Genomic DNA, 57,671 nt, shown 5'->3' with positions numbered 1-57,671 from the left:
GTCTGGGAGTTCTTCTGGCCGTTGATGAGCGGCGCACGGTTGGTCATGGCGGCTCCGGGTGATCATCGAGAGCCGTCGCGCCTGGTGACGTTGATCAATCGACACCAGGTCACCACTTTGCACTTCGTGCCCTCAATGTTGCAGGCGTTCCTCCAGGACTCGCAGGCCGGCAGTTGCCAGGGCCTGCAACGCATCATTTGCAGCGGCGAAGCCCTGCCGGTGGACGCCCAGCAACAGGTGTTCGCCAAACTGCCCAAGGCCGGGCTGTTCAACCTGTACGGCCCGACCGAGGCGGCCATTGATGTGACCCATTGGACGTGTGTCGATGAAAACCGCGACAGCGTGCCGATTGGCCAGCCGATCGCCAACCTGCGCACCCATGTGCTGGATGCGCAGTTGCAGCCGGTTGCGGCGGGTGTTGCCGGTGAGTTGTACCTGGGCGGTGTCGGGCTGGCGCGCAGTTACCATCGCCGTCCCGGCCTGACCGCCGAACGCTTTGTACCGTGCCCGTTCCAGCCTGGCGCGCGGTTGTATCGTACCGGGGACCGGGTCCGTCAGCGCAGGGATGGCGTGATTGAATACCTGGGGCGCCTGGATCATCAGGTCAAGTTGCGTGGTTTGCGGATCGAGCTGGGCGAAATCGAAGCGCGCCTGCTGGAGCATCCGCAGGTGCGTGAAGCATCGGTGCAAGTGCAGGATGGCAAACATCTGGTGGGCTACCTGATGTTGCACGACCCGGCCGCCGCCTGGCGTGATGCCCTGAGTCATCACTTGCTGGCGCATTTGCCCGACTACATGGTGCCTGCGCAATGGGTCGTGCTGGACCGCATGCCCTTGAGCCCCAACGGCAAGTTAGACCGCAAGGCCCTGCCGGCGCCGGACGCCAGCGTGCATCAGCGGCACTTCGTTGCGCCGAGCAACCCGCTGGAGCACACCGTTGTGCTCGCCTGGCGCGAGGTCCTGGGCCTTGAACAGGTGGGGGTGGAGGACAACTTCTTCGAGCTGGGCGGGCACTCGTTGCTGGTGTTGATGCTCAAGGAGCGTATCCGCAAGGCTACCGGCGTGGAGCTTTCGGTGAGTCAGCTGATGCTCAACCCGACGGTTGCGGGGCAGGTCGCCTGTGTTAATGGTCAGGCCGGCAACTCGTTGATCGTCAGGTTGAACAGCCAGACCCGTGGCACACCGTTGTACCTGTTTCACCCCAGCTATGGTTCGGTGCATTGCTACAAGGCCATTGCCCTGGCGTTGCGCGAGCAGCGGCCGGTAATGGGCGTGATCTGCCGGGCGTTGGCCGAGGAGGGCAGTGAAGTGCCGGCCTGGCACGAGATGGTCGAGGACTACACCGCGCAATTGTTGACGGCGCAGCCGGAGGGGGCCTTCCGTCTGGCGGGCTGGTCCCTGGGCGGCAACCTGGCGATGGAAGTTGCCCATGGCCTGGAGCAGGCTGGGCGGGAAGTGGAATGCGTGGGCTGGATCGACGCATCGCCACCCCAGTGGGTCAAGCCTTTCTGGGACACGGCGGTGATGGTCGATGAGCGCGAAATATCCGCCAATGATCGGCGCGTGGAGTTGTTGGGCGCGATGTTCCCTGAGTTCACGGCGCAGATCCATGCCAAGTGGTCGGGCCAGCAGGCCACGGTTGACGGCGACGATGAGCAATGGGCCGGGTTCAACCAGTGGGCCGGGGATGTGCTGGGTGAGCGCTTCCATGAACTCAAGGAAGAGTTGCTCAGCGGCCATGAGGCGCAAATCTCGTGGGAGGTCGACCGCATGCTGGGCCAGCGCCTGCATGATGCCGATTTCAAGGCGATCAAGGCGCCGATCAGTTGCTGGTGGGCGACCTTGAGCCGCACGGGTGTGCATCATCGGTTGATTGAGGCGAGCATGCTGGAGGTCGCCGGCCAGTCCCGGATTGAACGTTCGGTGCTGATCGAGACCAGTCATGATCGGTTGATCGACAACGCAGCGTTCGTGCGCAGCTTCGCCGACGCGATGGCGTAACACCGGGCCTGAACGAACAAGCCCCCAGCCACTGATGGTGACCGGGGGCTTTTTCGTGGGGTGGGGTTCAACGACCGGCCCCTGCAAAAACGCCCCGGGCAATGAATGCACGGGGCGTTAGGGTTGGAGCCCTCAGTAGCCGCCAGGGCGGCTACGAGCAGGCCTTAGAAGTCCCAGCGGGTGCTGAGCATGAAGTTGCGTGGCTCGCCGTAGGCGGCAGAGTTATAGAAGCCGATGTTGGTGTAGTAGGTCTTATCGAAGATGTTGTTGACGTTCAACGTTGCCGACACGTTCTTGGTGAACTGGTAGCGGGTCATCAGGTCCACCAGCCAGTAGGATTCCTGGGAAAACTCCTCGTAGCCGCCTTTCGGGCTGTTGTAGATGTCCTGCCAGCCAACACTCTGCCAGCGAGCGCCGCCGCCGACGGTCAGCTTGTCGAGGTTGCCCTTGAACTTGTACGAGGTGTAGACGCTGACCTGATCTTCCGGCTCGAAGGTCGAGATCTTGATGTCGTTGTCGTCGCGCACAACCTTGTGGGTATAGCCACCCTGGAGCTGCCAGCCCGGTGCCAGTTCGCCCGACATTTCGACTTCGTAACCCTTGGTCACGGCCTTGGTGCCCTTGAACGCATAGTTCGACGGTGTCGGCGTGCGGTTGTTGTATTCGTCGTCGGACACGGAACGGTTGGTTTCGTGGATCTCGAAGTAGGCGGCGCTGGCGTTTACACGACCGTCCAGGAAGTCTGCCTTGACGCCCAGTTCCCAGTTCTGGCCTTCATCCGGCTCGACCAGCTTGTTGTTGCGGTCGCGGTTGTAGCTTTCCTGCGGCATGAAGATATCGGTGTAGCTGGCGTAGACCGAGTACGTGTCGTTCAGGTCGTAGACCACACCGGCATACGGCACGAACCGTCCGGTTTCCTTGTAGGTCGGGTTGTTGCCGGTGACGGTGTAGTCGACCACGCGGCCGCCGAGCAGCAGCTTGAGGTCGTCGGCGAGGTTCAGGCGGGTGGTCATGTACGCGCCGGTCTGGCGCACGGTGTCGTCGATCTTCGACTGCGGTGTGCCCCAATCCGGTTCGGTCGCGTTGCCGTGCCAGTTGTGGAAGTTCACCAGGTTGGGGGCGAGGTTCCAGTAGCCATTGCCGTTCCACTCGGAAGAACTGATGGAGCCGCCGAGGACCAGCTCATGCTCGCGGCCACCCAGGCTGAACGGGCCGCTCACATATAGGTCGGCGGAGTCGCTGACGGTTTCGCCGGTGTACTTACCCGATGTCAGCTGCGAAGTGCCGTCCAGGTTGGGAGTGTTGCCCTGAATCGAGCCCATCTTCGCGTGGTAGCCGTTGATCTTGTGGTCCAGTTGCAGCTTGGTAACCCAGCCATCGCCGAGGTCGTGCTCGACTATGGCGAATAGGGTGCGGGTGTACTGCTCCCAACTGCTCCAGTCGGCGGCGTTGTTGAACGAGCGCTTCACCTTGTTGCGATTACCCTGGGCGTCGATCAGCGGGAAGCTGCCGGACCAGGACGAGCCTTTTGGCAGGCTGTCCTGGTAGTCGCCACCCACGGTCAGCATGGTGTCCGGGGACAGGTCAAATTCCATGATGCCGTAGTAGACCGGGCTTTGGCGCTCATAGCGGTCCATGAAGGAATGCTTGTCCTGGTAAGCCGCCACCGCCCGACCCCGGACATTCCCGGTTTCGGTCAGCGGGCCGCTCACATCCAGCTCGCTGCGGTAGTTGTCCCAGGAGCCGGCGCCCACGCTGGCGTGGCCCTGGAACTCTGCGGTGGGCTTTTTGCGCACAAGGTTGATGGTCGCACCCAGGGAGCCTGCGCCAGTGAGCAGGCCGGTGGCGCCCTTGAGTACTTCGACCCGGTCGTAGATCGCCATGTCGCTCAGGGTGTTACCCGCCGAATAGGCCACGTTGCGCGCAGTGGACGGAATGCCGTCGTACTGGAAGTTGTTGATGGAGAAACCACGGGCGTAGTAGTTGCTGCGCTCGGTATCGAAGGCCGAGACGGTGATGCCCGGCGTGTGGCGCATCACGTCGTCAACGTTGTTCAGGCCGAAGTCGTCCATGTGCTGGCGGGTGATGACGGTCACCGACTGCGGCGTCTCCTTGGGCGTCAGCACCAGGCGGGTCGAGGTGGCGATGTAGCCTGGGGTATAGGAACCGGTGTTTTCGGTCACGCTGCCCAGTTGGTTGGCGGTCACCTGGGTCGGGCTCAGTTCCAGCCCGGCGGAGGTACCGGCGGCGGTGACGGTCAGCGAATTGCCATTGAGGCTGTGGGTGGTCGACGTTCCTGACAGCAGGGTATTGATCGCCTGTTGCGGGTCCAGTTTGCCTTTGACGGCGGTGCTGTTCTTGCCTTGCACGTCGGTCGGGCTGTAGAGCACCTGCATGTTGGCCTGATGACCGAAGGCCTGCAGCGCGCTCCCCAGCGGCTGCGCGGGAATGTCCAACTCGATCTCTTGTGCCTGCACATAGCCGGCCACCGGCAGTGATATGGCCAGGGCCAGGGCGTTCGGCAGGAGGTTGATGTTCAGGGCCCGACGCATGGATAGCGCTTTGCTCAGTGGGCTGAGACCGAGTCGTGCTGGCATGGGTGTTTTCTCTTCTATGTTTTAAGTGGGCAATTATAAGTGTTTATTGAGTCTGGTTCTCATTACCACTAGTGAGACGTTCCTATCCCGGGAAACCGGAAAAGAAAATTCACGCCGGCGTCATTTCGCGCACGACCTGGCCGGCGCGCAGGCGCACCAATTGGTCGGCGATATCGAAATAGCGGTCGTCGTGACTGATCACGATGATGGTCTTGCCCAGGCGCTTGAGGTCCGGCAGCAGCTCGGTATAGAAGATCCGGCGGAAGGCCGGGTCCTGGTCGGCGGCCCACTCGTCGAACACCAGCACCGGGCGTTCTTCCAGCCAGGCGTTGACCAGCGCCAGGCGCTTGCGTTGGCCGGTGGACAGATCGGTGGTGCTGAACACGCCGTCCTTGACGCTGACCTTGTGGGCGATCTCCAGGCGTTCCAGGTATTTTGTCGCGCTGTCGAGTGACTGGGCGGCGCTGCCCTGGACCAGGTCGTCGAACAGGTAGTAATCGGCGAACACCGTGGTGAACAGCTGGCGATAGTCGTCGCGCTCGGAGTCGCTCACGGCGTTGCCATTGAGCAGGATTTCCCCGGCCTGCGGCGGGTACAGCCCCAGCAGCAGCTTGATCAGGGTGGTCTTGCCGCTGCCGTTTTCGCCGACGATGAACACGATATCGCCCTGGGCGATGTTCAGGTCGATCGGCCCCAGGTGGAACGGTTCGCTGCCTGCCACTGCCGGCGGGCTGTAGCGCACACCGCGCAATTCCAGGCTGTTGACCACCGGTTGCGGGGCTTCGCTGTCATCCATCAGCAGGTGCGGTTCCGGCGAGGAGAAGCGCTGTGACAGCTCACTGATACGACCAAATGCAATCTTCGCCTTGCCCACCACAGGCAGGTAGCCGAGCAGGTGTTCCAGCGGGCCTTTCATGTACAGCAGCACCAGGACGAAACCGGTGATCACGCTAGGGTCGGGGTTGGGGTTATAGGCCTGCATCGCCAGGGCCAAGCCGATCACCACGAAGAACAACATCGAGCCAAAGGTCTTGGCAAGGATGTAGATGTTCACGGAACGCACCTGGATGTCGGCGATGCGGTCCGCGGTTTCCTGAATGCGCTGGGTGTTCATGCGAAAGCGCCGGGGCCGGTGCATGCGCAGTTCCTTGGCGCCGGAGGCAATGGCGTTGTAGTAACGCTGCAGCTCATCCTCGTGGCTGCGCGCCAGGTCGAAGCCCTGGATGCCTTTGCCGCCAGCGATGAACTGCACGGCACTGCCGATCACGATGGCGACCACCATCATCAGGAACATCGGTACCGACAGGTAGGCCAGGTAGCCCAGGCAACCCAGGGTCACTGTGGCCGCAATGGCCAGCGGTGTGAACGCGAAGGAGAAATCGCTGATGGTGTCGACGTCGTGGGTCAGTACCGGGATCAGCCGGTGGGAGCGATAACCCTCGATCTGCCCGATCGGCGCCGACAGCACCTTTTCGCCGAGGTCCTTGCGCAGGGCGGCAATGATCCGTTGGCCGACGTAATTGGTGCCGATATCGGAAATGATCGAACTGACCAGCGCCAGCACACACAGCGCAGCAAACGTCAGAATCACCCCCTGGGTCATCCCGGCGGCGGAGTGCAGCGCATTATTGATAGTCGCCAGCAGCAGCGTGATGGCCAGGCCACCGGCCATGCCCAGGGCGACGGAGACGCTCACGATGGCGCGAAAGGGCCTGAGCAATGCGAGCAAACCGCTGAAGGCGCCGCGCTTGGGGTCGGTCATAGGTACTTCCCGGAAAGTGAATGGAGGGGGCTGGGCACACAGACCCTTACCCATGACAAACGAAGCGTCGGCGCGAGTATTTAGCGCGGCGTGCCCGGCGGTGGCGGTGGCGGATAAATTGCCCGCTGCCTGGTTCGTTCTTGTTGGGTAGGCGCACGCGTAGGGTCGCGTGCCGGATCTATCCAGTGAGAGCGAACCAATGACGAAAAAAAACCTGGTGTATGTGTGGTCCCTGAGAAATGCCGCCGCCGACAAGGCCGGGCAGCCAGTGGCCTATAAGGACCACGAGCGCTACATGAAGTCGGTGCTGGAGTTTCTGGTGGGCTCGCTCAACGATACGTCGCTGGGCGAGGCCTATAACCTGGTGGGCGTGGTGTATGACGACGACGAGCAAAACCCGCGTGACCGGCAATTGGTCGCCGACTATGGCTTTGCCTATGCGCCGGGCCGCCAGTGGCTGTACCCGGCGGACCTGCGGGTGCAGGGGCGTCTGGTCAACGATTTGCTGCTGAGCGTGCCGTCCACCTACCGCCGCCTGCCGCGTGGCAGCGCGCAACACATCGCCGGCAAGCAGGACTTCGAACGCCGCCTGCACGACACGCTGGTGGAGCTGAAGGCCGATATCGTGGTGCTGGACGGCCTGTTGGTGATCCTTGATGAGCTGGTGCGCCCGGGTGCGCCATTTGCGCGGCGGATCATGAACATTCACCCGGGCATTACCCGTATCGAATCGCCCTACGAGCGCCGGGGCGCCTACGCCACCTGGAACGCCTTGTACGGTGCCCGTGGCCAGGCGGTGGTGGATTGGACGACCAAGGAGACGCAGCCGTGCGAGCCGCTGTACCTGACCGGTGCCTCGTTCCACTACGTGGACAACGGCATCGACTCCGGAGAAGTGTTCCACGACGTGCTCAAGACCGAGATTTCCCCGGACGACACCATCCTCGAATTGCGCTGGAACAACTTCAACAACAGCCTGTTTCCGGCGTTGCATGAAGGTTTGGAACGGTTGGCTCGGCAGGGCTGACGCGCGCCCTCTGTAGGAGCGGGCTTGCCCGCGAAAATCGCCAACGATAACGCGTTTATCCTGGATAAACGCGGCGTACTCGGGGGCTTCGCGAGCAAGCTCGCTCCTACAGTGGGTGCGGTGGGTGCAGCGGGTGCAGCGGATGCAGTGGGTGCAGTAGGTGCAGTAGGTGCAGTGAGGGGATTTGTTGTTACAGGTCGCGCACTACCCGAAAGCCGATCCAGTCCCCGCGTGTCTGTGGGTAGATGTTGTTGCGATTGCCCGAGCGCGAGAACACTGGCGCTTCGCCCCAGTCATTGCCACGGATCTGGTAGCTCTCGCAGTTCGGTTCCACCCAGGCGCTGCCGTCGGTCGGTGCGCCGATGTAGTTGGGGTGTTCGCAGTCGGCCACGCGCTCGTAGACGTTGCCGTGCATGTCGTACATGCCAAATGCGTTCGGCGGGTAGCTGCCGGCCGGCGAGGAAAAACTGTAGCCATCCGCCGGACCGTAGGTGTTGGCATGTTCGGCAATGCTGTAACCCTTGCCCTCGTCGAACGGAAACGGGAAGGGCCCGCTGGAGCCGGCGCGCGCGGCGTATTCGCGCTGGGCTTCGCTGACCATGTGGTACGGCTGCCCGGTCTTTTTCGACAGCCAGGTCACGTAGTGTTTGATGTCGTCCATGTCCATGCACACTGCCGGCTGACGCGGGCTCTGGGGGTAGCGCGGCTTGCTGGCGATGCATTCGCGGCCGGGGCGGGTGTCGCCGTCGGCGATCTTGACCCCGGTCTGGCGGATATAGCTGTCCCACTCGCCAGCGGTGATCTGGAAGCGGCTCATGGCGAACGGCTTGGCGAAGGTCACGGCATGCATCGGGCCTTCGTCCGGCTCGCGGCCGACCTCATCGTCGGGCGTGCCCATGGTGAAAGTGCCGGCGGGCAGCACCACCATTTCCGGGCAGTCCTTGCAGTCCTTGAATACTTTGCCGGGTTGCGGCGTGGCGGCCTCGGCCAGGTTGGGCAGCAGCGCTGCGCACAGGGCGGTGAGGGCCAAAGCGGTCAGGGGGGCGGATGGCGTCATGTGGGCCTCTCGTTCAAAGGGCAAAGGGCGTGCGTCGCCACCGCTGGCTCAGCACGGTCATGTTGTGCTCACGGGCTTACGTCGAGGGTGATGAGCGGTTGGCCAAGGGCTTGGCGGCTTTTTGTACCTGGTCCCACACCCGCAGAAAGTTGCCGCCCCACAGCTTGGCGATGTCGGCTTCGGAGTAGCCGCGCTGGATCAGCTCGGCGGTGACGTTGCGGATTTCGCCGACGTTGTTCCAGCCGTCGATACCGCCGCCGTCGTTGAAGTCCGACGCCAGGCCGACATGGTCGATGCCGATCTTGCGCACGGTGTAGTCGATGGCATCGCCCAGGTCCTTGAGGGTGGCCTTGGGTTCGTCATCGAGGATGGCGTACAGCGCGCTGGCGTACTCGCCGAACGTGTGCTCGGGCCAGGCGGCGATGATTGCGTCGCCCGGCATCAGGGCCACGGCCAGGTTGGGCAGGGGTGGCAGGTCGAAGCGGGCGCGCAGGCTGTTGAGCTTGTCCTGGGTCGGCTGGCTCAGCGGGCGCAGGTAGGCGGAGAAGGCCACGATCTGTACCACGCCGCCGCTGCGCTTGATCAGTTGCAGTTCCTTGTCGCTGAGGTTGCGCGGGATATCCACCGCCGCGCGTGGCGCCGAGTGGGAGGCCACCAGTGGCGTGCGGCTCAACTGCGCAACCTGTTCCAGGGCCTTGGTCGACATTTGCGACACATCGATGATCACCCCCAGGTCATTGAGGCGGTGTACCGCTTGCTGGCCGATGTCCGAGAGGCCGTCGAGAGCGTCGGTGGAGTCATTGAAAAATGGCAGTGGCCGCGACGAGTCGGACCAGGCGTTATTGCCGATATAGCTGAAGCCGAACATACGCATGCCGCGTGCTGTCCACAGGTCCAGTTGGTTCAGGTCGCTGCCCAGCGGGTAGGCGTTGAGCATGCTGATAAAGATTGCGAATTTGCCTTCGCCATGCAGGCGCCGGAAGTCATCCGGGGTGTAGGCGATGCCCACTTCGTTGGGGAAGTCGCGCACCATGCCGGAGATGATTTTGTAGCGCACTTCCTGCTCGTGGCGGGCTTCCTCGACAAAGCCGTCGCTGGGCCTGTGGGGAGCATTGGCGCCGTTCCAGATTTCCGGCCAGCCGAAAACCGTCAGCGCCGCCCCGGACAATCGCCCGCGACGCGCCTTGGCCAGGTCGAACTGGCCGCCGCCGTCGTGGTCGGCCTCATTGCCGGCAGTGCCGAAATCCAGCGGCACGGTGATATGGCTGTCGAACGACAACAGGCGCTCCTGCAGGTCATTGGCCTGCTTGATCACCGCCAGCGGGTAACCGGCATTGCCTCGGAACCAATGATCCCAGGCCAGGAAACCGGCCCCGGCGCCGATGGCCAATGCCAGTGGCAGGCCGATAAACAGCGCCTTTTTCGAACGTGGTTTTGTCATTGCCGTCTCAGTCAGTTGAGGCCTTTGCTATCTGGGAAGAACGAGCGATGAGCGCGGAAATTTAGGCCTCGGCGACGGCGCGGTAAATTTCCCGCGCGAGTAAACGTTCTAGCTCTGATAACGCCGTTTCCTAAGGTAGACAATGACGATCTCTCGACGTGGGTTCATCGCAGGCCTGGCGCTGACCGGCGCCGCCGTGCCGGCGGCCTTATATGCCCATCGCGAGTGGACGCGTGAAGAATTCCCCATCACCCCCGGCGAAGCTACGGTGGATCTTGCCGATACCGCCGGCCAGCACCTGGCGAACACATTGCGCGGGGTGTGGAACCTGCGCCTTGAAGGCCGCGATGCCGGCCTCAAGGGTTTGCCCGCGCAGGGCCTGGCGTTGCTGCTCGATGTCGCGCCGCGTGGGCGTGGCTTGCGTGGTTATCTCGACACGGCCGAGCACCTGCGCGGCGATGGCGAACCCCGTTATCGCGTGTTGGGTGACTTGCTCGCGGGCGAGGGCACCGAGCTCTATTGGCGGCTGATCGACCGTGATGCCGCCGACGGCGCGCCGGCCTATGAATTCAGCATGATCGTCGATGAAGTCTGGGGCGTCTTCGGCAACGCCGGCAGCGGCACCCTCAGCGGGCAGATCCTCGACCTCGACCGCCCCCTGGCGCTGACCGCGCCGGAGAATCGCTTTGTTGCCCACAAACAGCCGTTTCCCGAAGCCCGCCAACGCATCGGTCTCAATCCTTCGCTGCTGGCCTGGCTGATTTCCCCCGAGCACCGCCTGTTCCACCAACTGTGGCACGCCACGCGCGACCAATGGCACAAGCTCTCCGAGGAAAAACGCGACGCCTTGCGTGGCATCGGCTGGCAGCCCGGCCCACGGGGCAAGGAGCGCGACGCGCGGGGCAAGCTCAAGGATCGCAACGGCTCGGGCATCGACTTCTTCTTCATGCATCGGCATATGCTCGGCACCGCACGTGCGATGCAAGACTTGCCGTCGTGGTCCGCCTTCCCCGAACCGCAACCGGCCCTGGAACGTGATCGCCTGGGCTTCCTGCGCTACTTCGACAACCATGACGGCTTTGCCCTGCCACCCACTTGGCTGGCGCCGGACGACGGCGACTACACCCAATGGGTCAGCGATATCAAAGCCGCCGAGACCTACCACAGCAACTTCCAGGTCTGGGAATCCCAATACCGCGACCCGCGATACCTGGCCAAATTGACCCTGGGCCAGCTCGGCTCCGAAATGGAACTGGGCCTGCATGACTGGCTGCACATGCGCTGGGCCTCGGTGCCCCGCGACCCCTCCAACGGCGCCCCCGTGCCCTTCGCCCGCGACCCGGCAGACTTTGCCGCGCGTTGGTATGCGCCCGAGAACGACTTTCTTGGCGATCCGTTTTCCTCCCACGTCAACCCGGTGTTCTGGCACTTCCATGGCTGGATCGACGACCGCATCGAAGACTGGTTCCGCGCCCATGAGCGCTTCCATCCCGGCCAGGTCAGCCGCCTGGAGGTCAACGGCGTGGCATGGTTCGCGCCGGGGCGTTGGGTTGAAGTCGGCGACCCGTGGCTGGGCCCGGATACCCATGGCTGCAGCACCACGCCAGGCTTGCAGAGGGGGCGTTCGATGGAGATGGACCCAGAGATCATGAAGCTCGCTCTGCGAATTACGTTTGCTGCGCAAGACGAAGCGCTGCAGGGTTTGTTCAAACGGGTGCCGAAGCGGCCATGGTATGCGCGGCATTTGAAGGTCAAGGCGCGCGAGGTGTAGGCGTTTTTTGCTGGAGTTCAATGTTTATGATGTAAAGCTGAGACGGAGATGGTTTATCTTCTGGTCGGCACGTGGGTGTTTTTTATAGGTTTTAGTACTATAAACAATGGAAGATGTTGAAAGAAATTCATATGGGTTGGTATATTTCTACTGATCTTTTATTGGGCGTCGCCACGGTTAAGAAATATCCGACAGCGAGGTCCCTGTCTGTGGTTTAAATCTTCAATAATCTTTGCAAGAAAGATAATCTTTGTGCTTTGTGGGAAATATCCCTGATGCGCAATGGAAAGTTCCCGTCCGTGATTCGGGGGCTGGTAAGTTCCGGCAGTGATACTTCATTCTAGTGAGCAAGCGGACGCCATGTGCCATGTAGCGCTTTGGCTTCCGGAAAGGGAATTTAAGTTGATTGGATTCCGGTTTTAATTTCCATCTGACCGCAGATCAATGCTGTTGGATAACTCACGGAATGAAACGATGACGCTAAGCAGCTTTCAAAATGAAGTGCCCAAGGCCAGGGTTAATATCAAGCTCGACCTGCATACTGGCGGTGCGCAGAAAAAGGTTGAGTTACCTTTGAAACTGATGGTGCTGGGTGACTACAGTAACGGTAAAGAACAGCGTCCGCTCTCCGAGCGCGGCAAGGTTGATATCAATAAGAACAACTTTGACAGCGTCCTGGGCGAGTTCTCGCCGGGTCTGAAGCTGGCTGTCGACAACACCTTGGACGACGATGCGTCCGACACCGCTGTCGAACTGAGTTTCCGGTGCATGAAGGACTTCGAGCCTGAGCAGGTCGCACGGCAGATTCCACAACTGCGTGCGTTATTGGCGATGCGCAACCTGTTGCGTGATCTGAAATCGAATCTGCTGGACAACGTGACCTTCCGCCATGAGTTGGAGCGCATCCTCAAGGATGACGCGCTCAGTGACGAACTGCGCGCTGAGTTGGCTGCCTTGGCGCCTGAAGAAGAGCGTTAATTCATAGCGGTAATTTAAAAGGGAAGTTAAAGCATGTCCTTAGAACATTCCAACGTGCAAGCGCGCGGCGCCACAGTGTTGTCTGAAGAGTCTGCGGGTGTTTATGCTGCGCTGTTTAACAAGATCAATTTAAGTCCTGTTGCTGAGTTGGTCGGTATTGATATCTTTCAGAACTCGGATGCGCTGTCCGAGGTGTCCGCCGATGAGCGGGTGACGGCAGCGGTCAGTGTGTTTTTAAAGTTGCTTAAGCAATCGCCGCAAAAAATCGAGCGTTTGGATAAAGTCCTGTTGGATGAGCATATTGCTTCGTTGGACCGGCAGATTGGCCGTCAACTCGATGCGGTCATGCACCATCCGGACTTCCAGCGCGTCGAGTCAACCTGGCGCGGTGTGAAATCGCTGATTGATCAGACGGATTTCCGTCAGAACGTTCGCATAGAACTATTGGATGTCAGCAAGGACCACCTGGTGCAAGACTTCGAGGACGCGCCTGAAATTGCCCAGAGCGGCTTGTACCTGCATACCTACACGCAGGAGTACGACACACCGGGGGGCGAGCCGATTGCGGCGGCTATTTCAAACTACGAATTCGATCGCAGGCCTCAGGACATCGCGCTGCTGCGCAATATTTCCAAAGTCGCCGCCGCCGCCCACATGCCGTTTGTGGGGGCTGTAGGCCCAGCGTTCTTCGGCAAGGAAACCATGGAGGAGGTGGCCGCGATCAAGGACATCGGCAACTATTTTGATCGTGCCGAATACATCAAGTGGAAGTCATTCCGTGACAGTGACGACGCGCGCTACATCGGCCTGACCATGCCGCGCGTCCTGGGGCGCTTGCCCTACGGGCCCGACACCGTTCCCGTGCGCAGCTTCAATTACGTCGAGAATGTCAAAGGGCCGGATCACCACAAGTACCTGTGGACCAACGCATCGTTTGCCTTTGCCGCGAATATGGTCAAAAGCTTCATCAGCAACGGTTGGTGCGTGCAGATACGTGGGCCGCAGTCGGGTGGTGCGGTCACTGAACTGCCTATCCATTTGTATGACTTGGGCACCGGCAATCAGGTCAAGATCCCTTCCGAAGTGATGATTCCGGAAACCCGTGAGTTCGAGTTCGCCAACCTCGGTTTCATTCCGCTCTCGTACTACAAGAACCGCGACTATGCGTGTTTCTTCTCGGCCAACTCCGCGCAAAAGCCGGCGCTGTACGACACGGCCGACGCCACCGCGAACAGTCGAATCAACGCACGTCTGCCTTACATTTTTCTGCTGTCACGCATTGCTCACTATCTGAAGCTGATCCAGCGCGAAAACATTGGCACCACCAAGGACCGGCGTTTGCTGGAACTGGAGTTGAACAAGTGGATCGGCGGGCTGGTCACCGAAATGACTGATCCGGGTGATGACTTGCAGGCCTCACACCCGCTGCGGGAGGCGAAGGTCACGGTGGAAGACATCGAGGACAACCCCGGTTTCTTCCGCGTCAAGTTGTATGCCGTGCCGCACTTCCAGGTCGAGGGCATGGACGTGAACTTGTCGCTGGTTTCGCAGATGCCCAAGGCCAAAGCCTGATTCAGTCGTAGGGAAACGATGCCATGAATATCGATCGCCCTCTGTGGGCCGCCGGGGCGTTGCTGTCGCCGCAACAATTCCAGCAACAGGCGCGCTGGGAGGCTTGGACCAACGAACAACTCGCGCACCTGGCCCTGGCACACCCCTGGGGTGTCCAGGCGGTAGGGTTCGACCTGGATGCATTACGGCTGGGTAAGCTCAAGGCGACTCAGTTGCGGGTCCGCATGCCCGATGGCACCTGGATCGACACCGAGCAGGTCGACCGCCTGCCTCCGGCCTTGGAGCTGGCGCAGTTGCTGGCCGACGAAGATCAGGACGCGTTATTGCACTTGGCCTTGCCCCTGGAACAGGCGAATGGCGACAACTGCCTGTTCGACGGTGGCAGGGCCGATCGGCCCACACGCTATCGCCAGTCTTGGCGCGACGTACAGGATATGTATGCCGATGAGGTGCAGTCGATAGGCGTGCTGGAGCATGCACTGAGCCTGCGCCTGCAGCGCGACGATAATGCGGACTACATGACGTGTCCGGTCGCGCGCCTGGTGCGCGACGGGCAGGGCGCCTGGAGCCTCGACCCGGGCTATGTGCCGCCGTTGCTGAGCTTCGCCGCGCACCCGGGGTTGCTGAACCAGCTGGACAACCTGTTGACGCAATTGTCCGCCAAGCGGCAACGGCTCATGGGCATGCGGCGGGAAAGCAATCAGCGCATGGCCGACTTTGCCGTCGCCGACGTGTCGCTGTTCTGGCTGCTCAATGCGTTGAATACCTACCAGCCGGTATTGGCCGATCTTCGGGAGTTTCCCGCGCGCCACCCCGAGCAGGTCTACCAGCAACTGATCAAGCTCGCCGGTGGCCTGCTCACGTTTTCGCTGGAACACGACGTGGACAAAATCCCCGCTTACCGGCACACCTCGTTGGAGGCAGTGTTCCCGCCGCTGATGCACACCCTGTCGCTGTTGTTGGAGGCCAGTCTGCCGTCGCGGGTCATTGCTTTGAGCCTGGAGGTACAGGGGGCCAATCGGTGGCAGGTCACGCTGAATGATCCGCGCTTGCGCGAGCGTGAGGGGGCCGACTTTTATCTGTCGGTGCGCAGTCGGCTACCGGCGGCGCAGGTGCAGGACCAGTTCCCGCGCCTGTGTAAGATCGGTACGCCGGATGAGGTCGATTATCTGATCAACGCGGCGCTCGACGGGGTGCCGTTGCAGTCCCTCAGCCATGTGCCGGCGGCGATTCCATTGCGCCTGGAAAATCAGTACTTCGCCCTGGACCTCGGGCATTCCAAGGGGCAGGCGGTGCTGGACGAAGGGGTCTGTGCTTTCTACGTTCCCAGCAGCTTGGTCGACGTCAAGCTGGAACTGTTTGCGGTGCTGCGCTCATGAAACCGACGCCTTCCAACGAGCAAGCCGCAGCAGCGGTGGATATCGACGCGCTGTTACAGGACACCTATCTATTGGTGGTCGAGTTGCGCCAGGGCGCCTCGGTGCAACCTGGCCGGGAGTTGGGCCAGCTTTGTATCGAACAGGTTGAGCAGGCTCGGCAGCACCTTGAACGCGCGGGCCTGAGTCAGCGCAACATCGACCACATCAGTCATGCTCAATGCGCGTTACTCGACGAAACGGTGCTGACCTGCGCCGACGCAGATGCCCGCGCTGCCTGGGCCAGCGAACCGCTGCAGGCCAAGTTCTTCAATCGTCATCAGGCCGGTGAGTTTCTGTACGAGGCCATGCGTGACGTGTTGAGCGAACCCGCGCCGGACCGGCATGTGTTGACGGTATTTCAGCGCGTATTGATGTTGGGTTTTCGCGGGCGCTATCGTGATTTGAGCGACCCCGGACGCGAGCAACTCTTGGCTGCTCTCAACGCACAGGTGGCGCCGTTCAAGGTCAGCCAACAGGTGCCGACGCAGGTGGCCGGTGGCGAACTCAGCGCGGGTTTTGGCTGGCTGCGCTCTCCCTTGATTCATCTGCTGACAGTGGCCCTGTTGCTGGTTGCGACGTGGTGGGGATTGGATCATCTGCTGAGCGATGCGATTGCCTCGCTCTTGCCTGATCAGGGGTAAGTGCGGATGACCTTCAATCTGCATCGCATCCTTTACCTGTGGGCCGGTGTCCTCGTCCTCGCGTTGCTGCTCATCATTCCGCTGGCGATGTGGGCGCGTGTGCTCGGCGTGCTGATCGCGGTGTGCTGTGTGACATGGGCCTGGGTATCGCTGCGCCTGCGCGCCGAGCGGCAGCGTGGGTCGGTGAGGTTGGCCGAGGGCATGGTGCTGCCCGCTGCGGGGTTTCGTCAGCCGGTGGTGCTGGTCTGCGGTGATGGCCTGGATGGGCTGTTCGGCGGGGTTGCCGCCGGGCAGTTGGCCCTGCGGGTAACCGAGCGAGGGTGCTACGTGCGCGTACCGAGCCTGGAGCAACTGCCGGCTATCACCGATCACCTTCTGGCCTTGCGTCCTGGCTGGGCCGGGCAACTGGGCGTGATGTTCAGCGTCAGCCCCGGCGCGCAGAGTGATGGGGCGATACTCGCCGGTCAGATGCGCGCCTTCAGTCATCAACTGGCCTTGGCCCGCAAACGCGGGGTTGCGCTGCCGCTGTTGCTGGTGAGCTACCTGCAAACCCTGCAGGACGAGGCGCCCTGGTTCTGTTGGGGCAGCGGGCAGGCCGAGGTCCGTGTGTGTGATGCGGGTGCTTGCGTCAGCCTGGATGACTGGCAACAGCAACCCGCTGACTCGCCCAGGCAGGCCGCTCGGATGCACGCCAGCATTCAACTGAACAGCGCTGTGGCCTGGCTTCACGAAGCGGTACTGCCGCACCTTGTCATGCGTAGCGCTTCTGGCCTAGTGGCGATCTGCGCAGTTACGTGGGTGCCGGCATTGGCGCATGCCGTGAACGGGAACCTGTGGCAGCAATGGTTACGCAGCAAAGTCGCGCTGGCGGATCACAGGGCGGTTGTGGCCGATGCGGTGTTGCCGGTCCCGGACCCTTTGCTCAACCTGCTGCCGCTCGGCCCGCTGCGTTCCCCGGTGCAACGCGCGAGCGTTGTTGCGCTGTGGTTGTTCGCCGTCGCCGGTGTTGTCGCACTTGCCAGTTCGGCGTGGCAGAACGCCCTGTTGCTGCGCCAAGTCAGTGATGACCTGCGACGTTATTCGGCGATCCCGCAACCGACCCAGCGTAATCAGCGCGAGTTTCTTGGGCGTGAAAATGCCGTGGGCGTGTTGCGCCAGGACGCCCAGCGTCTGGACGCGTACTACCGGCACGGTGCGCCCCCGGCATTCGGCCTGGGCCTGTATCGCGGCGAACGCCTGCGCGCTGCGCTGCTGGCGGTACTGGCTGCTCACGTTGAGCCGCCACCGGCCGCATCGCCTGCGCGGGCTGCCAGCCCGGTGCGGTTGGACAGCCTGTCGCTGTTCGCCAGCGGCAGTGCCCAGCTCAAGGCGGATTCAGCCAAGATCCTGATCAATGCGCTGGTCGATATCAAGGCCCAGCCCGGCTGGCTGATCGTGATCTCGGGGCATACCGATGCCACTGGCGACCCCGAGAACAACCTTCGACTGTCCCGCGCCCGCGCCGCTGCCGTGCATGACTGGATGCAACGCATGGGCAGCATTCCCGACAGCTGCTTTGCCGTGCAAGGCTTCGGCGCCAGCCAGCCGATTGCCGGTAACGACACCGAGGCGGGGCGTGCAGCCAACCGCCGCGTTGATATCCGTCTGGTGCCTGAGGCGGGGGCCTGCGCGCTTCCCGTTGCAAGCCCGGACAGGCAACCCCCGGTCGCATTCCGCGACATTTAAATCTACGAGAAAAAGGAGCTTCACATGGCAATTCCCGTTTACCTCTGGCTGCAAGACGACGGCGGCGCAACTATCAAGGGTTCGGTGAACGTGCAACAACGCGAGGGCAGCATCGAGGTGGTTGCCCAGGATCACAGTCTGTACATCCCCACCGACAACAACACCGGGAAATTGACCGGTACGCGGGTTCACACCCCGTTTCTGTTTTCCAAGGAAATCGATGCCTCCAGCCCCTATCTCTACAAGGCGGTCACCACCGGGCAAACCCTCAAGAGTGCCGAGTTCAAGTGGTACCGCATCGACGATGCGGGGCAGGAGGTCGAGTACTTCATCACCAAACTCGAAGAGGTCAAGGTCGTGAAAGTCGCGCCGAAAATGCACGACGTCAAAGACCCCAGCAAAGAGAAGCACAACCACCTCGAGCAGGTGGAGTTGCGTTACGAGAAGGTCACCTGGACCTACAAGGACGGCAACATCATCCACTCCGATTCGTGGAATGAACGCCAAAGCGCTTGATACGCCCGGAGCAGCAGGTGGGTCTTTGCCTGCTGGCTCCCGGTGTGCTGGGTTGAGCGTCCGTTCGCGGGCGTTCAGCCAAACACATCGAGTTTCCAACCCGTGGCTGGTGTTAAAGATCACGTACCACCATCACCGAACAAGGATGTAGCCGTATGGCCCAGAATTCCACGCGCTTGCTTCGTCGTCTCAACCCTTACTGCGCCCAGGCGTTGAGTGCAGCGGCCACGCTGTGCCAAAGCCGTGCCCACGCGCAGATCACCGTCGAACACTGGCTACTCAAGTTGCTGGGGCAAGGTGAAGGCGACCTGGCCGTGATCGCACGTCGCTATGAGTGGAATATGGAGACGTTGTGGTATGGCTTGCTGGAGCACATCGATCGTCTGCCGCGTAGCGTGCAGAGCAAGCCGCAGCTGTCGGCGCCATTGCAGCAACTGATCAAAAATGCCTGGTTGCGTGCCTCATTGGACGAGCACAACGACAGCCTGCGTTCCGTACATCTGCTGAGCGCGTTGATGGAGACGCCCAGCCTGCTGGCGTGCGAAGCCGTATGGCCCTTGCTCAGCCTCAGTGAGGTGCAGTTGCAGCGGCTGCAGGTGTTGCTGGACCAAACCTCCGAAGAGCGCCCCGAGGCGCAGACGTCAGGGACCGCGGGGCCTTCAAGTGAACTCGCCATACGCCCGCCCAGCGTGTCGAAAGACGACGCGTTAGCGGCGCTGCTGGACAGGTTCACCCAGGACCTGACCGCCAAGGCCGCGCAAGGGAAGATCGACCCGGTGTTCGGCCGCGATGATGAAATCCGTCAGGTCATTGACATCCTCAGCCGTCGGCGCAAAAACAATCCGATCCTGGTAGGTGAACCTGGTGTCGGCAAAACGGCGCTGGTTGAAGGCCTGGCGTTGAGCATTGCCCAAGGCAAGGTGCCGGACAGTCTCAAAACAGTCAGTGTGCGTACCCTTGACCTGGGATTGTTGCAAGCCGGCGCTGGCGTCAAGGGCGAGTTCGAACAACGCCTGAAAAACGTGATCGACGCCGTACAGCAGTGCGAACAACCGGTGCTGTTGTTTATCGATGAGGCCCATACCCTGGTCGGGGCCGGCAACCAGGCCGGCGGCGCCGATGCGGCTAACCTGCTCAAGCCCGCTCTGGCCCGTGGCGAGTTGCGCACCATCGCCGCGACCACCTGGAGTGAATACAAGCAGTATTTCGAGCGTGATGCCGCTTTGGAAAGACGCTTTCAAATGGTCAAGGTCGAGGAACCGGACGACGCGAATGCTTGCCTGATGCTACGCGGGCTCAAGGCGCGCTACGCCAGCCATCACGGTGTGCATATCCAGGATGCGGCAGTGCAGGCGGCGGTCAGCCTGTCGAGGCGCTACCTGACGGGGCGCCAGTTGCCGGACAAAGCCGTCGACCTGCTGGACACCGCCAGCGCCCGGGTGTGCATGAGCCTGGACTGCGAACCGCAGGCGTTGCGCCGTCTGAGTGCCCTGCAAGTGGCCCTGGAACTGGAGGGCCAAGCGCTGGAGCAGGATCAGCGGCTTGGCGGCCACAGCGTGGATGAGCGTCTGGCGACGATTGCCGCGCAACACGCCGATCTGCAACGTCAGCACGCCGATCTGGAACAGCAATACCGCCAAGAACTCGATCTGGCCCAACAATTGATTGCTGCGCGCCAGGCGCAGCCACCGCAGCGGGATACCTGTGCACAGTTGCAACGGCAGTTGAGTGACATTCAAGGCAGCCAGCCACTGCTGTCTTTGGATGTCGATGCACGTAGCGTGGCGCAAGTCATCGCCGACTGGACCGGCGTGCCACTGGGCAGCTTACTCAAGGACGAGCAGGCCAATCTGCTGCTGCTCGAACAGCAATTGCAAGCGCGCGTGATCGGCCAGGCTCCGGCCTTGAGTGCCTTGGCTCAGCGCCTGCGTGCAGCCAAAACCGGGCTCACCGATGAGAAGGCGCCGTTGGGCGTGTTCCTGCTGGTCGGTACCAGCGGCGTAGGCAAGACCGAAACGGCGCTGGCCTTGGCCGACAGCTTGTTCGGCGGCGAAAAATCACTGATCACCCTCAACTTTTCCGAGTACCAGGAAGCCCACACAGTCAGTCAACTCAAAGGCTCGCCACCCGGCTACGTCGGCTACGGCCGGGGCGGTGTATTGACCGAAGCCGTGCGCCAGCGGCCCTACAGCGTTGTGTTGCTCGACGAGGTGGAAAAGGCGCATCGCGATGTGCTTAACCTGTTCTACCAAGTCTTCGATCGTGGGTTTATGCGCGATGGCGAAGGGCGCGAGATCGACTTCCGTAACACGGTCATTCTGATGACCTCCAACCTCGGCAGCGATCTACTGCACACCAGCGTGCAGGAACACCCGGAGATACCGGACAGCGTGCTGCATGAACGACTGCGTCCGATCCTGCGCGAACACTTCCAGCCAGCGTTGCTGGCGCGCTTTCAAACCCTGATCTATCGCCCGCTGCAAGCCGACGCACTCAAATGCATTGTTGCGATCAAGCTGGCCCAGGTCGCCAAGCGCCTGCAGCGTCATTACGGTCTGGATTGCCGGATCGACGACACCCTGAACGACGCCTTGGTTGCCGCCTGCCTGCTACCGGATTCAGGCGCACGCAACATCGACAGCTTGCTTAACGAGCAGCTCCTGCCGGTCCTCAGTCAACAACTGTTGGCGCGTCGAGCGGCGCAACTGCGCACCCACGGCGTGAGCTTGGGCTATAGCGAAGATGAAGGGATCAGTCTGCATTTCACCGATGTTCAAGACACGGCTCAGGCCGTCGCCCTGGAGGTGTGAACGTGCTGAGCGGATTGCAGGCTTTCTTCGACCACAGCCGGCACACCCTGAGTGTGCGCAACATCGAAGCCCGTCTCGACGTGTTGGCCTTTGAAGGCCACGAACACCTGAGCCAACCCTTCACCTATCGCGTGGAATTCACCAGCACCGAACGTGACCTCGCCGCCGAAACCCTGCTTGGCCAGGACGCCCGTTTCAGCCTGCACGCCGCCCCGCAAAAACCACCGGCCTCAGGCTTCAGCGCGCCCGCGGTCAAACCGCTGCGCACCTTGCACGGTGTGGTCACCGGCTTCAAGCGCCAGTGCGGCTCGAACGACCAGGCCCGTTATGAAATCACTCTGCAGCCGCGCCTGGCCCTGCTCGGCCAAGGCAGACAATTTCGCATCTACCAGCATCAATCCGTGCCGCAGATCGTCGAAAGCATCCTGCGCAGCCGCCACGATTTTGAAGGCCAGGACTTTCTGTTCAGCCTGAAACGCGACTACCCCAGGCGCGAGCAGGTCATGCAATACGGCGAGAGCGACCTGGCCTTCATTGACCGCCTGCTCGCCGACGTCGGCATCTGGTACCGCTTCACCAGCGACGAACGCCTGGGTATCGATGTGGTCGAGTTCTGCGACGATCAGCGCCTCTACCAGTTCGACATCGCGCTGCCGTATCGCCCGCAATCCGGGCTGGGCAGCAGCGGGCAGGACGCGGTGTGGCACCTGCAATCGAACCACCGGGTGGTCGAACAACAGGTGCATATCCGCGCCTACCACCCCCGCGACGCCGGCGCGCACCTGAGCGGCGAGATCGACCAGAGCCGCGGCGCCAGCGGCACCTACGGCGAGGCCTACCACTACGCCGAGCCCTACACGACCCTCGGCGACCGGCTGGATCAGGACGAAGACCTGCTCAGCGAAAGCGGCTACTTCTACGCACGCCTGCGCCACGAGCGTTACCTCAACGCCCAGACCCAACTCAGCGGCATCACCAGCAGCGCCACGTTAGCGCCGGGGCAGGTGCTGCACATCACCGGCGGCGCGCCCCAAGCCTTCACACCGGGCGCGGTGATCACCGGCCTGACCACCACCGCCGCCCGCGACAGCAGCTTGGTCGCCACCTTCCAGGCCATACCCTATTCAGACACCGTGTGCTTTCGCCCCGCACTGCAGCCCAAACCCCAAATCGCCGGCACCGTCCCGGCCCGCGTCACCAGCCCACAGGCCAACGACCCCTACGGCCACATCGACCTCGAAGGGCGCTACAAGGTCAACTTCCTGTTCGACCGCGACACCTGGAAACCCGGCGAAGAAAGCCTATGGCTACGCCTGGCCCGACCCTACGCCGGAGATACCCACGGCCTGCACCTGCCGTTGATTGCAGGGACCGAAGTGGCGATTGCGTTCGAGCAGGGCGACCCGGACCGGCCCTACATCGCGCACGCGTTGCACGATAGCCAGCATGTCGATCATGTGACCTTGCGTAACTACAAACGCAACGTGCTGCGTACCCCGGCGAACAACAAGCTGCGGATGGATGACACGCGGGGGCGGGAGCATATCAAGGTCAGTACTGAGTATGGAGGTAAGAGCCAGCTGAACCTGGGGCATTTGGTGGATGCCGCGAAACAAAAGCGTGGGGAAGGGTTTGAGTTGCGCACGGATAGTTGGGGCGCGATTCGTGGGGGAAAGGTTTGTTTATCAGTGCGGATGACCAAGGCCAAGCTCGGGGTGAACAACTCGACATGGTGGCTGCCATTGAGCAACTGAAAAGTGCGCTATCGCTGGCGCGCTCTCTGGCGCAGGCAGCTCGTAGTGCTGGAGTGCAGCCTAGCGATATTGAGAGCCAACTGGATTTGGTTCAGTCACTCATAGGGTTGGCGCAATCGGGATTACTGCTGCATGCCCCGGCGGGTATCGGCGTAATGAGTCCTAAAGCCGTGTGTCTGTCTTCCGGAGGAGAGAGCGTGGGTATCATCGCCGCGCACAACGCCGACATCAGCGCCGGACACGATATCACCGCCGCCGCCGAGGGTGGCGTCAGCGTGCTTGCGCAAAGTGCTGACCTGCAATTCAAGGCGGCCCAAGGCAAAGTTGAACTGCACGCTCAAGGCAGTTACCTCCATGCTTTGGCAAAGACCGACGTTAAGATCGAAAGCGTGGAAGGTCGTATAGAAATCAACGCCCCGCAAGAACTGGTGCTCAACTGTGGCGGTGCCTATATCCGTTTAAAGGGCGGTGATATAGAGCTAGGGGCGCCAGGCAATATTTATCTAAAAGCTAACCATGTGCAAAAGTTTGGCAGCGCCAGCCTCAATACACCGGCGTCACTGTTGCCGGCGGGTTACTCCGGCGGCTATACCTTGAAAGACGACACGGAAACACCACTGCCATTTAGTCGCTACCGGATAACCACCCAACAAGGTGAGGTATTCAATGGAGTGACCGATAAACATGGGCAGACGATGAGCGTTCATACCTTATTGCCCGGAGACCTGAAAATTGAATTACCAGAATCAGTAACACGCTATGACGAACAGCTTCGCTTGATCGGGCCTGATGGCGAGCTTGTAAGTAATTTTAAATATTCGGTCACTCTGGCAGATGGACATGTATTTGAGGGGGTGACAGGTGCGCAGGGTTTTACCCAGCGCTTCGAAACTCAGGAGCCGACACGGATCACGCAAATAGAACTTTTTCTTACGGAGGATTTCGGGGCTTTCTGCTGCGCTGCGGAAAGCATTAAAACCCCGATGGTCATTGATCTTACGTCAAGTGATGTATCAACTAACGAGGTAGCAATAGGTAGCTCGATAAAGGAGGTTTCTCTACCTAGAGGCAAGAAGCGTTCTTTGACGCTTGGGGAAATTGCCATGGCAGGAACAATCTTTAAGGATGCTATTGATTACACAAAAGTTGAAGTGCATCACGCTGGGTGGTGGGGGTTCCTGGGGCGGCAGAATACGGCTGCAACTCCTAACGGTAATATGTATTACCCTTCAAGTACTGGGTACTATAGGAATGATTTTTCCGATACTGATGATGATCGAGATAAAGCGCTATTCATACATGAGATGACCCATGTATGGCAGTACCAGTTGGGTTATCCGGTAAAGCGAATGGGGTTGGTGGTTACAAGTCGTGGCGCACCTGCTTATCGCTATGCTCTGACAGAACAGAGCGTCTTGTCGGACTACAATATGGAGCAGCAAGGTGAAATCATCTCGGATTACTATTTGATTTGTGTGGTGGGCAATCCGCACGGTGTGTGGAGTGAGCGCAACTTCACCAAAAGTCCAGAGCTTCTTGCATCGACACTCGAGTCGTTTCTTAAAAAGCCAGCCGACAAAAAACATCTTCCAAGTTGAAAGAGGAGGGTCGTATGAAACTTGCACTGTTTTTAACGCTCAGCTTGCCATGGTTAGTAGTCGAAAGTGTTTACGCTGCATCATATGGTCGCAGAGAGGCTGGGAATGTGGTTTCGGTTAATGGTAAACCGGCTATTTGCGTGCCTAGCAATGCTAAGGGCGTATTTGCAGTGAGCCGCGTATCATTAACAGAAAGCTATATACGAAACCCTCCTACTTGGGGGGCGTCCCTTTTGCCGGGATTTAAACCATTGGAGCTGAGTCCAGGTGCCTGTATCGTTTTAGGTGCCGTGCCTGAGGGGTACGAGTACGACAACTACAAAATCAAAGCCCGCCCTCTGCTGCTTGAAGTTAATCAAACTTATATATTCAGTCTGCGTAATGCGTATCGCTCTACTGATAGTTACGACGCCGTCTTCTGTGTCAATAAAACCGCGACCGGAGTCATGGAATATCTTCAGTACACCCGGCTGGCCGATGGAAGCCAGATCATTCCTTCGTGCGGTGGCAACCGTAACACTGATCCATCGAGTCAGGATGGCACAAGAGATGTTGATAAATGAATGATTCCCTGCACCGCACGGATACGCTCAATTCGCGCAAGGAGTTTACTGGCGGTAAACAGAAACAGCATTGGATTGAATTCCAGTTGGTGGACGAGCAGGGGGCCCCCCTGGCGAACATGCCTTATCAGGCGATCAACGACGCCATCCGACAGAGGTGCTTCCCCGAATGCTCCGGGCTCAGCGATGCTCAGGGCGTGATTCGTATCGAGGGGCTGCACCCCATCCCCATCACCCTGAAGGTGCAGGCCGATCCTTTTGCCGAGTTGCTGCAAACCCGTCGCTTGCGTGCCCTGCGTGCCGAACCGCATCGGCCTGTAATCGGCAACTGCACCCCATTGTATGGCCCGCAGCGTTCGGGTTTCTCGCCCGTCGAGAAGCAGGCACTCGCGGCAGGTCACCGCTACCACTACCTGCGTATCGGTCAGTTATGCGACCGATTACCGACCCTTGATCCGCCTTTGGAGGACCCGAAGCGGCATCCGGCCTTTCACTTCCCGGACACGGCATTCAGCGGTTTCACCGTTGAGTACGAAGCGCTGAATCGCCGCCACGTGTTGGAAGTTTGCCCCTTCCGCGCCTGGTCGTTGGTGCTGCATCACCAACCCGAATACAGCATGGCCAATGCCTATAACCTTGGGCTGATGGCTAACCTGTCCTACAGCATTGTCGCCCAGAACATGTTGAAGCAACGACCGGGCACCGATCCCAGTATCGTCTCAGGCTCGGTGGAGGAGTTCTTTTTACGTCAGTGCCTGGACCTGTCGCGCACGCCGGTGATGATTGACTCTGGAGGGACGCGTCTGCCAGCACTGGTGGTAGACGTCCCCTTCAACCAGCGCTACACCACGGCGGTTATGCTGGATTCGCTGGAGGCCAAGCGACCATCGGGGGCCTCCGAGATTCCGCGGCTCATCATCGAAAACACCCAGTTGTTCTATTGCATCAACCAGACACAAGTGGTTGTGGCCTGGCGCGGGACACAGGAACCCAAGGACTGGCTGACGGATGTGCTGTACCGCCCGATGCCGGCCGATGGCAGCGGCTGTGACTTGAAGTCTGCGTGTACGCCTTTGACTGATGTCGGCAGTGTGCATTATGGGTTTTTGCATGCGTTTGAGGTGGCTAAGAGGTTGTTTTCTAAGCGCTTTGATGACATTCAAAAAGCGGTAGTTGAACAAAAGTTATTTATTTGCGGCCATAGCTTGGGTGGTGCCCTGGCTCTAATCCACTCTGCCGAGCTTATAGATCGCAGCCCTCTACTCTATACCTATGGTATGCCTCGCACCTTTACGGCCAGGGCACTGGAGCGCCTGAAAACGGTGACCCACTTTCGCCATGTCAACGACGCCGACACCATCACCAGCGTGCCACCCGAGGCGGAACTGGATAACTGGCTTTACGATGCCCTGGGGCCGCTGGGCCACGACCTGGGCTACATATGGTCCGTGGGTGAACTGGTGGCCGGCAAACTGGTGCGCTTTGGCGACCCCTACTGGCATCACGGCCAAATCGCCATGTTCTACCGTGCCGACCAGCATGTGGAGTCACGGGCCTCAAATAACCCCGCCGAGCGGAGTAGAGAAGGCCTGGGCGCGCCTTACCACACCACCATTCTTAAGCGTTTGCCACACCGAACCCGCCTCTATCTGGTGCCCAGTCTGAGCGATGAGTTCAGCCGCTTCGCCCGTGAAGAGCAGAAGGCCCTCATTCGCTCGATGAGCCGGGAAAGTCTGACTCGGTTCTTTCCGTCACACACCAATCCTGAACGCAGCACTCTCCGCAGTAACCCGATGGATCACTCGATGGTCGCTGCCTACTTACCCTTCTTGCACAACCAGTTGCTGGAGTTGAGCGATCCCGACCGGCCACTGGAGCGCAAGGCGCAACGGGCGAAGTTCGAGACGCAGATGCATGGGGTGGGCGTCCCCGAAGCGGAAAAACACCGCAACGAGCAGTTCCTTGCCTTGCAGAAGTTGTTACCCATGGCCTTGCGCATGACTCAAGACCTGGAAGGCGGTCCTGAAGCCCTGCAGCGCTTCTGCCGCGAGCGCGAATTTGGCGTGATGATCGAGATCACCCAAGCCTGAATCTACGCATCCGGGGTGCAACAGCCCACCCAACACACTAGCCATAAGGGAAGACATAAAACCATGAACATTCTGATCCACCCTGCGCAGGGGCCAGTGCAACACGTGAACTATCACGTAGTCGAGGAAATTGGGAGGGGCAGCCAACCCATTCCCTCCCGTTACCCAGATGCGAGAACCGTCGAGTTTCCCGACGCACTGCCAGCGATCACGGAGGAACACAGCCTATGAATGCTCGCCTAAGCCCCATGAGCGGCGCTTTGTTGCTGTTGCTCAGCCTAAACGGTTGCGCCCAGAACCAGGCCTTGGCACCGCCACCGGGTGGAGAGCAGGTCAGCATCGTGGTGAAGGTCCCGCAGAACCTCGCGGCGGAACCCATGCAGGTGATGTACCGCTCGGAGAAATGCCCGATCAAACGCTCCGGGCCAGACTGGACCACTTATGAAGAGGACGGTTACTTGTCCACTACGGTTCAACCGCAACAGCAGGGGCAGAGCGACCTGTATGAGGCCAAGTTGCCCATCAATGGTGGTAGCCGATGCCAGTGGCAACTGAGCAATGTGACTTTTGGCGTTACCTACGCCAATACAACGCACTTTGGCGAGAATGTTAAAGCGGGCCCTGGGGGCGGGGTGATCGTGATGTTCGATCAGCATCTGCCACAACAACGTTCTGCTTTTGAGCCGACGATAGAGGTCAGTGGCGACTTGCTGATCCGTAAGGATTACTACCCTTGGGTAAACGAACAGTTTCTGGGCCGACATGAAAAGCTCGCTTGGATAGTCGGACAGGGTGAAATGTATTCGTATTATCGAGCTCCAACGACGCGAAAGGTGGTTTTCGAGCCTCTGCTACATGCCGACTACGTCGTTTATTCGGTAGGGCCGAAGGTGAAAAAAGAGGGTAATCGCAACATCTTCACCTATTCTGACGGCAGTGTTGTGGTTGGTGGCAGTGACCCAAACTTCAAGAAGCTGCAATCCATTCGCCTGACTGCGGAGAAGGTTCGATGAATCGCATGTTTCCTTCTGTTCAGGCCTTACCGTTAACTCTTAATGTTTTATTCCGGATATCGGATGACGTGAGTCTTAGATAAAGCCTAGTCATGTACTTGTATTGGGTGGTTGCGATGATTTATTTGAGTTTAATTGCGGGTGCTGGCCAGTCTCGCTTTAAAAATATTGCCGGGGTTAGTCTGGGTAGTGGCTGTGCGAAGCGCTTAAAGTTCGGGGTTTTAGGACTTTTTGCCGGACTGCATTCGGGCTGTGCGGCAATAGGGGCGGCAGTTATGAATGGCCCGACTTGCCCTTATCAAGGCGTTCAGCTGGATTTTCATGCGGCGACTGATTGGACACTGATCAAGGGGAGTAATGGACTGATTATTCCGTTAGCTATTATCGACTTACCTTTTTCTTTTGTTCTCGACACGTTGACTCTTGGGAATGCATTAGATGCTGACAGCGGTGAGCTGAATTGTCCGCGAAAGTTTACGTAGCGCTTGGGCGCTGGCCAGCTAAAAGGTAGTGCGTTTTTGGGGGGGAGTAGTTTTTATTGGTCGAGATCATTTTTCTAACGAATGTTCTGATCGTTTTTATGGAAGCCTGTTTTTCAATGGGCGAGTTTTGGATTGTTTTATTTATGTCCCAGGGATTTGTTTTATTGGGTGATAAAACCACCCATGGTGGAGAAGTGATATCAGCTTCATCCACGATGATCGTAAATGGCAAGCGAGTAGCGCTGGTCGGAGACGAGGTTCGTTGCCCGCTGCCGGGACATGGCGTGAACCGGATTGTCGATGGCTGCCCGGACTGGTCTGAGGGGGATCGGGCGATGGTGATCAACGGCTGCCGCTGCGAGTGCGATTGCCAGGTGATTTCCAGCGCTCTCGATTGCGGGGTGGGTTAGTCATGGGCTGGGATCGTCAGGCACCTCATGTAGTGGAAGCTCCAAAACCGCCTGTGCCGGGTCGTTGGCTATTGGCTGCACTCATAGCGGTACTGGTCTGCGTGCTGCTGTTTTTGCTGCATACCTCCGAACGGATGCCGTTACTGAGTACGCTCAACATTTGGGCATTGTCCGCTTCGCCATTGGTGGTCTGGATCCTAGCGTTCGCTGCGCGTGCCTATGCCTATGGGACTGCGTTGAGCCATTGCCAGTTTCTGGAGGAGGAGGCGCAAAGTGTGCAGCGTTCCTGGCAGGCTTGGGCGCAGCGCTACCTGGCAGTGTCTGCCAGTTGTGTGCTGCTGCCTGATCAGGTGTCTGCGAGTGTATTAACTCAGGGTCCCTTTGATTTGCTTCCCCGCACAGGGCAAGCGCGGCGTATTGCGGCTTTGCCTGTAGGGCCGGAACGTACTCAAGCCGGACTGCAGATGTTGATTCAGGCATTGGTGCCGGCACTGCATGCGTTGCCGACGGGGCGGGAACTCCGGGTCACCCTGCTGAGCGATGCCGATCCCCGCGAATACGAAGCCTTGCGCGATACCTGGCAGCAGAGCTTGGTCATCACGATGAGGCTGCCGCTACCCGTAACGGTCACATTGATTAGCGAATTGTCGTACCGGTGGATCGATGAAACGTTGAAGGCCGCCACCGCAGTCATCGACTTGATCCTGGTGCTTCAGGTTCACGGTGAAGACTCTTACTCCGACGGGCTTGCCGCCTTGCTGCTATGCCCGGACAGCCTGGCAATCGCCTTGGAGCTACCGATCACCGCTGGTTTGTTGCGGCCAATGCCGTTGGATATCGATGTACTGGACAGTGAATTACCGTTGTTTCTGCAAACCCAAGTGAGTGCTTGCCGGGCAACCGGCATGTTGGCCGACGCCGCCGACTGGCAGCCACTGACCGGAAAAATGCTTGCTGTAGCAGGCGCCCATGGTGCTTCGCTCAACGTGGAGCAGCAGTGGATTCAGGAAAGTCTGTGCGGGCTATCTGGTCCGTTCGGTCACTGGCTAGTAGCTGCGCTGTGTGTGGAAATTGTCCGGCATCAGCGCGAGCCTTTGTTGGTATTGGCACGAGAAGAATCGCGGCACTGGATGAGCACTGTTGTCACGGGAGAGTTGGCATGAAAGTTTGGAGTAATTCATGGCGCCGTGTGGGGGCAGCAGTCTGGGTCATTGTGCTGGTAGCCGCTCTGGGCTGGGTGATCTGGCGTTTTGGCGATCAGATCGGGCTAGCTGAGAATCACCACAAACTGTTGGTTTTTCTACTGATCATCGCCATCGCAATGGGCGGCGTTCTGGCACCACGGTGGTTAGCGCATCTCAAACGTCAAAACCACCGCGAGCAGGGACGTGTGGGTAAGGTCTATCCCCCGGCGGACTCACAGATAGTTTTGCCTCACTCACCGACTACTCACCTCTTAGAGCTGCGCGAGCACCTACGCGAGCACTACGGCCTCTTTTGGCGCCACAAAACCCGCCTGCTGCTCATCATCGGCGAACCCACCGAAATCGAAGCCATCGCCCCCACCCTGGCCGCTCACCAATGGCTCGAAGGCCAAGGCACCGTCCTGCTGTGGGGCGGTAGTGCGCAGGCCGCGCTGGATCAGTCTTTCCTCAAACGATGGAGCGGCCTCAGCCGCTGGCGTGCGCTGGACGGAGTCGTCTGGGCGCTGAACAAAACCCAGGCCGCCGACGATGTCGCGATGGGCAAAGGTGTACGCCAGGTGCAGCGCCTTGCCCGTGACTTGCGCTGGCAGTTGCCGTTATCTCTCTGGCAGGTCTGCGGCAGTGCGTGGGCGCAGGACACGCGCAAAGCGCAGCCGGTGGGCTGTCAGTTGCCCGAGCGCTTTTCGGCGGCGGTATTGGACGCAGCGCTGAATCGTTTGCTGGAGCCTTTGCGTCGCGCGGGTTTGGCGCAGATGAACGCGGTGATGAAGGATGATTTTCTGCTGCGTCTGTCGCGGGATTTAAAGGGCGAGGGCATTGATCGTTGGCGTCACACCTTGGCGCACCTGGCCGGCGAATTTGCCCGTGGCGTGCCGTTGCGGGGGGTGTGGTTCAGCTTGCCGGTACAGCGCTCGCCGCATGATCAACAACAGGCGTGGTCGGTGGCCCCGGTGTGGCACGGCGTACTCGGCGATAACCCCCGTGGCCGTCGGCTGGGCTGGAGCGTGCCGCGAGTTGGCTACGCATTGGCTTTCGGCCTAGCCATGCTGTGGAGCGCAGGACTGCTGCTGTCATTCATCAGCAACCGCACGCAGATCGCCCAGGTACACAGCTCGTTGTCGACCTTGCAACGCGCATCACAAGGCGACGAACAGCTCCAGGCCCTTCATGAACTGGTCCGCGAATTGGCGCGTCTGGATGATCGCGTTCAAGGCGGCGCTCCGTGGTATCAGCGCTTCGGCCTGAATCAAAACCCAGTGTTGCTTGAAACCGTGTGGCCGCGCTACGTCGAAGCCAACAACCGCCTGATCCGCGACCCGGCCGTCGCCGCTTTACGCCAACAGCTCACGGCCCTGGTCAAGCTGGCCCCGGACAATCCCGAGCGCGCCGAACGCGCCCGTGCTGCTTACGACCAGCTCAAGGCCTACCTGATGATGGCGCGTCCGGCAAAAGCCGACGCCAGTCTGCTGGTGAAAACCCTCGGCGAAGTCGAGCCTTCCCGCGCGGGCCTCTGGCAAGCCCTGGGCCCCACTTTGTGGCAGTTTTACGCTGAACACCTGGCGGAAAACCCGGCTTGGCGCATCGACACTGACGCACGGCTGGTCGCGCAAGTCCGGCAGGTCCTGCTCGGCCAACTGGGTCAGCGCAATGCCGAAGCCAATCTGTACCAACAACTGCTTGATGACGCCGCCCATCACTACCCGGCCCTGGGCCTGCAGCAACTGGTCGGCGACACCGACGCCCAGGCCCTGTTCACCACTGAGGCCAGCGTGCCCGGCGTGTTCACCCGCCGGGCCTGGGAAGGCTCGGTGCGCCAAGCTATCGATGCGATCGCCGAGGCGCGCCGCGAGGAAATCGATTGGGTGCTCAGCGACCAACCCGCCGATGTCGACACCCGCCTGAGCCCTGACCAACTGCGCGCCCGCCTCACCGAACGCTACTTCCAGGACTACGCCAGCGCCTGGCAGGATCTGCTCAACAGCCTGCGCTGGCAGCAGGCCGCGAGTCTCGATGAGTCAATCGACCAATTGACGCTGATGAGCGACGTGCGCCAATCGCCCTTGATCGCGCTGCTGAACAGCGTGGCCTACCAGGCGCAGGCGGGCAGCCGCCCCCAGGCCCTGGCCGACTCGCTGGTGCAGTCCGCGCAAAAGCTGATCGGGCCGGACAAGGCTCCAGCGATCGAACCGTTGGCCCAGGCCGCCACGGGGCCGCTGGCGGCGACCTTCGGCCCGTTATTGGCGCTGCTGGACAAGTCCAACACGGACGGCCTCAGTCTCCCAGCCTTCCTCACCCGCGTGACACGGGTGCGTTTGAAACTGCAGCAGATCAGCACCGCGCCCGACCCGCTGGAAATGACCCAGGCCCTGGCACAAAGCGTGTTTCAAGGCCGCAGCATCGACCTCACCGACACCCAATCCTACGGTGCCCTGCTGGCCGCCAGCCTGGGCGCGGAGTGGGGCGGGGCGGCGCAGACGCTGTTCGTGCAGCCGCTGGAACAGGCCTGGCAACGCGTGTTGCAACCCTCCGCCGCAGGCCTCAACAGCCACTGGCAGCGCTCGATCGTCAGCCATTGGAACGCCGCCTTCGCCAGCCGTTACCCGTTTGCCGCCACCACCAGCGATGCGTCGTTGCCGATGTTGGGGCAGATGATCCGCGCGGACTCCGGGCGCATCGCACAGTTTTTACAGCAGCAATTGAGCGGCGTGCTGCGCAAGGAAGGTAGCCGTTGGGTAGCCGATCCGCGCCACAGCCAGGGCCTGCGTTTCAACCCGCAGTTTCTGGGCGCGATCAATCAACTGAGCGAACTGGCCGATGTGCTCTACACCGACGGCGGCATGGGGCTGAGCTTTGAACTGCAAGGCAAACCCGTGCGCGACGTGGTGCAAACCACCTTCATCCTCAACGGCGACCGGCACCAGTACTTCAACCAGAAAGAAAACTGGCAGCGTTTCAACTGGCCGGGGCGCAGCGACTATCCCGGCGTGAGCCTCAGCTGGACCAGCGTACATGCCGGCGAGCGGTTATTTGGCGACTACCCCGGCACCTGGGGCCTGATCCGCCTGCTGGAAAACGCCCAGGTCACGCCACTGGACGACGGCAACAGCCGCTACCGCCTGGCCCTCAAGGCGCCCGACGGCCTGAGCCTGACGTGGCACCTGCGCACTGAATTGGATGCGGGGCCGCTGGCGTTGCTCAAACTGCGTGATTTCAGGTTGCCGCAACAGATATTTCTCAATGAGGGCGCCGCAGAAGAACCCTATGCGCAGAACGGGAGTTTCGAACTCCGGTGAATCACTGCCGCCATCGGCGCGCTGACGTAACCAAGGAACACCCTTAACAGGTATTGGATACAAAGGATGTGTAATGCAAAAAATTAAAACTTATCTTCGGGACCATGGCCACGCTCCATTCAAATTCGGCGAGGGGCGTATCAGCGGTTATATCTGCGCTGCACTCGGGCTGTTGAGTCTGCTGGCCGTGTTGTGTTTCTTGCTTCCCGAGTGGCTGACCACGACCGAACTGCGCAAGGTTTACAACGAACAATTGGCGCGTAGCCTGCTACTGCTCGGATTGGCGCTCCTCATCTCCGCGGCGGTCTTTATTCCGCTGGAAAAGCTGTATGCCAAGAATGCGGTGCCGTGGTTATGGCGCTTCCATGCAGTACGCCATTCGAGTACGGCGATGGATTGGCTGGCCGGTTCGCGTGTCCACTTTGTCGAAGTGCTATTGACGCGCACCGCCGTACTGATGCCGCTGATGTTGCTGGGCTTTTCTGCGCAGGCATTGAATGCCTATGTGGTGCTGGTCGGCGTCCAGGCGGTGCTGGCTCATGCCAATGTGTGCATCAAAGGTGGTTGGCTGGAATACGTATTGGTACTTCCACGCTACCACCATTGGCACCATGCCCGTCATCCAGACTACCGCTACAAAAACTATGCGATTCACCTGCCGCTGATCGATAGGGTGTTTGGAACATTCAAATTGCCCGCAAAGGACTGGCCAACGCGCTACGGAGTGTTTGGCGAACCGTTGCCGGACGGCATTCTGCGCCAGCATCTATATCCATTCCAAAAGCGTGTGCAGAAGTGCGGCAAGCATGAGGGTGTAACACAGCCCGCTGGCGTGAGTGAGGGGGCCGAATGAGCCTGCGCACCTTGATCGCCCGCTGCCTTGGGGAGCGTGACGCACTGTCTGTCGCACACGAACACGCCGCCCACTGGCAACCCTGGCTACACCCCATCAGCACCGAATTCCCTGTCGGCGACGACCCCGGCTACGACGATGACTTCCAACGCATGCGCGAAGAAGTCAACAAACTGTCGGGTGCCGATGCCGAGCAGGTTGCCCAACTGGCGCAGAAGCTGCTGACCCAGCGCTGCAAGGACCTGCGCGTCGCCACGTACTACCTGTGGGCGCGCTTGCACAAAGACGGCGAACTCGGCTTGGCGGATGGCTTGAGCCTGTTGGCCGCGCTGGTGGAGCGCTTTGCCGACGCGGTGCTGCCCAGCCGTCCGAACAGCCGCAAGATGGCCCTGGAATGGTTGGCCAGTGGCAAGGTGTTGGACACGCTGTCGCTGTACCCGGAAGTGGTCAAGGCCGAAGCCGAGCGCACCGCCGCCGCGCTCGCCTGGCTGGAGCGCGGCTTGAGTGGGTGGGCGCAGGAGCAGCGTCCGGATCTGCAGCCGCTGTACGCGGCATTGTCGGCGCGACTGGCGCAGTCCGGCGGGATGGACGCATTGGTCCCGCAACACACCGCCAGCCTTGAGTCGACTGTGCATGCCAATGCGTCGCCGCCGACGATGATCAAATCCGGACGGGACCTGTTGGACAGCGGCCGGGCCCTGGCGAGCTACCTGCGCGAGCAACCCTTGGGCTGGCTGGCCGCTCACCGACTGATGAAGAGCTTGCGCTGGGACACCGTGCATCAGACGCCGCCTCAGGAGGCCAACGGCAACACGCGCCTGGCGCCGCCGCGTGCAGACTATCGGGCACAGCTCAAGCGTTTGTACCTGCAACAGAACTGGGCGGAGTTGATCGAACAGGTCGAGCGGATGTATGCCGAAGGCGTGAACCATTTCTGGCTCGACCTGCAATGGTACCTGTATCAGGCCTTGAGCAAACAACCCGCACCGCAGGATCGCTGGGCCGCTATCACCAAACGTGACCTGGGCATGTTCCTCGAGCGCCTGCCGGGTCTGGAGGTGCTGTGTTGGAGTGACGGCACCCCGTTCGCCGACGAAACCACCCGCGAGTGGATTGCCCAGCACGTCAGCGGCAACCAACCCCAGCAATGGCTGCCCGTACCCTCGGCGGCCGTGGCCAGCAGTGATGCGGACATCTTGTCCCTGGAAGGTGAGGCCGTGGCCCAGGCCGACAGCGACGGCGTGGATCACGCGCTGGCGTGGCTGGCTGCGCGGCCCGGTATCGACAGCGGGCGCCAGCGCTGGCTGCTGCGCCTGCTGATGGCGCGGGTGGCCGAACAGCATGGCAAGAGCGACCTGGCCATTCACCTGCTGGGGGAACTGGACGCCACCGCGCAACGCCAGGCCCTGGCCGACTGGGAGCCGGCGCTGCATTTCGAGGTCAAGGCGCGCCTGCTCAAGCTGCTGCGCGTGAAAGCCCAACGCAACGACGCCGACAAACCCAGCCTGGCGCGGCGCATGGAAACCCTGCTGGCGGCGCTGGTCGCCATCGACCCGGTACGCGCCGCCGTGCTGTGCGGCTAACCCTCATCTATCAGGAGTCGTTCTGTGAACATGGACAATCTCACACTGCGCTATTTCGATGCCGAAATGCGCTACCTGCGCGAGGCGGGCAAGGAATTCGCGGAGGCCTTCCCGGATCGGGCGGCACAGCTCAACCTGGACAAACCGGGGGCGCAAGATCCCTATGTGGAGCGCCTGTTCGAGGGCTTCGCGTTCCTGATGGGCCGCCTGCGGGAAAAACTCGACGATGACCTGCCGGAATTGACCGAAGGCCTGGTCAGCCTGCTCTGGCCACACTACCTGCGCACCATCCCGTCGCTGTCGATCGTCGAACTGGTGCCGGAACTGGCGCAGATGAAGCACAGCGAGTTGATCGCGCAGGGCTTTGAAGTGCTGTCGCAACCCATCGGGCCCCAAAGTACCCGTTGCCGCTACACCACCACCCAGGACCTGGCCCTGCGCCCGTTGGCCCTGGCCTCGGTCGGGCGCGGCTTCGCCCCGGATGGTCGCTCCGTGTTGCGCCTGCGTTTTGCCTGCGGCGCGTTGACCGACTGGAGCCAGATCGACCTGAGTCGCGTGCCGCTGTACCTGAATGCCGAAGCCCCTTTGGCCAGTGCTTTGCATCAGGCGCTGACCTTGAATGTGCAAGCGATGTTCGTGCATTGGCCCGGCCAGACCGAACGCCAGCCGGTGGCCGGGCATTTTGCGCCCAAAGGGTTTGCCGATGAAGACCGGCTGTGGCCCAAGGGCGACAGTGCGTTCAGCGGTTATCAGTTATTGCTGGAGTATTTCAGTTTCCGCGAAAAATTCATGTTCGTGACCCTGTGTGGCCTGGAGCATCTGCAGATTGCTCCCGACGCCGCCTGGTTCGAGCTTGAAGTGGTGTTACGTGAACCCTGGCCGGCCGATTTCGACCTGAGCCGCGAGCATATCCGCCTGCATGCGGTGCCGGTGATCAACCTGTTCGCGCTGGAGGCCGACCCGCTGACCCTGGCACCGTTGCAAAGCGACTACCTGCTGCGCCCCATGCGTTTGCAGGACGGCCATACCGAGATCTATTCGGTGGACCGCGTGACCGCCTCGCGAAACGCCGAGCGCCAGGACTATGTGCCGTTCAGCAGCTTTCGCCACAAAGGCGGCATGCTGCGCGACGAGGCTCCCGAACGCTACTTCCATACGCGCCTCAAGCGCGCCGCCAATGGCTTGCATGACACCTGGCTGATCCTCGGCGGCGAGGGCTTCGACAGCGACCGCCTGCGCACGCGTGAAAGCCTGTCGTTGCGACTGACCGGCACCCACGGCCAATTGCCGCGCAAGGCGCTGCAAAGCACCGTGCTCGACACGCTGGTGCAAAGCCCCCAGGCCGGTTTGCGGGTGCGCAACCTGTGTGCGCCGAGCTTGCCGTGCTACCCGCCGAACCGCGACCGCTTTCACTGGCGGGTGCTGAGCCACCTGGGCTCGAACTTCCTGCCGATGCTCGACAACGCCGAGGTGTTGCGCGGCACATTGGCCTTGTACGACTGGACGGGCAGCGAACTCAACCGTCGTCGTCTGGCGGCGATCGTCGAGGTCCGTCATCACTTGGTCCAACGTTTCGAGAAAGGCTTTTTGCTACGCGGCGTGGATATCGAGATCACCCTCGATGCCAACGGCTTTTCAGGGGAGGGCGACATCAGCCTGTTCGGCGAGATGCTCAATCGCTTCTTCGCCTTGTATGCCGACATTCATGTGTACACCCAGCTCACGCTGATCCTGCAACCTACTGGAAAGTGCCTGCGATGGAACGAGAATCACAGTCAGCGTATTCCCGGCTGAAAGCCAGCGGTTTGCTGGATGCCTTACAGGGGCAGGTGGCCGAGGCCAATCTGCAGCGTTTTTGCCAGTTGCTGGAACAGGCCTTGCCCGACCATCCGCCGCTGGGCAGCACCGCGCACCCGGCGGATGACGCCGTGCGCTTTCGGCCCGATCCGGGCATGGGCTTTCCGGCCGGCGAGTTGAAGTCGATTGAAATCGATGAAACGCACCCGGAGCGAGCGGCGACGGTACGCACGCGCTTGCTTGGGTTGTACGGGGTCGATTCGCCGATGCCGACCGTGTACCTGGATGACATCGCGCAGCGTCGGGAGGGGCATGAAGCGCTGGAAGCCTTCCTGGATATGTTCAATCACCGGATCTTCACCCAGTTCTACCGGATCTGGCGCAAGTACTCCTACCCGGCGACGTTCGAAGCGGGCGGCACCGATGCCACCTCGCAATGCCTGCTGGGCCTGATCGGCCTGGGCATTCCCGGCACCGCGCAACAGGTCGCCACGCCGGTCTCGCGCTTTCTGGCCTTGCTCAGCGTGATGCGCCTGCCCACGCGGAATGCACAAGGCATCGTCGCACTGGTCAAATTGCTCGCCCCCGACACCCAGGTGCAGGTGACTTCGCATTGGCCGCAGAACATTACGTTGGCGGCGCCGGCCAGCCTCTCCCGGCAACGTCCGGTGAGCCTGGCCCAGGGCACGCCGCTGGGGCGTATCGGCCGCGACGCCAACAGCCAGTTCGGTCTGACGCTCTATACCGAGCACGCCCAGGAAGCCCGTGGCTGGCTCCCCGACGGCCAGCTACACCGCGACCTGCGGGTGCTGTTGCGCGTTTACCTAGGGTGGCGTTGCACGGCGAAGCTGCGCTTGTCGCTGCCGTTGCACAGCCTGCCTGCGCCGGTGTTGGGGCTGGCCACCCTCCGGCTCGGCATGACCGGTGTGCTGGGCCTGGGAGACAGCGCCTGGCGCACGACGGAACACGAGACCCTCACGATCAACCTGGGGCGCTACCAAGGCCTTTCGATTAACCCGCGCAACAGGGAGACACAGCATGTCGCGTACCGTTTTTAATCTTGTGCTGCTGGCGGCTTTCACGCTACCGCTCGGCGGTTGTGGGTTGGCCCAGACCGTGGCGGATGGCACGGCATCCACCGCCAAGGCGATCTTCTACAAGCAGGTCAACACCCTGCATCTGGATTTCAGCGCGCGCACGGCGCTGAACACCGATGCCACGGACATGCGTGCGTTGTCGGTGCCGACCCTGGTGCGGGTTTACCAACTGCGCGACAGCAAGGCGGTGGAGCTGGCGACCTACGAAGGCCTGCTGGGCGATGACGAGCGCTTGCTCGCGCGTGCGTTACTGGACAAACATTCGGTGGTGGTAAAGCCCGAAGAGGGCGCTCAGCTGAACGTGCCGATGGACAAGGACGCGCAGTTTGTCACGTTGGTGGCGTTGTTTCGCGACCCCGATACCCGGCAGAACAGCTGGCGCCTGACATTGACGCGTGACGACCTCGACCCGGATCGCGCACGGGTGATCGAACTGGGCGATAACCGCTTGATCCTGCGCCCATTGACGAAGGATTGAGCCATGACCGAGTACACCCCTTCGCTCTACGAACGCCTGTTGCAGAATTTCGCCGGTGAACTGGACCTGCAGCGGGTCTGCGAGGCGGACCAGCACACCCTCTCGGTGCTGGACAACCTGCAGCGCATCCTCAACAGCCGAGCGGGCGCGCTCAGCCATCTGCCGGATTACGGGCTGCCGGACATGGGCCTGATCCTGCAAGGGTTGCCCGCCACGGCCCAAGGCCTGATCGGCGTCATGACCGACACGTTGCTCAAGTACGAGCCACGTCTGGCGGCGATCACCATCGAGCTGCTGCCCCAGGTGCTGCCGGGGCATCTGGAGTATGCCCTGGACATGCAATTGAAGGATGGGCAGCACGTGACCTTCGGCACCCGCCTGACCCCGAAGGCCGGGTGCTGGTGCGTCACTTGAAGCGACAGCATTACCTGTCGAAGCCTTGAACCGATAACGCAAGGGAAACCCGATGACGGCGTTGTTTGAGATGCGTATTCAAGTCGGCGGTGATCCGCGCGGCTTCAGTGAGTTCATCGCTTTGCGCGAGGAATTGGCCAAGCTCAGCCATCCCGCCTGCCCGGATGTGGACTGGGCCAAGGTCGAGCAAGGCTGCCTTGCGCTGTTCCAGCAAAACGGCGCGGAGTTGCACAGCGCGTGCTTTTACACCTTGGCTCGCGGCCAGCGTCATGGGGTCGAGGGCATCACCCAAGGTGTGGCGTTGATCGAGGCGCTGGGCGGCGAGTGGGTGCGCCTGTGGCCGCCGATGGCGTCGGCGCGCGTGGACTTGCTGGGATGGTTGTTCGAGCAACTGCAACTGGTGCTGCGCAGCCGGGCGATGACCGCCCACGGCGTGCCCGCGCTGGTTCAATTGGACCTTGAGTTGGCCCGTTTGCAGGTGCGTTTGCGGGCTCATCTAGACCACCCTCTACAACCGCTGCACGCCCTGCGCTATCAGGTCGGCGGCTTGATCCAGCGCCTGGAGCAAAGCCCCGCGCCGGACGGCACGATGCTCGCGCCGCTCAGGTTGCCGGCGCCGGCGCTGGTGAGCCCCGTGGTGATCCTGCCGCCACCCGCAGTGGTGGCGCGCCGGCCACGCATCGCGCTGTGGGGGCTGGTCGGGGCGCTGATCGTTGCCTTGCTCGCGGGGTTCGGTTGGCGCATGTGGTTGGCCGGTCCAGGCACTGAACCCCTTATGCCCGATCCCGTTCGACTGGACAGCCTGTCGCTGTTCGATGCCGGCAGCGCCACGCTCAAGCCAGGCTCGGCCAAGGTGCTGATCAATGCCCTGGTCGACATCAAAGCCCAACCCGGCTGGCTGATCGTGGTCGCCGGGCATACGGACGCGACCGGTTCCGTCGAACAGAACCTGGCGCTGTCCCATGCCCGCGCCTCTGCCGTGCGCGACTGGATGCAGCGCATGGGCGACATCGCCGACAGTTGCTTTGCCGTCCAGGGCTTCGCGGCCAGTCAGCCGATTGCCAGCAATGAAACCGACGTCGGGCGCGCCGCGAACCGTCGCGTGGATATTCACCTGGTGCCGCAGACAGGGGCCTGCGGCGAGGCCACGGTGGCCGTGGACTGAGCGCTATTTCATCGAATGCTCGACCACTTGTGTCGCACGCGGCGCAGCCCGCAGACACTTGGCCAAAGCCTGCTGCACATCCGCCAGCAGGTCGGCGATGTCCTCCAGCCCAACCGACAGACGCACCAACCCCTCGCTGATCCCGTGGGCTGCCCGCTCCTCTGGGGTGTAGGTGGAGTGGGTCATGCTCGCCGGGTGTTGGGCCAGGGACTCGGCATCGCCCAGGCTGACCGCGCGGCTGAACAGCTTGAGTGCGTTCATGAAGCGTCGGCCGGTCGCGATCCCGCCTTTGAGCTCGAAGGCAATCATCCCGCCGGGCATCCGCATCTGCCGCGCCGCCAGCTCGTACTGGGGAAATGAGCGCAACCCCGGGTACGTCACGCGCTCGACGGCGGGGTGGGCCTGCAAGGCTTCGGCTACTGCCTGGGCGTTGCTGCAATGGCGGTCCATGCGCAGGGCCAGGGTCTTGAGGCCGCGCATCAGCAGCGATGCGTCCTGCGGGGACATGACCGCACCGGTCAGGTCTTTGAGCCCTTGCAGACGAATGCGCTGCGCCAGTGCGTGGTTGCTCACCGCAATGCCGGCAGTGATGTCGCCATGCCCGCTGAGGTACTTGGTGGCCGAATGCACGACCACATCGGCGCCCAACTCCAGGGGCCGTTGCAGGTACGGCGTGCAGTAAGTGTTATCGACCACCACGATGACGTTGGGCTGCTGGTGCGCCAGCGTGGCGACGGCGGCAATATCGACCAGTTGCAGGTTGGGGTTGGCCGGGGTTTCGCAGTAGATCATGCGCGTGGCCGGGGACAGCGCGGCGTGCAGCGCATCCAGGTCGGTGAGGTCGACATGGCGCACCTTGATGCCGAACTCCGCGATGCCATGGTGCAGCAGGGCGAAAGTGCAGCCGTAGAGTGTCTGGCTGACGATCACCTCATCGCCGGGGCGCAGCAGGGTCCAGAAGGTGGCGGCAATCGCGCCCATGCCGGAGCTGAAAGCGACGGCGGCCTCGCCGTTTTCCAGGGTCGCCATGCGCGCTTCCAGCAGGGCCAGGGTCGGGTTGGAAATGCGCGTGTAGAAGTGCCCGCTTTCTTCACCGGCAAAACACGCGGCGCCGTATTCGGCGGTGGGGAAGGCGAACGTGGCGCTGAGATAGATCGGCGGTACGAGGGCGCCGTGGTGGTCCTTGGGGTCGTAACCGTGGTGGATGGCACGGGTGGAAAAGCCGAATGCATTGTGTTTATTGTTCATGTCGGACACTCCTTATTTCCTACAATGCTATGCTCATAACCACAGCTGAACTTTGCAATATTTGCTGACAAATCCCGCGCAATGGGATGAAACCTTCCTAAAAATAATGATTAGAGGCACGTTATGCCCCTCAGTCTGGATCGCACCGACAAGGCGCTTTTAAACGCACTGCAAGGCAACGCCCGCTTGACCGTGGCCGAGCTCGCCGAGCGCGTGTCCCTGACCACCTCCCCGTGTTGGCGGCGGGTCAGGAACCTGGAAGAGAGCGGGGTGATCAGCGGTTATCAGGCGATCCTGTCGCCCAAGGCGTTGGGCTATGGGGTGACGGCGTTTGTCAGCATCATGATGGAGAGCCATACCCAGGAAATTGCGCGGGCGTTCGAGCAGCGCTTGCTCGACATTCCGGAAATCGTCGCCTGCCATAACGTCTCGGGGCGCTATGACTTCCTGCTGGAAGTGGTGGCCAAGGACCTGGAGTCGTTTGGCGAATTCGCGCGGGAGGTGTTGCAGACATTGCCGTGCGTCAAAGAGATCTACTCGAGCTTTTCCTACAAATCGGTGCGGCCTTTGCGCGTGATTCCGCTGCCGCGCTGAGGGGCTGAGCCCGTGGGCACATTGGCTACCTGATCTTTGCCGGAATTGGCTATTTCTCCTGAGTGCTGCGCTGACTAATCTGGCCACCAATTTCCAGTGTTCAGGAGCTCTACCATGCAACCCCGTACCGATTTCTACACCGCTTCCCCAGACGCCATGAAAGCCATGCTCGCCCTGGAAACCGCAGTGGGCAAACTGTCCATCGAACTGCCCCTGCTGGAACTGGTGCGCCTGCGCGTGTCGCAGATCAATGGCTGCGCCTTCTGCCTCGACATGCACACCGCCGATGCGCGCAAGGGCGGTGAGACCGAACGCCGCCTGTACACCGTGTCGGCCTGGCGCGAAACGCCGTTCTTCACCCCGCGTGAACGCGCCGCCCTGGCCTGGGCCGAAAGCCTGACCCTGGTCAGCCAGACCCGCGCCGCAGACGAAGACTACAACGCACTCGCCGCCGAGTTCAGTCCCCAGGAACAGGTCGATCTGAGCGTAGCCATCGCCACCATCAACAGCTGGAACCGCCTGGCGGTGGGCTTTCGCAAAATGCCCAAGTAAGCCAGGGGCCGTGGGCGGTCAGAAGTTGACCGAGGCACTCAGGCGCGCTGTCAGCGGCGCGCCCTGGAACAGGTAGTCATCGCCCATGTACTCGCCCGCGTCGCGCCAGTAGCGTTTGTCGAACAGGTTGTCGACGCTCAGGCGAAACACCGTTTCATAGCCATCGACTTTGGTGGTGTAACGGCTGCCGACGTTGACCACCGCATAGTCCCCGACCTCGACGTTGCCGCTGCGGTTGGCGTACTTCTTGGCGCTGTATTGCACGCCGCCCAGGACCGCCAGGCCGTTGACCCACGGCAGCGCATAGTCGGCGTAGACACTGGCGCGCAGCTTGGGCACGTTGATCGCCTGGTGGCCTTCGTAGTCCGGCGTGCCGCTGCCGCTGACCCGCGCCCGAATCGCCGCGACGCTGGTGGCGATCTGCAGGCGGTCGGTGGCCCAACCATTCGCCGACAGTTCCAGCCCGGTGTTCTTCTGTTCGCCTTGTTGCACGTAGGTGAAACTCCCGGCGCCATCCGGCTTGGCGTACTGGTAGGCCTGGCGCGTCTGGAACACGGCCGCGGCGAAGCTGATGCGGCGCCAGTCGTATTTCACGCCGGCTTCGATTTGTCGCGACACGGTCGGGGCCAGGGTCTCGTCCGCGTTGTTCGCGAACCACGGCGCCGTGCCGCCCAGGGACAGGCCCTTGCTGTAGCTGGTGTACAGCGAGATGTTTTCAATCGGCTTATAGATCAGCGAGGCCTGGGGCAGGAACACATATTGCTGAGTGTGGCGCGCCTGGTCACCATTGCTGTCAAAGGCTTGTTCATCGAGGCGCACTTCGCGACCGCCGAGGAGGGTTTGCCACTGCTCGTTGAAGCGGATGCGGTCGGTGACGAACACGCCGTACTGGCGGCTGTCGAGGGTGCGATGGCTGTCGTTCAGCGGTACGTTGGTCGGCGCAAACGTCGGCGCGTCCTGATTGATATTGCCGCTGCCGATGTACTCGTTGACCGCCTTGCGCTTGTCGATCACCCGGCGAAACGCGCTGGTGCCGAAGGTCAATTCATGGCCCAGGCCGGCGGTGTCGAACAGCCCGGTCATGGCCGCCTGCACTTCATCGTCGCGGCGGGTGTCGTCGGGGCTGCGGTAGTCGTAGATGTCGTAGTCACCCTCGGGGCTGAACGTGTTGGTGTTGCACGTGTTCACGTAGAAACAGCCCCAGGCGAACGAACTGTAGTCATCGATCACCACCTTGCTGCGCGCCGCGCTGACACTGCCTTTCCACTGGTCGCTGAAGCGGTATTCGAACTTGCCGTTGAGGTTCAGCGAATCGATACCGACCTGCTTGGAACCGCTTTGATGGCCCAGCAGCTGTTTCGGCGATGCGTCGTGGGGCACTTCGCTGCCGCCCAGCAGTTGGTAGCCCGGCACCGAGCGCTGTTGTTTGTTCTGGTATTCGGCATCCAGTTGCAGTACTGCGTCGGGGCTGATGTTCCAGTCGAACGCCAGGGACAGGAAGTCGCGCTGGCCGTTGGCGTGTTCCACGTAGGAATTGAGGTCTTCATGGGCCACGTTGGCGCGCAGGCCAAACTGCCGCTCGCTGCCGAACCAGCCGCCGACGTCGGTGGCGATATAACCGCTGCCGCGGTCGTCGCTGGACACCGTCACCGAACGCACGTCTTGCGGGCGCTTGGTCACGTAGTTGATCACGCCGCTGGGCTCGGAGATCCCGCTTTGCAGGCCGGCCAGGCCCTTGAGTACTTCCACCTGCTGTTTGTTTTCCAGGGCGACGTTCTGCTCGCCGGTGATGGTGCGGCCGTTGATCTTGTAGCTGCTCGCCGCGTTCAGCGAGAAGCCGCGCACCACGAAGTTTTCGTAGTAGCCGATCGGCGCGTAGCTGTCGCCCACCGAGGCGTCGTTGCGCAGCACTTCGCTGAGCAGGCGGGCTTGCTGGTCCTTGATCAGGGCGGCGTTGATCACGCTGATCGAGGCGGGAGTGTCCAGCAGCGGCGCTTCATTGAAACCGCCGACCGAGGCGGTTTCACTGCGATAACCGGACTCATCCTGGCCCTGGACCTGTACCGCCGGCAGTTCAATTTCCGCAGCCAGGCTGCTGCCGATGCCACCGCTGAGCAGCAGGCCGAGGGCGAAACGTGACGTGACGACGGGGCGAAAACGCAGAACCATGGGGCAAGGCCTTAAAGCGCAGGACGGGGGGCGCATAAGCTAGGCATAAGTGCGTGCATTTACAAGGATTCGCGCATTGAGACATCCGGTCTCAGCGCGCACGCCGATTCATGTGCGCCTCGACAGCCCTGGCGTGCATCTGCGATAGACGAGGCTTCTCTCATCGTTGCAGGAGGTCGTTATGAGTACCGCTGGAAACCTCATCGCTGGAAAAGTTGCGCTGGTGACTGGCGCCGGGCAGGGTATCGGCCGCGCCATCGCCCTGCGCCTGGCACGGGACGGTGCCGATATCGCGCTGGTGGACATCAATGGCGCCAAGCTCGAAGCCGTGGCCGCTGAAATCGTCGCGACAGGGCGCAAGGCCTCGGTGTTCATCGCCGACGTGTCCAAGCGCGAACAGGTGGTGGCCGCCGTCGAACACGCATACCAGACCCTCGGTGGTTTCGACATCATCGTCAACAACGCCGGGGTGGCGCAGATCGATTCACTGCTGGACGTCAGCCCCGAGCAGGTCGAGCGCACCCTGGGCATCAATGTGCAGGGTGTGTTGTGGGGCATCCAGGCCGCCGGCAAGAAGTTCAAGGCGCTCAAGCAGAAGGGCAAGATCATCAACGCCTGCTCGATCGCCGGGCATGAAGGTTTTGCCCTGCTGGGCGTGTACTCGGCGACCAAGTTCGCCGTGCGCGCCCTGACCCAGGCGGCGGCCAAGGAACTGGCCAGCGCCGGGATTACGGTCAATGCTTATTGCCCGGGCGTGGTCGGCACCGATATGTGGGTCGAGATCGACAAGCGCATGGCCGAGATTACCGGCGCCGAAGTCGGTGCGACCTATAAGAAGTATGTGGACGGGATTGCCCTGGGCCGTGCGGAAACGCCTGAGGATGTGGCCGGGCTGGTGTCTTACCTGGCGGGGCCGGATGCGGACTACATGACCGGCCAGTCGCCGTTGATCGATGGTGGGATTGTGTACCGATAACGCGGTTCAAAGGTGGGAGTGGGCTTGCCCGCGAAGGCGGCGGTTCAGTCACGGCATCGGTGGCTGATACACCGCCTTCGCGGGCAAGCCCGCTCCCACATGTTTGACCGTGCTGGGTCAGATATGTTTGCCCGGCATGTCGATGCCCAGTTGGTTGACCCGGCGATACAGGGTCGCCCGCGAAATCCCCAGCGCCTGGGCCGTCGGCGACGGCTTCCAGCGATGCCGGATCAGTGCATCCAGCACCACCTGGCGTTCCGGGCTGACACGTTGTTCCACGTCGGCCTCGAGCCGCTCGCCGCGCACCTCCACGGGCAGGTCAGCCAACTGGATGGTGCCGCCGTCGCACACCGCACAGGCATACGCCAGCACATGGCGCAGTTGTCGCACATTGCCCGGCCAGGCATAGCCGAGCAGTACCTCCAGCGCGGCGGGGCTGATGCCCACGGAGATTGCGCCGCTGTGCGCCTGCTGTTCCAGCAGCCGATTGATCAAGGCCAGCTTGTCGCTGCGCTCGCGCAAGGGCGGCAGGCAGAACCGTGCGCAGCCCAGGCGAAAGTACAGGTCTTCGCGAAAGCGCCCCTCGCTGACCAGCACCGCCAGGTCGCGGTGGCTGGCGCAGATCACCTGGATATCCACCGCACGGGTTTTTGCCGCACCCAGCGGCGCGACTTCACCTTCGGCCAATACCCGCAGCAAGCGCGTCTGCAGAGCCAGCGGCATATCGCCGATTTCATCGAGGAACAGCGTGCCGCCATCGGCCTGCAACAACAGCCCGGGCATGCCCTTGTTCGACGCGCCGGTAAAGGCCCCGGCGACATAGCCGAACAGCTCGCTTTCGATGAGGTTTTCCGGGATCGCCGCGCAGTTCACCGCCACGAAGGGTCCGCCGCGACGAGCGCTGCGCTCATGCAGTTGGCGCGCGAAGACTTCCTTGCCGGCGCCGGTTTCACCCTGCACCAGCACCGGCAGGTTGCGGTCCTTGACCCGCAAGGCCAGGCGCAGGTGTTCTTCCACCCGGGGGTCGACCTGATTGTTTACGGCCTTCGCAGGACGCGCCGGCTTACGCCGCGGCGCGCTGACCCGCACATGCAATGCGCCGGGCTCGCCCAGCCAGTGCAACTGTTGCGCCGATTGATCGGTGACCGCGCGCAACGCATCCAGGTCGAAGACCTCGCCGATATGCGTCGGCACCTGGCCAAAGCGCCGACGCAGGGTCTGGCGCGCCTTGCTGTTCAACGCATGCAGGCGCCCATCCTGGTCCCAGGCCAGCAGCAGGTCGGGCTGGCTGTCGACATAGCCGGGCGTACTGTGGGCCTGGAGCACCCAGTGCTGACGGGCGCTGTGCATGAAGAAGGCATTTTCGATGGCTTGCGCGCTCTGCGCCACCATCTGCCGTACCAGATGCTGGCTGCGCCGGTCATCCGGGGATTTGAGCGCCGAGGCGTCCATCACCCCCAGCAGGTTGCCCTGGGGGTCGAAGATCGGCGCGGCGGAGCAGGTCAGCCCGATAAATGCCGCGCGAAAGTGATCGCGCTTATGCACCGTCACGGCAGCCTTGCTGGTCAGTACCGTGGCCACGCCGCAGGTGCCTTCTTCGGCTTCCGACCAGCAGGTGCCCAGGTACAGGCCGGCCTTGCGGCAATCGGTGCGAATCGCCGTGTCCACGCGGTGGTCGATGGTCTGGCCCTGGGCGTCGGTGAGCATCACGCAGTAGTCGGCATGGCGCACGCGGTGGTGGAGTTGGCCGACTTCTTCGCTGGCGATGTGCATGAACAGTTCGGCGCGCTCACGGCATTCCTTGAGCAGCGGTTCACTGAGAATGCGTGGCCCTTGCAGCGAGCCAGGGTCGAGGTGGTGTTGCTCCATGGAACGGCGCCATGAATCGAAAATCAGCGACGGCACCGGAGCCTGGGGCAGGCGATCGGCATTGCGGATCACGCGACTGACGCAGTCGACATGGTCTTTGGAGTTCGCGGCGAGCATAAGGCCTCCGGTTCTCGATCTTTTGTTGTTATGCCCGCCATTAAGCGCGCATGCGCGCAGGGGGACAAGGGCGGCCTGACCAACTGCCCGGTGTGAGACGCAGCGTCTCATCCGGCCACGCACGCCACGGGCAGGTTGCAATGGCGCGTCTCATTCTGTGGTTGGCGGTCGCCGCCGCACAACCGCGTGGCACTGCTCTAGATCAAGTCTATGCGAGGTTTATCGACGCGTTGGCACAGGCTGTGCTGAAGGTCTTGCAACTGGCTGCAGCCAGCCTTTTGTGTGTCGAGACAACCTGGAGAACAACAAGATGTCCACTCACCTGTCCACTGATCAACTGCTCCATGCCTACACCGTGATGCGTACCATCCGCGATTTCGAGGAACGCCTGCACGTGGAATTCGCCACTGGCGAGATCCCAGGTTTCGTCCACCTGTATGCCGGCCAGGAAGCCAGCGCCGCCGGGGTCATGGCCCACCTCAACGATGAAGATTGCATCGCCTCCAACCACCGTGGCCACGGCCACTGCATCGCCAAGGGCGTGGACGTGTTCGGCATGATGGCCGAGATCTACGGCAAGAAAACCGGGGTGTGCGGTGGCAAGGGCGGTTCCATGCACATTGCCGACCAGGAGAAAGGCATGCTCGGCGCCAACGGCATCGTCGGTGCCGGCGCGCCCTTGGCGGCCGGGGCGGCGCTGGCCTCGAAGCTCAAGGGCAGCCAGGGCGTGGCCGTGGCGTTTTTCGGCGACGGCGGCTCCAACGAGGGTGCGGTGTTCGAGGCCATGAACCTGGCCGCGATCATGAAACTGCCGTGTCTGTTCGTGGCTGAAAACAACGGCTACGCCGAAGCCACCGGCTCGGGCTGGTCGGTAGCGTGCAAAGACATTGCCGAGCGCGCCGTGGGCTTCGGCATGCCGGGGGTGATCGTCGACGGCAATGATTTCTTCGCCGTCCACGCGGCCCTGGGGGTAGCCGTGGAACGTGCGCGCAGCGGCCAGGGGCCGACGCTGGTGGAGGTCAAGTTGAGCCGTTTCTACGGCCACTTCGAAGGCGACGCGCAAACTTATCGCGGCCCCGACGAAGTGAAGAACCTGCGCGAATCCCACGATTGCCTGGTGCTGTTTCGCCAACGCTGCAGCGCCGAAGGCTGGCTCGATGCGGCGCAGTTCGAGCGCATCGACGCGGAGGTCGCGCAACTGATCGAAGACGCCGTGCGCCTGGCCAAGTCCGATCCCAAGCCCCAGGCCGCAGACCTGCTCACTGATGTCTACGTCGCTTACCGCTAATCGCCACCCACTACAAAAATAATCCGTGGAGAATTGATCATGGCTCGCAAAATCAGTTATCAGCAGGCAATCAACGAAGCCCTGGCCCAGGAAATGCGTCGCGACCAGAGTGTGTTCATCATCGGCCAGGACGTGTCCGGCGGCACCGGCTCCCCCGGCGAGCAGGATGCCTGGGGCGGCGTGCTCGGCGTGACCAAGGGCCTGTACCCGGAGTTTCCCGACCGCGTCTTGGATGCACCGTTGTCCGAAATCGGTTACGTCGGCATGGCGGTCGGCGCGGCCACCCGCGGCATGCGCCCGGTGTGCGAGTTGATGTTCGTCGACTTTCTCGGCTGCTGCCTCGACCAGTTGCTCAACCAGGCCGCCAAGTTCCGCTACATGTTCGGCGGCAAGACCGCCACGCCGCTGGTGGTGCGCGCCATGTACGGCGCCGGCCTGCGCGCCGCCGCGCAGCATTCGCAGATGCTCACCTCGATGTGGACGCACATCCCCGGCCTCAAAGTGGTGTGCCCGGCCACGCCCTATGACGCCAAGGGCATGCTGATCCAGGCGATCCGCGACAACGACCCGGTGATCTTCCTCGAACACAAAATGCTCTACAGCCTGCAGGGTGAAGTGCCGGAAGAGCTGTACACCGTGCCTTTCGGCGAAGCCAATTACGTGCGCGAAGGCAATGACGTGACCCTGGTCACCTACGGGCGCATGGTGCATATCGCCCTGGAAGCCGCTGCCAACCTGGCGCGCCAAGGCATCGACTGCGAAGTGCTCGACCTGCGCACCACCAGCCCGCTGGACGAAGACAGCATCCTGGAAAGCGTGGAGAAGACCGGCCGCCTGGTGGTGATCGACGAGTCCAACCCGCGCTGCTCGATCGCCACCGATATCAGCGCGCTGGTCGCGCAGCGCGGGTTTTCGTTCTTGCGCACACCGATCGAAATGGTCACCGCGCCGCACACGCCGGTGCCGTTCTCCGATGCGCTGGAGGATCTGTACATCCCCAACGCAGCGAAGATCGAAGCCGCGGTGTTGAAGATTGCCGATAAGAGGACTGCCGCATGATCCATATCTTGACCATGCCCAAGTGGGGCTTGTCGATGACCGAAGGCCGCGTGGATGTCTGGCTCAAACAGCCGGGCGACCGGGTGGAGAAGGGCGAGGAAGTGCTCGACGTGGAGACCGACAAGATCTCCAGCAGCGTCGAGGCGCCGTTTAGTGGCGTGCTGCGCCGCGTGCTGGCGCTGAGCGACGAGACCTTGCCGGTGGGCGGGCTGCTCGGGATCGTGGTGGAGGGCGAGGCCACGGAAGCCGAGATTGATGCGGTAATCGAAGGTTTCCAGGCCAGCTTCGTGTCGAGTGCGGCCGAGGCGCAAGCGTCCGGGCCCAGCGCGCAGAAAGTCGAGGTGGGCGGGCGGCTGTTGCGTTATCTCGACCTCGGTGAGGGCGGCACGCCGTTGGTGCTGGTCCACGGGTTTGGCGGCGACTTGAACAACTGGCTGTTCAACCACCCGGGGTTGGCGGCGCAGCGCCGGGTGATCGCCCTGGACCTGCCGGGCCATGGCGAGTCGGGCAAGCAACTGCGCAGCGGCGATGCCGACGAGTTGAGCCAGGCGCTGCTGGCGTTGCTCGATCATCTCGCGCTCGACCGCGTCCACCTGGCCGGCCACTCAATGGGTGGCCTGGTCAGCCTGACCGTGGCGCGCCAGGCCCCCGCGCGGGTCGCCTCGCTGACCCTGATCGCCAGCGCCGGGCTCGGCGAAGAGATCAACGCGGACTACTTGCACGGCTTCACCGACGCGACTAACCGCAACGCACTCAAGCCACACTTGATTCAACTGTTCAGCGACCCGGCGCTGGTCACGCGGCAGATGCTGGAGGACATGCTCAAGTTCAAGCGCCTCGAAGGCGTGGATCAAGCGTTGCGCCAGCTCAATGCCCAGCTGTTCGAGGGCGGGCGGCAGCGCCTGGATCTGCGCAATATTGTCGGGCAGCAGCCAAGCCTGGTGATCTGGGGCAGCGACGACGCAATCATCCCGGCCAGACATGCTGAGGGGCTCGAGGCTCAGGTGGAAATCCTGCCGGGGCAGGGGCATATGGTGCAGTTGGAGGCGGCGGAGCGGGTCAACCAGTTGATGGCAACCTTCCTCAACGCCCAGCCTTGATGCAATCCAATGTGGGAGGGGGCTTGCCCCCTCCCACCATTTAGAGTGCATTTCAAAAGTTGGAGGCGGCGGAGCGGGTCAACCCGTTGATGGCAACCTTCCTCAACGCCCAGCCTTGATGCAATCCAATGTGGGAGGGGCGGTGCGACGATTCGACTTGCCCCCGATAGCGGTGTCTCAGTCAATATTCCTGGTGACTGACCCATTGCCATCGGCGGCAAGCCCCCTCCCACTATTTAGAGTGCATTTCAAAAGTTGGAGGCGGCGGAGCGGGTCAACCCGTTGATGGCAACCTTCCTCAACGCCCAGCCTTGATGCAGTCCAATGTGGGAGGGGCGGTGCGACGATTCGACTTGCCCCCGATAGCGGTGTCTCAGTCAATATTCCTGGTGACTGACCCATTGCCATCGGCGGCAAGCTCCCTCCCACCATTTAGAGTGCATTTCAAACGGCGCGCTTGAGAGTTTCGCTCGGCAGCTCCTTGAACAACGCCCGGTAGCTATTGGAAAACCGCCCCAAATGCCAGAACGACCAGTTCATCGCCACTTGCGCCACTGTGGCCGCGGCTGAACTCAACAACTCCCGCCGCGCCCCGTTCAAGCGGCGCAAACGCAGCCACTGCGCCGGGCTCATTCCGGTGTAGGTCTTGAAGCCTTGTTGCAACTGGCGCAACGGCACGCCGGCGATCTGCGCCAGTTCCAGCAGGTTGACGGTGTCATCCGGTGCATCGACCGCCCATTCGCCGATGCGCGTCATCAGCCGGCGCTCTTCGCTGCGGCGCTGCAATGACTGGCGGTCCAGGCATACGCAGGCGTTGTCGAGAATGAACAGGCAATCGTCGAGCAACTGCTGGGTGAGGGCATCGCGGCTGATCGGGTCGGTGGTGCCGGACAACCGTGTGAGCGTGCCACTGAGCCAGCGGCTGAACAACGCATTCTGCTGGCAGGTCAGCGGCGCCATGAACAACCCTTCGAGTTTCGCCACATCCAACCGATGGCGCTGCACGAACTGCGGCCCGAATACCACCGCCACTTCACGGTAGTTCTCCGGGGTGATCCAGGTGTTGCGGCTCTCGCCATTGAGCAGGTACAGCGTGTTGTCGCTGCCGTCGAAACAGAACGCCAGGGCCCCCGGCGGCGCGTTGAAATGCTGCTCCACCCGGGTGTTCATGCTCTCTTCGTAGACCTCCACGCCGTGCAGGTCGAGGTAGCGGATCTGCCCGGCAAAATGCCCGGGGGACATCTGCTGGTAGTGCTGCACCCAGCCGGGTGTCGCACGGCATTGAGCGGCCACATCACCGGTGGTGAAGGCCTGTACGCGCAAAGCGGTTGCCTGTGTCATGGGGGGAACCTGCTCGCACTCTATTGGTGCGTTGTGTTCGGAGCAAAGTGGATAGATGCCGTGGCGCGGCGAGCCCAAGATAGACCTCAATGCGCCGGGAGTACAAGCCGGTGCAGTCTCCCACCCATGACGAGGTCCTTATGAACGCCCCCTTCGATCAGCTGTCCGCCTGGCTGAAAGAACACAAGATTACCGAGGTCGAATGCGTGATCAGTGATTTGACTGGCATCGCACGCGGCAAGATTGCGCCCACCAACAAGTTCCTGCATGAGCGAGGCATGCGCCTGCCGGAAAGTGTGTTGCTGCAAACGGTAACCGGGGACTTTGTCGACGACGATGTCTACTACGACCTGCTCGACCCGGCCGACATCGACATGGTCTGCCGCCCGGTGGCCCACGCGACCTACGTGGTGCCATGGGCGATTGAACCGACCGCCATCGTGATCCACGACACTTTCGACAAGCAGGGTAACCCCATCGAACTGTCGCCGCGCAACGTGCTGAAAAAGGTGCTGCAGCTCTACGCCGAGCAGGGCTGGCAGCCGATTGTCGCGCCGGAAATGGAGTTCTACCTGACCCAGCGCTGCGATGACCCGGACCTGCCGCTGAAAACCCCGGTCGGCCGCTCCGGGCGGGCCGAAACCGGTCGCCAGTCGTTCTCCATCGACGCCGCCAACGAGTTCGACCCGCTGTTCGAAGACGTCTACGACTGGTGCGAAGCCCAGGGCCTGGACCTCGACACGCTGATCCACGAAGACGGCCCGGCGCAGATGGAAATCAACTTCCGCCACGGTGACGCCCTGGATCTTGCCGACCAGATCACCGTGTTCAAACGCACCCTGCGCGAAGCCGCGCTCAAGCACAATGTGGCCGCGACCTTCATGGCCAAGCCAGTGGCCGACGAGCCGGGCAGCGCCATGCACCTGCACCAGAGCGTGGTCGACATCGCCACGGGCAAGCCGGTGTTCGTCGACGCCGACGGCCAGATGAGCACGCTGTTCCTGCACCACATCGGCGGCCTGCAGAGGTACATCCCCAAGCTGCTGCCGATGTTTGCGCCCAACGTGAATTCGTTCCGCCGCTTCCTGCCGGACACCTCGGCGCCGGTCAACGTGGAATGGGGCGAAGAAAACCGCACTGTCGGCCTGCGCGTGCCGACATCGAACCCCGACGCCATGCGCGTGGAAAACCGCCTGCCCGGCGCGGATGCCAACCCGTACCTGGCGATCGCCGCCAGCCTGTTGTGTGGCTACCTGGGCATGATCGAAAAGATTGAGCCGAGCGCGCCGGTGGAAGGCCGCGCCTATGAACGGCGCAACCTGCGCCTGCCGATCACGCTCGAGGATGCGCTGGTGCGTATGGAAGAGTGTGCGACGGTCAAGCAATACCTGGGCGACAAGTTCGTGCGCGGCTACGTCGCGGTCAAACGTGCCGAGCATGAGAATTTCAAGCGGGTGATCAGTTCCTGGGAGCGTGAGTTCCTGCTGTTGAGCGTCTAAACAATCATAAAGGGGTGTCGATATGCGTCTGATGAAAAAACTTCTCCCGCTGGCCCTGGTGGCAGCATTCAGCAGCGCCGCGCAGGCGGAGCCGACGGTCAGTGTCTACAACTGGACCGATTACATTGGCGAAACCACCTTGGCCGACTTCCAGGCCAAGACGGGGATCAAGGTGATCTACGACGTGTTCGACTCCAACGAAACCCTGGAGGGCAAGCTGCTGGCGGGGCGCACCGGGTATGACGTGGTGGTGCCGTCCAACCACTTCCTGGCACGCCAGGTCAAGGCCGGCGCGTTCCTCAAGCTCGACCGCGCGCAGTTGCCCAATTTCAAGAACCTCGACCCCAAGCTGCTTAAGCTGCTGGAGAAAAACGACCCGGGCAACGCGCACTCGGTGCCGTACCTGTGGGGCACCAACGGCATCGGCTACAACGTCGACAAGGTCAAGCAGGTGCTCGGCATCGACCATATCGATTCGTGGGCGGTGCTGTTCGAGCCGGAGAACCTCAAGAAGCTCAACCAGTGCGGCGTGGCCTTCCTCGACTCGGCGGATGAGTTGTTCCCGGCGATCCTCAACTACATGGGCAAGGACCCGCGCAGCGAGAACCCTGAAGACTACAAACAGGCGCAAGCCAAGCTGTTGACGCTGCGGCCTTACATCACCTACTTCCATTCCTCCAAGTACATCTCGGATTTGGCCAACGGCGATATCTGCGTGGCGTTCGGTTATTCCGGCGACGTGTTCCAGGCCGCCAACCGCGCCAAGGAAGCCAAGAACGGGGTGAACATTGCCTATTCGATTCCCAAGGAAGGCTCCAACCTGTGGTTCGACCTGCTGGCGATCCCCGCCGATGCGAGCAACCCAAAAGCAGCCCACGCGTTTATCAACTACCTGCTCGACCCTGAAGTCATCGCCAAAGTCAGCGCCTCGGTCGGCTATGCCAACGCCAACCCGGCAGCCAATGCCTTCATGGACCCGGAACTGGTGAACAACCCTGAGGTGTACCCGTCCCAGGCCGTGCTCGACAAACTCTATATTTCCACCACGCCGACCCCGGCGACCATGCGCCTGATGACCCGCGCCTGGAGCAAAGTGAAGACCGACAAATGATCCAATCGAACGACCACGCCCGGTCCTATTACCGGGCCTCGGCCAATGCCATGCCCGAGCGTCCGGCCTTGGCCGCCGACTTGAGCGCGGATGTGTGTGTGATCGGCGGTGGGTTCACCGGGGTCAATACCGCCATCGAACTGGCCCAGCGCGGGCTGTCGGTGATCCTGCTGGAGGCGCGGCGCATCGGTTGGGGCGCCAGCGGGCGCAACGGCGGGCAATTGATTCGCGGCATCGGCCACGATGTGTCGGGCTTTGCCAAGTATGTGGGCGAGGAGGGCGTGCGTTATCTGGAGCGGGCCGGGATTGATTCGGTCACGTTGGTGGGTGAACGCGTTCGCACGCAGGGTATCGACTGCGACCTGCGCTGGGGTTTTTGCGAACTGGCCAATACCGCGGCGCAGTTCGCCGCGTTCAAGGGCGAGCAGGAGCGCCTGTCGGCGCAGGGCTACAACCATGAGGTCCGTGTGGTGGGTCCGCAGGATATGCACCAGGTCGTCGGCTCGCAGGTCTATGCCGGCGGCCTGGTGGACATGGGGTCCGGGCACCTGCACCCATTGAATCTGGTGTTGGGCGAGGCGCGGGTCGCTGAGTCCCTGGGGGTGCGGATTTTCGAGCAGACCCCAGCGTTGGAACTGCTCCACGGCGACACCGTGCAGGTACGCTGCGCCGGCGGCACGGTGCGCGCCAGCAACCTGGTGCTGGCCTGCAATGCACACTTGGAGGCGTTGGAGCCGCGCTTGAGCGGCAAAGTACTGCCTGCCGGCAGCTACATCATCGCCACCGAACCGTTAACGGAAGGGCTGGCCGAGCAATTGATCCCGCAGAACCTGGCGCTGTGCGACCAGAAAGTCGGCTTGGACTACTACCGACTGACCGCCGACCGCCGCCTGTTGTTCGGCGGCGCCTGCCATTATTCGGGGCGTGATCCGCAGGACATTGCCGCGTATATGCAACCGAAGATGCTCACGGTATTCCCGCAACTGGCCAATACCGCGATCGAGTTCCAGTGGGGCGGCAAGATCGGCATCACCGCCAACCGCTTTCCCCAGGTCGGGCGGCTAAAACAGTACCCGAACGTGTTGTATGCCCAGGGCTATTCCGGCCATGGGCTGAACGTGAGCCATTGGTGTGCGCGGCTGCTGGCTGAAGCCATCCATGCCGGGCACAGCCAGGGCCTGGAGGTGTTCAGCCAGGTGCCGCACATGACCTTTCCGGGCGGCAAACTGTTGCGCTCGCCGTTGTTGGCGTTGGGCATGCTGTGGTATCGGTTGCGGGAGACCCTGCAGTGATGAGCTGCCGCCGCATGGGGGCGGCTGGATTGAGCCGCACCTAAGGCCGCAAGAAAAACCGCTTTTCCTCGTCATGGCAAGGTTGCACCTACGGCCCTGTAGTTGAGCGTGGAATCGGTTGCTGTGCCATACACGATCGCCCCGGAGCGCGTAATGCCCTCCAGCCGGCTCATCCGTCCGCCCAAAAGCGGGGTGATCGCTACGGTGCTGTTGACGCCGTCCCAGTAGGCGCCGCTGGGATATTGGTTGGCATCGAAACTGTTCAAGGCGACGGTGTCGTTATCCGCCAAACCCACCGCGTTGGTCTGGGCGCTGCCAGGCAGCGGCTGGATCGACTGCACGCTG

At 61.7% G+C, this 57,671-nt stretch carries 41 protein-coding genes and 2 pseudogenes (2 of these 43 running past the window's edge); 34 read left to right on the top strand and 9 right to left on the bottom strand.

The annotated features are described in order from the left end of the window. Positions 1-2,001, top strand: partial view of a non-ribosomal peptide synthetase gene (locus C5F70_RS11790; RefSeq protein WP_104903376.1) — the 3' end only. It extends 8,487 nt beyond the left edge of the window; the window shows 2,001 of its 10,488 coding nt (coding positions 8,488-10,488); its start codon lies off the left edge, out of view; its stop codon occupies positions 1,999-2,001. Between the two features lie 164 nt (positions 2,002-2,165). On the opposite strand, the gene C5F70_RS11785 is transcribed toward C5F70_RS11790, so the two are convergent. Together C5F70_RS11785 and C5F70_RS11780 are read right to left on the bottom strand one after the other, a co-directional pair. Continuing rightward, positions 2,166-4,598 carry a TonB-dependent siderophore receptor gene (locus C5F70_RS11785; RefSeq protein ID WP_218276649.1) on the bottom strand — a complete coding sequence of 811 codons (2,433 nt, stop codon included), beginning with the start codon at positions 4,596-4,598 and terminating at the stop codon, positions 2,166-2,168. A 109-nt stretch (positions 4,599-4,707) separates the two neighbouring features. Then, entirely contained in the window at positions 4,708-6,360 is a 1,653-nt protein-coding gene (locus C5F70_RS11780; RefSeq protein WP_104903374.1) for a cyclic peptide export ABC transporter, read from the bottom strand. A 199-nt stretch (positions 6,361-6,559) separates the two neighbouring features. On the opposite strand from C5F70_RS11780, the gene C5F70_RS11775 reads away from it, so the two are divergent. Further along, positions 6,560-7,387: a N(5)-hydroxyornithine transformylase PvdF gene (locus tag C5F70_RS11775; protein WP_104903373.1), complete on the top strand. Its 828-nt coding sequence runs from the start codon at positions 6,560-6,562 to the stop codon at positions 7,385-7,387. Positions 7,388-7,577: 190 nt separating this feature from the next. Here the strand turns inward: C5F70_RS11775 and C5F70_RS11770 are convergent, their stop codons facing one another. Together C5F70_RS11770 and pvdM are read right to left on the bottom strand one after the other, a co-directional pair. Then, entirely contained in the window at positions 7,578-8,444 is an 867-nt protein-coding gene (locus C5F70_RS11770; protein WP_104903372.1) for a formylglycine-generating enzyme family protein, read from the bottom strand. Positions 8,445-8,520: 76 nt separating this feature from the next. Next, positions 8,521-9,885, bottom strand: coding sequence for a pyoverdine-tailoring dipeptidase-like protein PvdM (gene pvdM / locus C5F70_RS11765; protein ID WP_104903371.1), 1,365 nt, complete (start codon positions 9,883-9,885; stop codon positions 8,521-8,523). A 142-nt stretch (positions 9,886-10,027) separates the two neighbouring features. Here pvdM and C5F70_RS11760 point away from each other — a divergent pair, with 142 nt between their 5' ends. The 23 genes and pseudogenes from C5F70_RS11760 to C5F70_RS11655 all read left to right on the top strand — a co-directional run bounded on the left by C5F70_RS11760 (position 10,028) and on the right by C5F70_RS11655 (position 41,111). Further along, complete coding sequence (locus C5F70_RS11760; RefSeq protein ID WP_104903370.1) at positions 10,028-11,656, top strand: PvdJ/PvdD/PvdP-like protein; 1,629 nt, start codon at positions 10,028-10,030, stop codon at positions 11,654-11,656. 474 nt (positions 11,657-12,130) lie between these two features. Further along, positions 12,131-12,634, top strand: a complete 504-nt coding sequence (tssB, locus tag C5F70_RS11755) for a type VI secretion system contractile sheath small subunit (RefSeq protein ID WP_046383738.1) — start codon at positions 12,131-12,133, stop codon at positions 12,632-12,634. A 33-nt stretch (positions 12,635-12,667) separates the two neighbouring features. Continuing rightward, on the top strand, positions 12,668-14,206 hold the full coding sequence (tssC, locus tag C5F70_RS11750) for a type VI secretion system contractile sheath large subunit (protein ID WP_104903369.1): 1,539 nt from the start codon (positions 12,668-12,670) through the stop codon (positions 14,204-14,206). Positions 14,207-14,229: 23 nt separating this feature from the next. Further along, the gene (gene tssK, locus C5F70_RS11745; RefSeq protein WP_046383736.1) at positions 14,230-15,585 is read left to right on the top strand and encodes a type VI secretion system baseplate subunit TssK; all 1,356 of its coding nucleotides are present in this window, start codon (positions 14,230-14,232) and stop codon (positions 15,583-15,585) included. Next, the gene (tssL, locus tag C5F70_RS11740; RefSeq protein ID WP_104903368.1) at positions 15,582-16,265 is read left to right on the top strand and encodes a type VI secretion system protein TssL, short form; all 684 of its coding nucleotides are present in this window, start codon (positions 15,582-15,584) and stop codon (positions 16,263-16,265) included. Before tssK ends, tssL begins: the two co-directional genes overlap by 4 nt. A gap of 6 nt (positions 16,266-16,271) precedes the next feature. After that, positions 16,272-17,990 (top strand): OmpA family protein, encoded by a 1,719-nt coding sequence (locus tag C5F70_RS11735; RefSeq protein WP_104903367.1) that lies wholly within the window; start codon positions 16,272-16,274, stop codon positions 17,988-17,990. A 24-nt stretch (positions 17,991-18,014) separates the two neighbouring features. Further along, a complete protein-coding gene (locus C5F70_RS11730; protein WP_046383733.1) occupies positions 18,015-18,506 on the top strand; it encodes an Hcp family type VI secretion system effector in 492 nt (163 codons plus the stop codon). Positions 18,507-18,661: 155 nt separating this feature from the next. Further along, complete coding sequence (tssH, locus tag C5F70_RS11725; protein WP_104903366.1) at positions 18,662-21,316, top strand: type VI secretion system ATPase TssH; 2,655 nt, start codon at positions 18,662-18,664, stop codon at positions 21,314-21,316. 2 nt (positions 21,317-21,318) lie between these two features. After that, positions 21,319-24,668 (top strand): annotated as a pseudogene (locus C5F70_RS11720) (type VI secretion system Vgr family protein). A gap of 14 nt (positions 24,669-24,682) precedes the next feature. Further along, entirely contained in the window at positions 24,683-25,231 is a 549-nt protein-coding gene (locus C5F70_RS30585; protein WP_158683855.1) for a hypothetical protein, read from the top strand. Further along, entirely contained in the window at positions 25,228-27,321 is a 2,094-nt protein-coding gene (locus C5F70_RS11715) for a lipase family protein (protein WP_104903365.1), read from the top strand. The genes C5F70_RS30585 and C5F70_RS11715 overlap by 4 nt, the downstream gene beginning before the upstream one ends. Positions 27,322-27,548: 227 nt before the next feature. Continuing rightward, positions 27,549-28,334 (top strand): hypothetical protein, encoded by a 786-nt coding sequence (locus C5F70_RS31075; RefSeq protein ID WP_232925716.1) that lies wholly within the window; start codon positions 27,549-27,551, stop codon positions 28,332-28,334. Positions 28,335-28,450: 116 nt separating this feature from the next. Beyond that, positions 28,451-28,816, top strand: a complete 366-nt coding sequence (locus C5F70_RS11705) for a YceK/YidQ family lipoprotein (RefSeq protein ID WP_158683854.1) — start codon at positions 28,451-28,453, stop codon at positions 28,814-28,816. Between the two features lie 56 nt (positions 28,817-28,872). Beyond that, entirely contained in the window at positions 28,873-29,226 is a 354-nt protein-coding gene (locus C5F70_RS11700; RefSeq protein WP_256588402.1) for a PAAR domain-containing protein, read from the top strand. Positions 29,227-29,228: 2 nt separating this feature from the next. Beyond that, a complete protein-coding gene (locus C5F70_RS11695; RefSeq protein WP_226926364.1) occupies positions 29,229-30,389 on the top strand; it encodes a hypothetical protein in 1,161 nt (386 codons plus the stop codon). Next, positions 30,386-33,724 (top strand): ImcF-related family protein, encoded by a 3,339-nt coding sequence (locus tag C5F70_RS11690; RefSeq protein ID WP_177410555.1) that lies wholly within the window; start codon positions 30,386-30,388, stop codon positions 33,722-33,724. Before C5F70_RS11695 ends, C5F70_RS11690 begins: the two co-directional genes overlap by 4 nt. 73 nt (positions 33,725-33,797) lie before the next feature. After that, positions 33,798-34,577 (top strand): sterol desaturase family protein, encoded by a 780-nt coding sequence (locus tag C5F70_RS11685; protein WP_104903363.1) that lies wholly within the window; start codon positions 33,798-33,800, stop codon positions 34,575-34,577. Further along, the gene (gene tssA, locus C5F70_RS11680) at positions 34,574-36,160 is read left to right on the top strand and encodes a type VI secretion system protein TssA (RefSeq protein WP_104903362.1); all 1,587 of its coding nucleotides are present in this window, start codon (positions 34,574-34,576) and stop codon (positions 36,158-36,160) included. Before C5F70_RS11685 ends, tssA begins: the two co-directional genes overlap by 4 nt. A 24-nt stretch (positions 36,161-36,184) precedes the next feature. Beyond that, entirely contained in the window at positions 36,185-37,954 is a 1,770-nt protein-coding gene (tssF, locus tag C5F70_RS11675; RefSeq protein ID WP_026139971.1) for a type VI secretion system baseplate subunit TssF, read from the top strand. Next, complete coding sequence (gene tssG, locus C5F70_RS11670; RefSeq protein ID WP_104903361.1) at positions 37,918-39,015, top strand: type VI secretion system baseplate subunit TssG; 1,098 nt, start codon at positions 37,918-37,920, stop codon at positions 39,013-39,015. Before tssF ends, tssG begins: the two co-directional genes overlap by 37 nt. Continuing rightward, on the top strand, positions 38,996-39,532 hold the full coding sequence (tssJ, locus tag C5F70_RS11665) for a type VI secretion system lipoprotein TssJ (RefSeq protein WP_046383722.1): 537 nt from the start codon (positions 38,996-38,998) through the stop codon (positions 39,530-39,532). Before tssG ends, tssJ begins: the two co-directional genes overlap by 20 nt. 3 nt (positions 39,533-39,535) lie before the next feature. After that, positions 39,536-39,975: pseudogene (gene tssE / locus C5F70_RS11660) on the top strand (type VI secretion system baseplate subunit TssE). A gap of 23 nt (positions 39,976-39,998) precedes the next feature. After that, entirely contained in the window at positions 39,999-41,111 is a 1,113-nt protein-coding gene (locus tag C5F70_RS11655) for an OmpA family protein (RefSeq protein ID WP_104903360.1), read from the top strand. A 3-nt stretch (positions 41,112-41,114) separates the two neighbouring features. On the opposite strand, the gene C5F70_RS11650 is transcribed toward C5F70_RS11655, so the two are convergent. Next, positions 41,115-42,359 carry a methionine gamma-lyase gene (locus C5F70_RS11650; protein ID WP_104903359.1) on the bottom strand — a complete coding sequence of 415 codons (1,245 nt, stop codon included), beginning with the start codon at positions 42,357-42,359 and terminating at the stop codon, positions 41,115-41,117. A 123-nt stretch (positions 42,360-42,482) separates the two neighbouring features. Between C5F70_RS11650 and C5F70_RS11645 the strand changes: the two genes are divergently transcribed. Both C5F70_RS11645 and C5F70_RS11640 read left to right on the top strand, forming a co-directional pair. Beyond that, a complete protein-coding gene (locus C5F70_RS11645) occupies positions 42,483-42,953 on the top strand; it encodes an Lrp/AsnC family transcriptional regulator (protein ID WP_017846578.1) in 471 nt (156 codons plus the stop codon). Positions 42,954-43,067: 114 nt separating this feature from the next. Continuing rightward, positions 43,068-43,505, top strand: coding sequence for a carboxymuconolactone decarboxylase family protein (locus C5F70_RS11640; RefSeq protein WP_017846577.1), 438 nt, complete (start codon positions 43,068-43,070; stop codon positions 43,503-43,505). 18 nt (positions 43,506-43,523) lie between these two features. Here C5F70_RS11640 and C5F70_RS11635 read toward each other — a convergent pair whose 3' ends face one another. After that, a complete protein-coding gene (locus C5F70_RS11635; protein WP_104903358.1) occupies positions 43,524-45,674 on the bottom strand; it encodes a TonB-dependent siderophore receptor in 2,151 nt (716 codons plus the stop codon). A 181-nt stretch (positions 45,675-45,855) separates the two neighbouring features. Between C5F70_RS11635 and C5F70_RS11630 the strand changes: the two genes are divergently transcribed. Further along, complete coding sequence (locus tag C5F70_RS11630) at positions 45,856-46,650, top strand: acetoin reductase (RefSeq protein WP_104903357.1); 795 nt, start codon at positions 45,856-45,858, stop codon at positions 46,648-46,650. 117 nt (positions 46,651-46,767) lie between these two features. Here the strand turns inward: C5F70_RS11630 and C5F70_RS11625 are convergent, their stop codons facing one another. Then, entirely contained in the window at positions 46,768-48,636 is a 1,869-nt protein-coding gene (locus tag C5F70_RS11625; RefSeq protein ID WP_104903356.1) for a sigma-54-dependent Fis family transcriptional regulator, read from the bottom strand. Between the two features lie 310 nt (positions 48,637-48,946). Here C5F70_RS11625 and C5F70_RS11620 point away from each other — a divergent pair, with 310 nt between their 5' ends. Genes C5F70_RS11620 through C5F70_RS11610 form a run of 3 tightly spaced genes read left to right on the top strand, consistent with a single transcriptional unit; the run spans position 48,947 to position 52,083 of the window. Next, complete coding sequence (locus tag C5F70_RS11620) at positions 48,947-49,924, top strand: thiamine pyrophosphate-dependent dehydrogenase E1 component subunit alpha (protein ID WP_102618898.1); 978 nt, start codon at positions 48,947-48,949, stop codon at positions 49,922-49,924. A 39-nt stretch (positions 49,925-49,963) separates the two neighbouring features. After that, positions 49,964-50,983, top strand: a complete 1,020-nt coding sequence (locus tag C5F70_RS11615; protein ID WP_104903355.1) for an alpha-ketoacid dehydrogenase subunit beta — start codon at positions 49,964-49,966, stop codon at positions 50,981-50,983. After that, positions 50,980-52,083: an acetoin dehydrogenase dihydrolipoyllysine-residue acetyltransferase subunit gene (locus C5F70_RS11610; protein ID WP_046489018.1), complete on the top strand. Its 1,104-nt coding sequence runs from the start codon at positions 50,980-50,982 to the stop codon at positions 52,081-52,083. Before C5F70_RS11615 ends, C5F70_RS11610 begins: the two co-directional genes overlap by 4 nt. A 444-nt stretch (positions 52,084-52,527) precedes the next feature. Here C5F70_RS11610 and C5F70_RS11605 read toward each other — a convergent pair whose 3' ends face one another. Further along, entirely contained in the window at positions 52,528-53,424 is an 897-nt protein-coding gene (locus C5F70_RS11605; RefSeq protein ID WP_017846569.1) for a helix-turn-helix domain-containing protein, read from the bottom strand. A gap of 140 nt (positions 53,425-53,564) precedes the next feature. On the opposite strand from C5F70_RS11605, the gene C5F70_RS11600 reads away from it, so the two are divergent. From C5F70_RS11600 to C5F70_RS11590, 3 genes are read left to right on the top strand one after another with little or no spacing between them, the layout of a single operon-like run. Further along, positions 53,565-54,923, top strand: coding sequence for a glutamine synthetase family protein (locus C5F70_RS11600; RefSeq protein WP_026139969.1), 1,359 nt, complete (start codon positions 53,565-53,567; stop codon positions 54,921-54,923). 22 nt (positions 54,924-54,945) lie between these two features. After that, positions 54,946-56,034: a polyamine ABC transporter substrate-binding protein gene (locus tag C5F70_RS11595; RefSeq protein ID WP_079444059.1), complete on the top strand. Its 1,089-nt coding sequence runs from the start codon at positions 54,946-54,948 to the stop codon at positions 56,032-56,034. Further along, positions 56,031-57,326: an FAD-binding oxidoreductase gene (locus C5F70_RS11590; RefSeq protein WP_104903354.1), complete on the top strand. Its 1,296-nt coding sequence runs from the start codon at positions 56,031-56,033 to the stop codon at positions 57,324-57,326. The genes C5F70_RS11595 and C5F70_RS11590 overlap by 4 nt, the downstream gene beginning before the upstream one ends. Positions 57,327-57,397: 71 nt before the next feature. On the opposite strand, the gene C5F70_RS11585 is transcribed toward C5F70_RS11590, so the two are convergent. Continuing rightward, on the bottom strand, positions 57,398-57,671 hold the end of the coding sequence (locus tag C5F70_RS11585; protein WP_104903353.1) for a hypothetical protein. 983 nt of this gene lie beyond the right edge of the window; the window shows 274 of its 1,257 coding nt (coding positions 984-1,257); its start codon lies beyond the right edge, outside the window; it ends in the stop codon at positions 57,398-57,400.

The organism is Pseudomonas sp. LH1G9, from assembly GCF_002949975.1.
Classification (GTDB): Bacteria; Pseudomonadota; Gammaproteobacteria; order Pseudomonadales; family Pseudomonadaceae; genus Aquipseudomonas; species Aquipseudomonas veronii.
The sequence above is the reverse complement of the archived record's forward strand: the minus strand, read 5'-3'. Positions and strand labels throughout refer to the sequence as shown.

What these genes read in the sequence shown, in the direction of transcription:
- C5F70_RS11600 (WP_026139969.1), top strand. Translation starts at nt 53,565, where the DNA reads ATGAACGCCCCCTTCGATCAGCTGTCCGCCTGGCTGAAAGAACACAAG.
- C5F70_RS11605 (WP_017846569.1), bottom strand. Translation starts at nt 53,424, where the DNA reads ATGACACAGGCAACCGCTTTGCGCGTACAGGCCTTCACCACCGGTGAT.
- C5F70_RS11650 (WP_104903359.1), bottom strand. Translation starts at nt 42,359, where the DNA reads ATGAACAATAAACACAATGCATTCGGCTTTTCCACCCGTGCCATCCAC.
- C5F70_RS11615 (WP_104903355.1), top strand. Translation starts at nt 49,964, where the DNA reads ATGGCTCGCAAAATCAGTTATCAGCAGGCAATCAACGAAGCCCTGGCC.
- tssL (WP_104903368.1), top strand. Translation starts at nt 15,582, where the DNA reads ATGAAACCGACGCCTTCCAACGAGCAAGCCGCAGCAGCGGTGGATATC.
- C5F70_RS11770 (WP_104903372.1), bottom strand. Translation starts at nt 8,444, where the DNA reads ATGACGCCATCCGCCCCCCTGACCGCTTTGGCCCTCACCGCCCTGTGC.
- C5F70_RS11780 (WP_104903374.1), bottom strand. Translation starts at nt 6,360, where the DNA reads ATGACCGACCCCAAGCGCGGCGCCTTCAGCGGTTTGCTCGCATTGCTC.
- C5F70_RS11625 (WP_104903356.1), bottom strand. Translation starts at nt 48,636, where the DNA reads ATGCTCGCCGCGAACTCCAAAGACCATGTCGACTGCGTCAGTCGCGTG.
- tssK (WP_046383736.1), top strand. Translation starts at nt 14,230, where the DNA reads ATGAATATCGATCGCCCTCTGTGGGCCGCCGGGGCGTTGCTGTCGCCG.
- C5F70_RS11735 (WP_104903367.1), top strand. Translation starts at nt 16,272, where the DNA reads ATGACCTTCAATCTGCATCGCATCCTTTACCTGTGGGCCGGTGTCCTC.
- C5F70_RS30585 (WP_158683855.1), top strand. Translation starts at nt 24,683, where the DNA reads ATGAAACTTGCACTGTTTTTAACGCTCAGCTTGCCATGGTTAGTAGTC.
- C5F70_RS11760 (WP_104903370.1), top strand. Translation starts at nt 10,028, where the DNA reads ATGACGATCTCTCGACGTGGGTTCATCGCAGGCCTGGCGCTGACCGGC.
- C5F70_RS11685 (WP_104903363.1), top strand. Translation starts at nt 33,798, where the DNA reads ATGCAAAAAATTAAAACTTATCTTCGGGACCATGGCCACGCTCCATTC.
- C5F70_RS11640 (WP_017846577.1), top strand. Translation starts at nt 43,068, where the DNA reads ATGCAACCCCGTACCGATTTCTACACCGCTTCCCCAGACGCCATGAAA.
- tssC (WP_104903369.1), top strand. Translation starts at nt 12,668, where the DNA reads ATGTCCTTAGAACATTCCAACGTGCAAGCGCGCGGCGCCACAGTGTTG.
- C5F70_RS11645 (WP_017846578.1), top strand. Translation starts at nt 42,483, where the DNA reads ATGCCCCTCAGTCTGGATCGCACCGACAAGGCGCTTTTAAACGCACTG.
- tssH (WP_104903366.1), top strand. Translation starts at nt 18,662, where the DNA reads ATGGCCCAGAATTCCACGCGCTTGCTTCGTCGTCTCAACCCTTACTGC.
- C5F70_RS11630 (WP_104903357.1), top strand. Translation starts at nt 45,856, where the DNA reads ATGAGTACCGCTGGAAACCTCATCGCTGGAAAAGTTGCGCTGGTGACT.
- C5F70_RS11690 (WP_177410555.1), top strand. Translation starts at nt 30,386, where the DNA reads ATGAAAGTTTGGAGTAATTCATGGCGCCGTGTGGGGGCAGCAGTCTGG.
- pvdM (WP_104903371.1), bottom strand. Translation starts at nt 9,885, where the DNA reads ATGACAAAACCACGTTCGAAAAAGGCGCTGTTTATCGGCCTGCCACTG.
- C5F70_RS11775 (WP_104903373.1), top strand. Translation starts at nt 6,560, where the DNA reads ATGACGAAAAAAAACCTGGTGTATGTGTGGTCCCTGAGAAATGCCGCC.
- C5F70_RS31075 (WP_232925716.1), top strand. Translation starts at nt 27,549, where the DNA reads ATGAATGCTCGCCTAAGCCCCATGAGCGGCGCTTTGTTGCTGTTGCTC.
- tssG (WP_104903361.1), top strand. Translation starts at nt 37,918, where the DNA reads ATGGAACGAGAATCACAGTCAGCGTATTCCCGGCTGAAAGCCAGCGGT.
- tssJ (WP_046383722.1), top strand. Translation starts at nt 38,996, where the DNA reads ATGTCGCGTACCGTTTTTAATCTTGTGCTGCTGGCGGCTTTCACGCTA.
- C5F70_RS11715 (WP_104903365.1), top strand. Translation starts at nt 25,228, where the DNA reads ATGAATGATTCCCTGCACCGCACGGATACGCTCAATTCGCGCAAGGAG.
- C5F70_RS11635 (WP_104903358.1), bottom strand. Translation starts at nt 45,674, where the DNA reads ATGGTTCTGCGTTTTCGCCCCGTCGTCACGTCACGTTTCGCCCTCGGC.
- C5F70_RS11590 (WP_104903354.1), top strand. Translation starts at nt 56,031, where the DNA reads ATGATCCAATCGAACGACCACGCCCGGTCCTATTACCGGGCCTCGGCC.
- C5F70_RS11620 (WP_102618898.1), top strand. Translation starts at nt 48,947, where the DNA reads ATGTCCACTCACCTGTCCACTGATCAACTGCTCCATGCCTACACCGTG.
- C5F70_RS11655 (WP_104903360.1), top strand. Translation starts at nt 39,999, where the DNA reads ATGACGGCGTTGTTTGAGATGCGTATTCAAGTCGGCGGTGATCCGCGC.
- C5F70_RS11610 (WP_046489018.1), top strand. Translation starts at nt 50,980, where the DNA reads ATGATCCATATCTTGACCATGCCCAAGTGGGGCTTGTCGATGACCGAA.
- C5F70_RS11705 (WP_158683854.1), top strand. Translation starts at nt 28,451, where the DNA reads ATGATTTATTTGAGTTTAATTGCGGGTGCTGGCCAGTCTCGCTTTAAA.
- C5F70_RS11695 (WP_226926364.1), top strand. Translation starts at nt 29,229, where the DNA reads ATGGGCTGGGATCGTCAGGCACCTCATGTAGTGGAAGCTCCAAAACCG.
- C5F70_RS11730 (WP_046383733.1), top strand. Translation starts at nt 18,015, where the DNA reads ATGGCAATTCCCGTTTACCTCTGGCTGCAAGACGACGGCGGCGCAACT.
- C5F70_RS11785 (WP_218276649.1), bottom strand. Translation starts at nt 4,598, where the DNA reads ATGCCAGCACGACTCGGTCTCAGCCCACTGAGCAAAGCGCTATCCATG.
- C5F70_RS11595 (WP_079444059.1), top strand. Translation starts at nt 54,946, where the DNA reads ATGCGTCTGATGAAAAAACTTCTCCCGCTGGCCCTGGTGGCAGCATTC.
- tssA (WP_104903362.1), top strand. Translation starts at nt 34,574, where the DNA reads ATGAGCCTGCGCACCTTGATCGCCCGCTGCCTTGGGGAGCGTGACGCA.
- tssB (WP_046383738.1), top strand. Translation starts at nt 12,131, where the DNA reads ATGACGCTAAGCAGCTTTCAAAATGAAGTGCCCAAGGCCAGGGTTAAT.